The organism is Agromyces seonyuensis (genome assembly GCF_009789225.1).
Taxonomy (GTDB): domain Bacteria; phylum Actinomycetota; class Actinomycetes; order Actinomycetales; family Microbacteriaceae; genus Agromyces; species Agromyces seonyuensis.
The window spans coordinates 1-53480 of record NZ_WSTA01000018.1 but is presented as its reverse complement, the minus strand read 5'-3'; the positions used below and the strand labels follow the sequence as shown (position 1 = coordinate 53480).

The 53480-nt window shown below is 72.3% G+C and carries 50 protein-coding genes; 23 read left to right on the top strand and 27 right to left on the bottom strand.

The window, feature by feature from the left end:
- Together GB864_RS05935 and GB864_RS05930 are read right to left on the bottom strand one after the other, a co-directional pair.
- A partial coding sequence (locus GB864_RS05935; protein WP_272898167.1) for a thiamine pyrophosphate-binding protein occupies window positions 1–731 on the bottom strand: 731 nt, incomplete at its 3' end.
- On the bottom strand, window positions 724–1131 hold the full coding sequence (locus GB864_RS05930) for a PLD nuclease N-terminal domain-containing protein (RefSeq protein WP_160423424.1): 408 nt from the start codon (window positions 1129–1131) through the stop codon (window positions 724–726). The genes GB864_RS05930 and GB864_RS05935, both read right to left, overlap by 8 nt.
- 85 nt (window positions 1132–1216) lie before the next feature.
- On the opposite strand from GB864_RS05930, the gene GB864_RS05925 reads away from it, so the two are divergent.
- Window positions 1217–1531, top strand: a complete 315-nt coding sequence (locus GB864_RS05925) for a DUF4229 domain-containing protein (protein WP_160423423.1) — start codon at window positions 1217–1219, stop codon at window positions 1529–1531.
- Window positions 1532–1591: 60 nt separating this feature from the next.
- Here the strand turns inward: GB864_RS05925 and GB864_RS05920 are convergent, their stop codons facing one another.
- The 5 genes from GB864_RS05920 to GB864_RS05900 all read right to left on the bottom strand — a co-directional run bounded on the left by GB864_RS05920 (window position 1592) and on the right by GB864_RS05900 (window position 6111).
- A complete protein-coding gene (locus GB864_RS05920) occupies window positions 1592–2614 on the bottom strand; it encodes a 1,4-dihydroxy-2-naphthoate polyprenyltransferase (RefSeq protein WP_160423422.1) in 1023 nt (340 codons plus the stop codon).
- A 112-nt stretch (window positions 2615–2726) separates the two neighbouring features.
- Complete coding sequence (locus tag GB864_RS05915; RefSeq protein ID WP_160423421.1) at window positions 2727–3893, bottom strand: AMP-binding protein; 1167 nt, start codon at window positions 3891–3893, stop codon at window positions 2727–2729.
- Between the two features lie 34 nt (window positions 3894–3927).
- The gene (locus tag GB864_RS05910) at window positions 3928–4836 is read right to left on the bottom strand and encodes a 1,4-dihydroxy-2-naphthoyl-CoA synthase (RefSeq protein WP_160423420.1); all 909 of its coding nucleotides are present in this window, start codon (window positions 4834–4836) and stop codon (window positions 3928–3930) included.
- 143 nt (window positions 4837–4979) lie between these two features.
- Window positions 4980–5519: a tetratricopeptide repeat protein gene (locus tag GB864_RS05905; protein WP_160423419.1), complete on the bottom strand. Its 540-nt coding sequence runs from the start codon at window positions 5517–5519 to the stop codon at window positions 4980–4982.
- A gap of 178 nt (window positions 5520–5697) precedes the next feature.
- Window positions 5698–6111, bottom strand: coding sequence for a VOC family protein (locus GB864_RS05900; RefSeq protein ID WP_160423418.1), 414 nt, complete (start codon window positions 6109–6111; stop codon window positions 5698–5700).
- 112 nt (window positions 6112–6223) lie between these two features.
- Between GB864_RS05900 and GB864_RS05895 the strand changes: the two genes are divergently transcribed.
- Together GB864_RS05895 and GB864_RS05890 are read left to right on the top strand one after the other, a co-directional pair.
- Window positions 6224–7180, top strand: coding sequence for a helix-turn-helix transcriptional regulator (locus tag GB864_RS05895; protein WP_160423417.1), 957 nt, complete (start codon window positions 6224–6226; stop codon window positions 7178–7180).
- Between the two features lie 120 nt (window positions 7181–7300).
- Window positions 7301–7903 carry a helix-turn-helix domain-containing protein gene (locus GB864_RS05890; protein ID WP_160423416.1) on the top strand — a complete coding sequence of 201 codons (603 nt, stop codon included), beginning with the start codon at window positions 7301–7303 and terminating at the stop codon, window positions 7901–7903.
- A gap of 23 nt (window positions 7904–7926) precedes the next feature.
- On the opposite strand, the gene GB864_RS05885 is transcribed toward GB864_RS05890, so the two are convergent.
- A complete protein-coding gene (locus tag GB864_RS05885) occupies window positions 7927–9621 on the bottom strand; it encodes a long-chain-fatty-acid--CoA ligase (RefSeq protein WP_160423415.1) in 1695 nt (564 codons plus the stop codon).
- 69 nt (window positions 9622–9690) lie between these two features.
- Between GB864_RS05885 and GB864_RS05880 the strand changes: the two genes are divergently transcribed.
- Entirely contained in the window at window positions 9691–10704 is a 1014-nt protein-coding gene (locus GB864_RS05880) for an o-succinylbenzoate synthase (RefSeq protein ID WP_160423414.1), read from the top strand.
- A gap of 212 nt (window positions 10705–10916) precedes the next feature.
- Here GB864_RS05880 and GB864_RS05875 read toward each other — a convergent pair whose 3' ends face one another.
- The 7 genes from GB864_RS05875 to GB864_RS05845 form a co-directional block, all read right to left on the bottom strand.
- Entirely contained in the window at window positions 10917–12764 is a 1848-nt protein-coding gene (locus tag GB864_RS05875) for a DUF2207 domain-containing protein (protein WP_202107010.1), read from the bottom strand.
- 19 nt (window positions 12765–12783) lie between these two features.
- The gene (gene pulA, locus GB864_RS05870; protein WP_202107009.1) at window positions 12784–19068 is read right to left on the bottom strand and encodes a pullulanase-type alpha-1,6-glucosidase; all 6285 of its coding nucleotides are present in this window, start codon (window positions 19066–19068) and stop codon (window positions 12784–12786) included.
- 501 nt (window positions 19069–19569) lie between these two features.
- Window positions 19570–20544, bottom strand: a complete 975-nt coding sequence (ccsB, locus tag GB864_RS05865; RefSeq protein ID WP_160423428.1) for a c-type cytochrome biogenesis protein CcsB — start codon at window positions 20542–20544, stop codon at window positions 19570–19572.
- Between the two features lie 158 nt (window positions 20545–20702).
- A complete protein-coding gene (gene resB, locus GB864_RS05860; protein ID WP_336603895.1) occupies window positions 20703–22349 on the bottom strand; it encodes a cytochrome c biogenesis protein ResB in 1647 nt (548 codons plus the stop codon).
- Between the two features lie 100 nt (window positions 22350–22449).
- Window positions 22450–23202: a cytochrome c biogenesis protein CcdA gene (locus tag GB864_RS05855; protein ID WP_160423413.1), complete on the bottom strand. Its 753-nt coding sequence runs from the start codon at window positions 23200–23202 to the stop codon at window positions 22450–22452.
- 2 nt (window positions 23203–23204) lie between these two features.
- Window positions 23205–23804: a TlpA family protein disulfide reductase gene (locus GB864_RS05850; RefSeq protein ID WP_160423412.1), complete on the bottom strand. Its 600-nt coding sequence runs from the start codon at window positions 23802–23804 to the stop codon at window positions 23205–23207.
- Window positions 23804–24448: a histidine phosphatase family protein gene (locus GB864_RS05845; RefSeq protein ID WP_160423411.1), complete on the bottom strand. Its 645-nt coding sequence runs from the start codon at window positions 24446–24448 to the stop codon at window positions 23804–23806. Before GB864_RS05845 ends, GB864_RS05850 begins: the two co-directional genes overlap by 1 nt.
- Window positions 24449–24578: 130 nt before the next feature.
- On the opposite strand from GB864_RS05845, the gene aspS reads away from it, so the two are divergent.
- Window positions 24579–25922 (top strand): aspartate--tRNA(Asn) ligase, encoded by a 1344-nt coding sequence (aspS, locus tag GB864_RS05840; RefSeq protein WP_160423410.1) that lies wholly within the window; start codon window positions 24579–24581, stop codon window positions 25920–25922.
- Between the two features lie 161 nt (window positions 25923–26083).
- Here aspS and GB864_RS05835 read toward each other — a convergent pair whose 3' ends face one another.
- From GB864_RS05835 to GB864_RS05825, 3 genes are all read right to left on the bottom strand, one after another.
- Window positions 26084–27454, bottom strand: a complete 1371-nt coding sequence (locus GB864_RS05835; RefSeq protein ID WP_160423409.1) for an MFS transporter — start codon at window positions 27452–27454, stop codon at window positions 26084–26086.
- Window positions 27451–27741 carry a glutaredoxin family protein gene (locus tag GB864_RS05830; RefSeq protein ID WP_160423408.1) on the bottom strand — a complete coding sequence of 97 codons (291 nt, stop codon included), beginning with the start codon at window positions 27739–27741 and terminating at the stop codon, window positions 27451–27453. Before GB864_RS05830 ends, GB864_RS05835 begins: the two co-directional genes overlap by 4 nt.
- 106 nt (window positions 27742–27847) lie before the next feature.
- The gene (locus GB864_RS05825) at window positions 27848–27946 is read right to left on the bottom strand and encodes a 30S ribosomal protein bS22 (protein WP_003792170.1); all 99 of its coding nucleotides are present in this window, start codon (window positions 27944–27946) and stop codon (window positions 27848–27850) included.
- A gap of 154 nt (window positions 27947–28100) precedes the next feature.
- Here GB864_RS05825 and GB864_RS05820 point away from each other — a divergent pair, with 154 nt between their 5' ends.
- Window positions 28101–28625: a GNAT family N-acetyltransferase gene (locus GB864_RS05820; protein WP_160423407.1), complete on the top strand. Its 525-nt coding sequence runs from the start codon at window positions 28101–28103 to the stop codon at window positions 28623–28625.
- Between the two features lie 23 nt (window positions 28626–28648).
- On the opposite strand, the gene GB864_RS05815 is transcribed toward GB864_RS05820, so the two are convergent.
- Together GB864_RS05815 and GB864_RS05810 are read right to left on the bottom strand one after the other, a co-directional pair.
- Complete coding sequence (locus GB864_RS05815) at window positions 28649–29071, bottom strand: nitroreductase/quinone reductase family protein (protein ID WP_160423406.1); 423 nt, start codon at window positions 29069–29071, stop codon at window positions 28649–28651.
- Between the two features lie 60 nt (window positions 29072–29131).
- Window positions 29132–29566 (bottom strand): ArsR/SmtB family transcription factor, encoded by a 435-nt coding sequence (locus GB864_RS05810; protein ID WP_160423405.1) that lies wholly within the window; start codon window positions 29564–29566, stop codon window positions 29132–29134.
- A gap of 188 nt (window positions 29567–29754) precedes the next feature.
- Between GB864_RS05810 and GB864_RS05805 the strand changes: the two genes are divergently transcribed.
- The 5 genes from GB864_RS05805 (at window position 29755) to GB864_RS05785 (ending at window position 34983) form a co-directional block, all read left to right on the top strand.
- A complete protein-coding gene (locus GB864_RS05805; RefSeq protein WP_336603893.1) occupies window positions 29755–31143 on the top strand; it encodes a TrkH family potassium uptake protein in 1389 nt (462 codons plus the stop codon).
- Window positions 31136–31804: a potassium channel family protein gene (locus GB864_RS05800; RefSeq protein ID WP_160423403.1), complete on the top strand. Its 669-nt coding sequence runs from the start codon at window positions 31136–31138 to the stop codon at window positions 31802–31804. Before GB864_RS05805 ends, GB864_RS05800 begins: the two co-directional genes overlap by 8 nt.
- Window positions 31805–31881: 77 nt before the next feature.
- Window positions 31882–32820 (top strand): ABC transporter ATP-binding protein, encoded by a 939-nt coding sequence (locus GB864_RS05795; RefSeq protein ID WP_202107008.1) that lies wholly within the window; start codon window positions 31882–31884, stop codon window positions 32818–32820.
- Window positions 32817–34439 (top strand): ABC transporter permease, encoded by a 1623-nt coding sequence (locus GB864_RS05790; RefSeq protein ID WP_160423402.1) that lies wholly within the window; start codon window positions 32817–32819, stop codon window positions 34437–34439. The genes GB864_RS05795 and GB864_RS05790 overlap by 4 nt, the downstream gene beginning before the upstream one ends.
- Window positions 34440–34506: 67 nt before the next feature.
- Complete coding sequence (locus GB864_RS05785; protein ID WP_160423401.1) at window positions 34507–34983, top strand: GbsR/MarR family transcriptional regulator; 477 nt, start codon at window positions 34507–34509, stop codon at window positions 34981–34983.
- A 20-nt stretch (window positions 34984–35003) separates the two neighbouring features.
- Here GB864_RS05785 and GB864_RS05780 read toward each other — a convergent pair whose 3' ends face one another.
- The gene (locus GB864_RS05780) at window positions 35004–35402 is read right to left on the bottom strand and encodes a hypothetical protein (protein WP_160423400.1); all 399 of its coding nucleotides are present in this window, start codon (window positions 35400–35402) and stop codon (window positions 35004–35006) included.
- Between the two features lie 204 nt (window positions 35403–35606).
- On the opposite strand from GB864_RS05780, the gene GB864_RS05775 reads away from it, so the two are divergent.
- The 7 genes from GB864_RS05775 (at window position 35607) to GB864_RS05745 (ending at window position 43639) form a co-directional block, all read left to right on the top strand.
- The gene (locus GB864_RS05775; protein ID WP_160423399.1) at window positions 35607–35747 is read left to right on the top strand and encodes a hypothetical protein; all 141 of its coding nucleotides are present in this window, start codon (window positions 35607–35609) and stop codon (window positions 35745–35747) included.
- Complete coding sequence (locus tag GB864_RS05770; RefSeq protein ID WP_160423398.1) at window positions 35744–35833, top strand: potassium-transporting ATPase subunit F; 90 nt, start codon at window positions 35744–35746, stop codon at window positions 35831–35833. Before GB864_RS05775 ends, GB864_RS05770 begins: the two co-directional genes overlap by 4 nt.
- On the top strand, window positions 35833–37506 hold the full coding sequence (gene kdpA, locus GB864_RS05765) for a potassium-transporting ATPase subunit KdpA (protein ID WP_160423397.1): 1674 nt from the start codon (window positions 35833–35835) through the stop codon (window positions 37504–37506). The genes GB864_RS05770 and kdpA overlap by 1 nt, the downstream gene beginning before the upstream one ends.
- 262 nt (window positions 37507–37768) lie before the next feature.
- The gene (gene kdpB / locus GB864_RS05760; RefSeq protein ID WP_236778909.1) at window positions 37769–39790 is read left to right on the top strand and encodes a potassium-transporting ATPase subunit KdpB; all 2022 of its coding nucleotides are present in this window, start codon (window positions 37769–37771) and stop codon (window positions 39788–39790) included.
- A gap of 29 nt (window positions 39791–39819) precedes the next feature.
- Entirely contained in the window at window positions 39820–40431 is a 612-nt protein-coding gene (gene kdpC / locus GB864_RS05755) for a potassium-transporting ATPase subunit KdpC (RefSeq protein WP_160423395.1), read from the top strand.
- A gap of 5 nt (window positions 40432–40436) precedes the next feature.
- On the top strand, window positions 40437–42965 hold the full coding sequence (locus GB864_RS05750) for an ATP-binding protein (protein ID WP_160423394.1): 2529 nt from the start codon (window positions 40437–40439) through the stop codon (window positions 42963–42965).
- Window positions 42962–43639, top strand: coding sequence for a response regulator (locus GB864_RS05745; protein ID WP_160423393.1), 678 nt, complete (start codon window positions 42962–42964; stop codon window positions 43637–43639). Before GB864_RS05750 ends, GB864_RS05745 begins: the two co-directional genes overlap by 4 nt.
- Here the strand turns inward: GB864_RS05745 and GB864_RS05740 are convergent.
- From GB864_RS05740 to GB864_RS05730, 3 genes are all read right to left on the bottom strand, one after another.
- On the bottom strand, window positions 43621–44928 hold the full coding sequence (locus GB864_RS05740) for a DUF6596 domain-containing protein (RefSeq protein ID WP_160423392.1): 1308 nt from the start codon (window positions 44926–44928) through the stop codon (window positions 43621–43623). The two genes, GB864_RS05745 and GB864_RS05740, sit on opposite strands and share 19 nt — an antisense overlap.
- Entirely contained in the window at window positions 44925–45314 is a 390-nt protein-coding gene (locus tag GB864_RS05735; protein WP_160423391.1) for a YciI family protein, read from the bottom strand. Before GB864_RS05735 ends, GB864_RS05740 begins: the two co-directional genes overlap by 4 nt.
- Before the next feature lie 237 nt (window positions 45315–45551).
- Entirely contained in the window at window positions 45552–46124 is a 573-nt protein-coding gene (locus tag GB864_RS05730; protein ID WP_160423390.1) for a ribonuclease FAU-1 family protein, read from the bottom strand.
- Between the two features lie 57 nt (window positions 46125–46181).
- Here GB864_RS05730 and rlmC point away from each other — a divergent pair, with 57 nt between their 5' ends.
- On the top strand, window positions 46182–47342 hold the full coding sequence (gene rlmC / locus GB864_RS05725) for a 23S rRNA (uracil(747)-C(5))-methyltransferase RlmC (RefSeq protein WP_160423389.1): 1161 nt from the start codon (window positions 46182–46184) through the stop codon (window positions 47340–47342).
- A gap of 222 nt (window positions 47343–47564) precedes the next feature.
- Here rlmC and GB864_RS05720 read toward each other — a convergent pair whose 3' ends face one another.
- Both GB864_RS05720 and proC read right to left on the bottom strand, forming a co-directional pair.
- Window positions 47565–48863, bottom strand: coding sequence for a beta-N-acetylhexosaminidase (locus tag GB864_RS05720; RefSeq protein ID WP_336603891.1), 1299 nt, complete (start codon window positions 48861–48863; stop codon window positions 47565–47567).
- Window positions 48860–49705 (bottom strand): pyrroline-5-carboxylate reductase, encoded by an 846-nt coding sequence (gene proC / locus GB864_RS05715; protein ID WP_160423387.1) that lies wholly within the window; start codon window positions 49703–49705, stop codon window positions 48860–48862. The genes GB864_RS05720 and proC overlap by 4 nt, the downstream gene beginning before the upstream one ends.
- A gap of 76 nt (window positions 49706–49781) precedes the next feature.
- Here proC and GB864_RS05710 point away from each other — a divergent pair, with 76 nt between their 5' ends.
- Together GB864_RS05710 and GB864_RS05705 are read left to right on the top strand one after the other, a co-directional pair.
- Window positions 49782–50747 carry a cation diffusion facilitator family transporter gene (locus GB864_RS05710; RefSeq protein WP_160423386.1) on the top strand — a complete coding sequence of 322 codons (966 nt, stop codon included), beginning with the start codon at window positions 49782–49784 and terminating at the stop codon, window positions 50745–50747.
- Window positions 50748–50771: 24 nt separating this feature from the next.
- Window positions 50772–51485: a glutamine amidotransferase-related protein gene (locus GB864_RS05705; protein WP_160423385.1), complete on the top strand. Its 714-nt coding sequence runs from the start codon at window positions 50772–50774 to the stop codon at window positions 51483–51485.
- 10 nt (window positions 51486–51495) lie between these two features.
- Here GB864_RS05705 and GB864_RS05700 read toward each other — a convergent pair whose 3' ends face one another.
- Window positions 51496–51942, bottom strand: a complete 447-nt coding sequence (locus GB864_RS05700; protein WP_419672771.1) for a nucleoside deaminase — start codon at window positions 51940–51942, stop codon at window positions 51496–51498.
- A 122-nt stretch (window positions 51943–52064) separates the two neighbouring features.
- On the opposite strand from GB864_RS05700, the gene upp reads away from it, so the two are divergent.
- Both upp and GB864_RS05690 read left to right on the top strand, forming a co-directional pair.
- Window positions 52065–52697, top strand: coding sequence for a uracil phosphoribosyltransferase (upp, locus tag GB864_RS05695; protein ID WP_160423384.1), 633 nt, complete (start codon window positions 52065–52067; stop codon window positions 52695–52697).
- A 589-nt stretch (window positions 52698–53286) separates the two neighbouring features.
- A partial coding sequence (locus GB864_RS05690) for a hypothetical protein (RefSeq protein ID WP_202107005.1) occupies window positions 53287–53480 on the top strand: 194 nt, incomplete at its 3' end.

Here is a 53480-nt window from a genome sequence, read left to right as displayed (position 1 = left end):
GTGCGCTCCTCCGGTCTCGCGGGCCCGGCGCCCGCGCCGGCGACGACGATCGTGCCGGGCATCGGCGGCACCGGCGAGCGCCGCCCGAGCGGCGGCTTCGGGGCGAACGGCCGGGGCAGCGGCGCGCGCTCGAGGCGCACCGCGGTCGAGAGCGGCTCGGAGTACTGCAGGTTCAGGTGCACGGGCCCCGCGCCGGGCGAGGCGATGCGGTTGCCGAGGTCGTCGGTACCGAGCGCCGCGGCGTATGCGTGCCGTGCCAGGCGCTGCACCGCGGGCACGTCGACCGCGCCGGCCTCGACGGCGGGCTCGTCGCGTTCGAAGCGCACCATCGGTCCGAAGATGCCGGGCTGCCGGGTCGTCTGGTTGGCGCGCGTGCCGCGGAGCGCCGCGGGGCGATCGGCCGTGAGGGCGATGATCGGCACGCCCGCGTGGTGCGCTTCGAGGATCGCCGGGTGCAGGTTCGCGACCGCCGTGCCGGAGGTCGTGACGATGAGCGAGGGACGGCCGGACTCCAACGCGAGTCCGAGCGCGAGGAAGCCGGCGTCGCGCTCGTCGATGCGCACGTGGAGGCGCAGCGCACCCACCCGCTCGAGTTCGGCGGCGGCCAGCGCGAGCGCCTGCGAGCGGGAACCGGGCGCCACGACGACGTCGGAGACGCCGATCGCCGCGAACTCGGCGAGCAGCGCGAAGGCGTGCTCGGAGGCCGCGCTCAGGGGCGCGGGATCAGGCATTCGGTCGGCCGGTGCCCGCGTCGCTGCCGTTGTCGCCGTCGCTGCGTCGCGGCCGGCCCGTCTCGCCGTGGTCGCCGGGCTCTTCGTCGAGTTCGGCGAGCTCCTGCTCGAGGCGGCGGATGCGCTCCTCGGTCGCGCGATCGCTCGAGAGTCGGCGCAGGAAGTCGGGGTCGTCGTCGGGTGCTCCCGAGCCTCGACCGCTGCGGTACTTCTGGCGACGGCCTCGGCCGATCACGAACCAGAGCACGCCGCCGATGAGCGGGACGAACAGGATGACGAGGATCCACGCCCAGCGCGGCAGACCGCGCACACGGTCGCGCTCGACGAGCGCCGCGTCGACGATCGCGTAGATCGTGAAGACGACCAACGCGACGCCGAGGACAATCCAGAGCCGGACCATGCCCGACAGTCTAGGCGTCTCCCGGGCGTTCGGACCCGTCGAACCTGGGAGCCTCCACAGGAGGTGCGCACGTAAGCTTTCCCGCGTGAAATCGCTGCCCGTCTGGGTCTCCTACACCGCTCTGCGCATCGTCGTCTTCGCGGTGCCGCTCGTGGTGCTCCTCTGGGCGGGCGTCAACCCCTACGCGTCCGCGATCGTCGCGGCGCTGTTCGGTTTCGCCGTCTCGCTCGTCTTCCTCCGCAAGCCCCGCGAATCGATGTCGGGCAAGCTCTACGCGGCCCGCCACGGCGAGGGCGAGGAGACGCCGAAGCCGAAGCGCGCCGAGCGCTCGGCGAAGTCGGGACCGAGCGACGAGGATGTCGAGGACGACGCGATCGACGGACCGGCCGACCGCGGCTGAGCGCGGCCGACCGCTCCGGTCATCCGATGCTCGACGGCCGTCGAACTCCGGGCCCCGAGGTCAGAGCGCGAACGCCAGGCCGAGGCCCACGCCGTAGACGAGGGCGACGAGGCTCGTGAGCTGCAGCGCGAGGATGAGCTCCTTCGACGTCTTCGCCGTCAGGGTGATGAGGGCGGCCGGGATGGCGGCGAGCAGCGCGAACAGCACGAGCCACGACCCCGGGTAGAGCAGGCCGAAGAAGATCACGAAGCCGAACGGGATGAGCAGGAACGCGACGTAGAGGATGCGTCCGACGACCGGTCCCACGAGGACGGCGAGCGTGCGCTTGCCGGCCGCGGCATCGGGGCCGAGGTCGCGGAGGTTGTTGACCATGAGGACGGCGCACGCGATGAGGCCGATGCCGACGCCGCCGATCCACGCCTCGAGGTTGACCGTGCCGGCCTGCACGAACGCGGAGCCCGCGGTCGCGACGAGCCCGAAGAATACGAAGACGAACAGCTCGCCGAGGCCGAAGTAGCCGTAGGGCCGCTTGCCGCCCGTGTAGAACCAGCCGGCGACGATCGCGGCGGCGCCGACGGCGAGGAACCACCAGTGCCCGGTGAGGATCGTGAGCGCGAGGCCCGCGGCGGCCGCGAGGGCGAAGAACGCGAGCGCGACGATGAGGACGGTGCGCGGCCGCGCGGCCCCGGAACCGGTCAGGCGGGCCGGTCCGACGCGGAAGTCGTCCGTGCCGCGCACGCCGTCGGAGTAGTCGTTGGCGTAGTTGACGCCGATCTGCAGCGCGAGCGCGACGACGAGCGCGAGCACCGCGTAGAGCGGGTGCCAGAGGCCGCGCTCGGGCAGGGCCACGATGCCGGCGCCCGTGCCGAGGGCGACGGGGGCGATGCCGAGCGGAAGGGTGCGCAGCCGTGCGCCGGCGATCCACGCGCGGACGCCCGTCGGCGCCGGGGCACCGGTGGACGTCGTCGCACGGCGCGCATCCTGCGCGCGCTTGGCGGGGTTGCCGCTCGCTCCGGCCTTGCGGGCGGGGATCTCGGCGGCGGGGTTCAGACGCTGGGGTTTCGGGCGGGCCACGGAAGCCATCGTAGGACCGCGTTCCCATGCCTCCGCCCAGAATGCCCCGCCGTCCCACTGCGAGCGGCAGCGCCGGGCCGTTCGCGGCTGCCGGAGCGCCCCGGGCTGCTGCGGGACGCCGTCAGGCGAAGAGTGCCGCCGCTGCGCGACGGTCGGGCTTGCCCGAGGAGAGCAGCGGGATGCTGGCCGCGAACGCGATCCGGGTCGGTCTGGCCGCCGTCGGGAGACCCGCGGCGTCGATCGCGGCCGCCAGGGTCGCGAGTGCGGATGCCTCGTCGGTGCGGCCGTCCACCGCCGCGGCGAGCACCGCGGGCCGTTCGCCCCACACGGGGTCGGCGACGCGCACGACGACGGCGTCGGCGAACCCGGCCGCTGCCCGGACGGCGCGCTCCACCTCGCCGAGCACGACCTTGACGCCGCCCGAGATGATCACGTCGTCGGCCCGGCCCGTGACCCTGAGGATGCCCGTCTCGCCGAGCATCCCGAGGTCGCCGGTGCGGTACCAGCGGCCCTCGGCATCCTCGTGGAAGGCGGCCGCGGTGCGCGCGGGGTCGTCGAGGTAACCGGCAGCGAGCGCCGGGCCGCCGAGTTCGACCTGTCCGTCGGTCACCCGCACGCGCACGCCCGGCAGCGACCGACCGTCGTAGACGCAGCCGCCGGCGGTCTCGCTCGAGCCGTAGGTGCGCACGATCCGCGCACCGAGCGCCGCCGTACGTTCGGCCGTGTCGGCCGGCAGCGCCTGTCCGCCGACGAGGACGGCCGCGTACGCGCCGAGTGCGCGGGCGGCGTCGTGGTCGGGGTCGCCGGCGGCCGCTTCGACGAGCCGGGCGAGCTGCACGGGGACGAGCGAGGTGTAGCGCGGGCGGGCGTCGCGCGTGCGCATGATCCGCATGGTCGCGTGGGCGAACGCCTCGGCCGTGAACGGCCCGTCGGGCAGCACCTCGGGCTCGTGGCCGGCGACGATCGAGCGCACGAGCACCTGCGCGCCGGCGATGTAGTGACCGGGGAGGGCGAGGAGCCAGCGTCCGTGGCCCTCGAGCGCAGCGGCGGATGCCTCGGCGCCGGCGATGAGGGCGTCCGCGGCGAGCGCGACGCGCTTCGGCCGGGCCGTCGAGCCGCTCGTCTCGACGACGAGGGCGATCCGCTCGTCGACCTGGTCCGGGACACCGGCGACCGCCTGGTCCGCTGCGGCGAGCGGGAAGACCGCGGGCCCACCGTCGAGCGCTGCGGCCAGTGCGGCGCGGAGCGCGGGGACGTCCTGCCCCGGGACTCGGATCAGCGGCTTCATGGTCTCGATTCGCTCCGCACTCGACCGGCTGAGGTCAGTACTGCCAGGGGAAGGGCGACCAGTCGGGCTCGCGCTTCTGCAGGAACGCGTCACGGCCCTCGACCGCTTCGTCGGTGCCGTAGGCGAGCCGCGTCGCCTCGCCCGCGAAGACCTGCTGGCCGACCATGCCGTCGTCGACGGCGTTGAACGAGAACTTCAGCATGCGGATCGCCGTGGGCGACTTCGTCAGGATCGTGCGCGCCATCGAGATCGCCTCGCGCTCGAGCTCGGCGTGGGGAACGACGCGGTTGACGGCGCCCATCTCGTAGGCGCGGTCGGCCGAGTACTCCTCGGCGAGGAAGAACACCTCGCGGGCGAACTTCTGCCCGATCTGCCGGGCGAAGTACGCGGAGCCGTAGCCGCCGTCGAAGGAGCCCACGTCCGCATCCGTCTGCTTGAAGCGGCCGTGCTCGCGCGAGGCGATCGTGAGGTCGCACACGACGTGCAGGGAGTGGCCGCCGCCCGCCGCCCAGCCGGGCACGACCGCGATGACGACCTTCGGCATGAAGCGGATGAGGCGCTGCACCTCGAGGATGTGCAGGCGGCCCGCGCGGGCCGGGTCGCCGACGGAGACTTCGTCGTCGGAGTACTTGTAGCCGTCACGGCCACGGATGCGCTGGTCGCCGCCGGAGCAGAACGCCCAGCCGCCGTCCCTGGAGCTCGGGCCGTTGCCCGTGATGAGCACGACGCCGACCGTCGAGTCCTGCCGCGCGGCGTCGAGCTCCGTGTAGAGCTCGTCGACGGTGTGCGGCCGGAAGGCGTTGCGCACCTCGGGGCGGTCGAACGCGATGCGCGCGATACGGCCGTCGAGGGAGCGGTGCGAGGTGATGTCGGTCAGCCGCTCCGCCCCGGGGGCGAGCACCCACTGGCTCGGATCGAACAGTTCGGAGACCTCGTCGCGCATGGGTTCCAGCCTAGTTCGGGTCTCGATACGCTCCTTCGTCGCTACTCGACCAGCGGGAGGAGGCGCTCCTTCGTCGCTACTCGACCAGCGGGAGGAGACGCTCCTTCGTCGCTACTCGACCAGCGGGAGGAGACCCTTCGTCGCTACTCGACCACCGGGAGAGCGGGCGGGAACGCCTCGCCCGCGAGCTCCGCGCCGTACGCGGTGAGGCTGCGGCGGTATCGCTCGACGAGCGAGCCCACCGCGCCGACCGCGAGGCCGACCGCTTCCCGCTCGCGCCCGGCGTCGGCGAGCGCGAGTGCGAGGAACGCGCGCAGTTGCGCCTCGTGCGGCTCCTCGGCGTGGGCGAGCTCGTCGGTGAGCAGCTGCACAGCGTGGTCGGCCTCGCCGAGGTTGCGCAACGAGCTCGCGAGTTGGATGACGCACTGCCGGCGCCGGTCCGGCTCGAGCCCCGCGGCGAGCGCGGCCCGGTAGTGCTCGACGGCCGTCGCCGCATCGCCCGTGGAGTCGAAGCTGCCGCCGACCTCGAAGTGGGCGATCGGATGCCCGTCGGCCAGCTCGGCGGCGAGGGCGGCGATGCGCTCCCGGAGTTCGAGGTCGGCGAGGTCCGCGGCCCAGACCGCATCGACCCGGGCCTCCCACTCGGCGTCGGGTGCTGGCCAGTTGCGGGATGCATCGTTCACCGAGTCATCCTGTCACGCGAGTGGGTAGGTGCTGCGGGTGCGCGGCACGACGCACCCGCAGCACCTACCCACTCGGGATGGCGGCGGAGCGGCGGAGCGGCGGAGCGGCGGAGCGCCACAGCCGCGGGCCGAGGGCCGCGGACCGAGGGCCGCGGACCGAGGGCCGAGGGCCGAGGGGCTACTCGGCCGTCGCCGTCGCGGCGGCCTCCTCGTGCGCCGCCCGGAAGTGGGCGTTCTCCATGATGCCGAGCAGGTTGCCGAACGGGTCGGCGAGCGTTGCGGTGCGGAATCCCTCGCCGCGCACGGTGATCGGCTGGGCGACCTGCGCTCCGAGGGCGACGATGCGCTCGAACTCGGCGTCGAGGTCGTCGACGTGCCAGAAGATGCCGGCCACTGCGGGAGCCTGCGCCTCCGCACCGGGCACGTAGGCCGCGTCGATGATGCCGAACTCGTCCTCGTCGTCGCCGACGCGGAACTCCCGGTAGCCGGGGACCGAGAAATACGGTTCGAGGCTGAAGACCTCGGCGTACCAGGCGGCGGCGGCCTCCAGGTCGATGGCGGTGATGTTGGCGGTGGCGAATCCTCGGAACATGATCGGAACCCCTCTGACGGATCGGTCGGGCGATCCCCTCGATCGCCGCTGATTCCAGCATCCTCGGGTGAAGTGCTCACCTTCTGACTACTTTTCCGAGGAAGATGGAGACATGCGCGCCGATCGACTCGTGGCGGCCCTCCTGCTCCTGCAGGCCCGGGGCCTCGTGACCGCGCGCGAGCTGGCCGAGGAGCTCGAGATCTCGCTCGCGACCGCCCGACGGGACTTCGAGGCGCTGTCGGCGGCGGGCATCCCGGTCTACCCGCAGGCCGGTCGCGGCGGCGGTTGGCGACTGCTCGGCGGCGGCCGCACGGACCTTTCGGGACTCACCGCCGACGAGGCCCGCGGCCTCTTCGCCCTGCTGGGCCCCGCGAGCGCCCGCGATGCGCCCGCCGGCTCCGCGCTCCGCAAACTCCTGCGCGCCCTGCCCGAGACGTTCCGCGCCGATGCGGCCGCCGCTGCGGACGCGGTCGTCGTCGACCCGTCGCCCTGGGGCGCAGTGACCCGACCCCGCCCGGCATGGGCGGACCTCTTGCAGCACGCCATCGTCGAGCGGCGCGCGGTGCGCTTCGGCTACGCCCGCAGCGGTACCGCCGCGGACCGCGAGGTCGACCCGCTCGGGCTCGCCGTCAAGCACGACCGCTGGTACCTGCTCGCCCGGCGAGGCGGCGAGCATCGCACGTATCTCCTCGACCGGATGACCGACGTCGAGGTGCTCGAGCGCACCTTCGAGCGCCCGGATGGCTACGACGCGACCGCGGCCTGGGCGGGCATCGTCGCCGAACTCGAGGCGAACCGCTCGCGCGTCGCAGCCGTCGTGGTCGTGGACGACGCGGTCGTCGATGCCCTGCTCGACCGGTTCGGCCGGCATGCCGAACGCCTCGGCGACGGCCCACCGACCCCGGAGGGACGCCCGACCGCTCTCGTACGCGCCGCCGCGCACAGTGATCGCGGCCTCGCCGAGCAGTTGGCGCCCTGGTCGGTGCGCGAAGTGCGCGACGCTCCCGGCGTGGCAGCGGAGCTCGGCGCCCTCGGACGAGACCTGGCAGCGCGCTTCGGGCGCGCCTGAACACTCCTCCCGCCCGAGCAGGAGGGCTCGGAGATCCACCGCTGCGACGGACTCGCCTTCGCAGGCCTCCCTCGCGTCCGACCCTGCCGATCGCACCGACCGGACGAACGGAGGCCCGACGTGCTCGAAGACCTGCTCGCGATGAGCGAGTACTACGGATCGCTTGCATCGAAGTCAGCGATCCGCGACAACCCGGAATCCGCTTCGTCGTCCCGGCCCGTCGGGCTCCCGGAACCGACAGCGGCGGAGATCCTTCGCCGCGCCCGCGTGGCGAGCGGACTGACTCAGGCGGAGGTCGCGCGACATGCCGGGGTCGCCCGGTCGATGATCAGCCAGTACGAGTGCGGCGACCGCGAGCCCTCGGTCGCGACCCTGCACCGGCTCGTCTCCGCGACCGGGCATTCGCTCGATTGGCGGCTGACGCCGATTCGCCGGCCGCCGGCGTGCGCCGAGGTCGCGGCGCACGGTTGGATGCTCCGCGGCGAACTCGCGGCGCAGGGTGCGCGTCGCCCGAAGATCGTCGGCAGCGTCGCCCGGGGCGAGGCCGTCACCGATGGGGCCGTGGAACTGCTCGTCGAGGTCGATGCGCGGTTCGACGTCGACCTCGGCCGGCTCGCACTGCTCGTCGAACGGGCAATCGGGCACCCCGTGCGGCTCATCGACGCGGGCGCTCTCGACGCGGCAGAGCTCGTGGCGCTGCTCGCCGACGCCGTCCCGCTGTGAACGGGGCTGCCCGGCTGCAGCGGTCAACCGCCGATGAGGGAGTCGCGCACCTGGCGGCGCAGCACCTTGCCCACGAGCGAGCGGGGCAGCTCGTCGACGACGTGCACGTGCTTGGGCACCTTGTAGCCCGCGAGGCCGCTGCGGGCGAAGTCGCGCAAGGCGCCCGCGTCGAATACGGCGCCCTCGCGGAGCTCGACGACGGCCGTGACGTCCTCGCCGCCGTCACGGCGGGGCAGACCGACGACGGCGGCGCCCAGCACGTCGGGGTGCCCGACGAGCACGAGCTCGACTTCCGACGGCGACACGTTGAACCCGCCCGTGACGATGAGCTCCTTGGCGCGGTCGACGATCGAGACGAAGCCGTCCTCGGAGACGGTCACGATGTCGCCCGTTCGCAGCCAGCCGCCGGGCAGCAGCGTCGCCTGCGTCTCCTCGGGCCGGTTCCAGTACCCGGCGAAGATCTGCGGACCCTTGAGGAGCAGCTCCCCCGCTTCGCCCGGGCCGAGGTCGACACGGGGGTCGTCGCGGTCGACGACCCGGATGTCGGTGCTCGGGAACGGCACGCCCACGGTGCCGGGTCGGCGCGTCGGACCCATCGGGTTGCCGATCGCGACGGGCGACGCCTCGGTCATCCCATAGCCCTCGACGAGCAGCCCGCCGGTCACGTCCTCCCAGCGCTCGACGGTGGGCACGGGCAGGCTCATGGCGCCCGAGATCGCGAACCGGATGCTCGACAGGTCGACGTCCTTGCGGCGCTCCGCCGCCCGCGAGAGCGCGTCGTAGATCGGCGGCACCGCGGGCAGGAACGTCGGCGGCGTGCGCTTGACCGCCTCGAGCACGGCCTCGAGCTCGAAGCGCGGGAAGAGCACGAGCCGCGCACCGACGCTCATCGCGAAGGTGAGGCAGAGCGTCAGCCCGTAGGCGTGGAAGAACGGCAGCACCCCGTAGAAGACCTCGCGGCCGGGCAGCATCCCGGGCACCCACGCCCGGCCCTGCATCGCGTTGGCGCGGAGGTTGCGGTGGGTGAGGATCGCCGCCTTCGGCGTGCCGGAGGTGCCCGAGGTGTACTGGAGCAGGGCCACGTCGTCGATCTCGGGGCGCGGGTGCCTCGCCGGCAGCGGCCGCACGTCGACGACGTCGTTCCAATCGCGCACCGACCTCACCGTCGGCCTCGCGGTCAGCGCCGCGCGCGCGTCGCGCGCCTTCGGCAGCGGCAGGCGGAGCGCGAACCGCTTGCCGAACGGCAGCGCGCGCGAGACATCCACGGCGACGACGCCCGCGGGGCGCACGTCGGCGTCGAACCCGGCGACGAGGTCGGCGACCTTGTCCCAGACTATCGCGAACTTCGCCCCGTGGTCCTCGAACTGGTGGCGGAGCTCCCGCGGCGTGTACAGCGGGTTGTGCTCGACGACGATCGCGCCGAGGCGCAGCGCCGCGTAGAACGCGACGACGTGCTGCGGGCAGTTCGGCAGGACGATGGCGACGCGGTCCCCGCGCTTGACGCCGAGGCGGCGCAGGCCCATCGCGGCCCGTCGCACGGCGTCGCCGAGCTCGCGGTACTTCGTCTCGCGGCCGTAGAACTCGAGGGCGACCCGACGGCTGTGCCGCCGCACGCTCGTCTCGAACATGTCGACGAGCGACTCCGTCACCTCGGGGATGTCGGCGTCCACCCCCTCCGCGTAGGAGCTGAGCCAGGGACGTTCCTCGAAGGCGGGCATCCTCCGAGGCTATGCCGCCGTGCTTGCGGCTGCCTGCATTTGCGGATGCCCGCGCAATAGGGTTCGAGGATGAGCGGACTCGACGGCGAACTCCCCGGACTCGGCGAACTCCTGACGAACGCGCACGTCCTGGCGCTGCCGATGGTGACGCGCTTCCGCGGCATCACAGTGAGGGAGGCGATGCTGCTGGAGGGCCCGCACGGGTGGACCGAGTTCTCGCCGTTCCTCGAGTACGGCGACGACGAGGCCGCCGCATGGCTCGCCGGCGCGATCGACTTCGGCTGGCGGGCTGCCCCGTCGAGCCGGCGCGACGCCGTACGGGTCAATGCCACGGTCCCGGCCGTCGACCCGGACGAGGTGCCCGCGGTGCTCGCGCGCTTCCCCGGCTGCCGCACTGCGAAGGTCAAGGTCGCCGGCGCCGATCAGACGCTTTCGCAGGACGTCGCGCGGGTCGCCGCCGTCCGCGAGGAGCTCGGCCCGGAGGGCCGCATCCGCGTCGACGCCAACGCCGGGTGGAGCGTGGATGCCGCCGAACGGGCCATCCACGCTCTCGCGCCCTTCGACCTCGAGTACATCGAGCAGCCGTGCGAGTCCGTCGACGAGCTCGCCGAGATCCGCGAGCGGATCGCCTACCTCGACGTGCCGATCGCGGCCGACGAGTCCGTTCGCAAGGCGTCGGATCCGCTCGCGGTCGCCGAGGCCGGTGCCGCGGATCTGCTCATCGTGAAGGCCCAGCCGCTCGGCGGCATCCACCGCGTGCTCGACCTGACGGCGCGCACCGGCCTGCCCGTCGTCGTCTCGAGCGCCCTCGAGACGAGCGTCGGGCTGGCGATGGGCGTGCACCTCGCGGCCGCCGTCGAGGGTCTCGACTACGACTGCGGGCTCGGCACGGCCGCGCTCCTGGCCGCCGACGTGACGGATACCCCGCTCTTGCCGGTCGACGGGCTCATCCCGGTGCGCCGGGTCGTGCCGGACGCCCGGCTCCTCGCCGGCGGCGCCGCCTCGCCGGAGCGGCGCGACTGGTGGATCGAGCGGCTCGCGCGCTGTCTCGACGTGCTCTCCGTCCCGAGGCCGGCCGAGTAGGAGCACCCCCGCCGGTCGAGTCGGAGCGAAGCGACGTATCGAGACCACGTGACGGGTCTCGATACGCGACTCCGTCGCTACTCGACCAACCGCACCCCGACACCACGTGACGGGTCTCGATACGCGACTCCGTCGCTACTCGACCAACCGCACCCCGACACCACATGACGGGTCTCGATACGCGACTCCGTCGCTCCTCGACCGCCCGGCGATCAGACCCCGCCGCCACCGCCGCCACCGCCGCCGCCGCCCGCGGAGCCGCCGCCGCTCGACCCGCCCGAAGTCGAGGACGAGGCCGTCGCGGCGGAGGAGAGCGTCGCGATCGACGACGAGAACGACGACGCGTTGAACGCGCTCGCCCCGAAGTACCAGTACGGCACCGTCGACGTCTCGCCGTAGTAGACCATCAGTCGATCGGCCCACTGCTGCTCCTGCCCGAACACGACGGCGAAGGGCAGCAGGCGCTCGTAGAGCTTGATCATCTCGCGGGGATCGTCGGTCGCGATCGGCACGCGCTCCGCGCCGGTCGGCGACTGGAGCATCCGGATGCGGTCGGCCTCGGCCCACTCGATGAACTCCTGGAGGCCCCGCAGGTGGTCGCGCACTTCGGCGCCCTCGGCGCTGAGCGGGCGGCGCGCGACGACCGCGATGATCGCGAAGACCAGGATGCCGGCGGCGATGAAGCCGAGGATCGGCCAGAGCGGGTCGACCCACGCGGAGAGCGCCGCGATGCCGAAGACCAGGGTGAGCGCCGCCGCGCCGACGGCCGCCGCGATCGGCAGGGCGCGCGTCCCCCGCGGCACCGTCTTGCGCAGCCCCCGGGCTTTGAGCTCGGCGTCGGCCGAGCTCAGGATCTGCTGCGCCGCGGAGGAGAACCGGGTGTCCTGATTGCCGAACTCGTAGACCGCGCCCGGACCGGCGCCGCGGAACAGCCCGCGCAGGAGCATGGTGCCGTCGCCGTCGGCCCGCGCCGGATCGACGAGCTCGACCCGCAGTTTCGCCTTGCCCCAGAACCGCTTCTCTCCCTCGACGATACGGATCGAGCCGACGATCGCCTGCTCGAGCACCTCGGCGGGGATGCCCTTCGGCTGCCTGCCGAGCAGGACCGCGGCCTCGAGGGCGTCGACCTGGCGCGGCGGCTCGTACTCGGCGATGATCGTCGGCCGGCCGGGCTCGTCCCCGAGACGACGGATCCGGACGATGATCGCCCACCCGAGCGCGCCGATGAGCGCGAGGAACGAGAGCGCCTGCGCCCATCCCCAGCCGGAGCCGAGGTAGGACGTGTCGAAGAGCACGAAGGTGTCGGGCGCGAAGCCGACCGCGATCGTCATGGTCTCGTACGGTCCGAGCTCCGCCGCGGCGGCGGTGACGGCACGGCCCTCGCCGTCGGCGGCGACCTCGACGGCGCACTGCGCGGTCGCGTCCTGCACGCCGCGGTAGCAGGACTGCTCCCCCGTGAGGGAGCCCGCGAGATCGCCGCCGACGTGCAGCGTCGCCGTCATCGTGCCGAAGGGCTGCGCCCAGTCGACGCCGTTGACGTCCCAGTAGAACTCCTGACCGCCGCCCTCGAAGGTCCACGTGACGTTCTCGAGGTCGTAGGTGAAGACGTAGGTCTGCGCGCCGTGCACGTAGTCGGCGGCGCGCGAGGTCATCGAGAACACGCCGTCCTCCTGGGTCACCTCGGCGGGCCGCGGGGCGCCCGTCTCGTCGGTGATCGAGACGAGCGCGGGCTCGTTGGGCTGCCCGTTGTACGCGTCGGGGATGCTGCGCCGCATGCCGCGGTTCTGGTCGTACTCGGGGAACACCGCGACGAAGGTCTCGACGACCCGCAGCCGGCTCGCGCCCTCATCGTCGCGCGTGAGCGTGTAGTCGACGTCGAGCGACGCGAACGAGAAGTCGTCGAGATCGGCGCGGACCGGTCCGCCCACGGCGGCCGCCGAGGATGCCCCCTGCGCCGGCGCGGGGGCCGCCGAGGCGGCGACGGGCTGCACGAGCAGGAGGGCGGCGGCCGCCAGCACGGCGGCCGCCGCCCTCCTGAGGAAGCGGGTGCGAGAGGGCATGGCCCCCAGCGTAGGACCGCTACCCGACGAGCCGGCGCCGACGGACGAGGACGGCGAGCGAGCCGCCGGCGACGAGCAGGATCGCGAGCCCGAGGGTCACGGCCAGGCGGCGCCCCGTATCGGCGAGCGAGGCGAGGATGCTGAGTGACGCGGTGCCCGAGATGCCGCTCTCGACCCCGGTCAGCACGACCGTGTGAGCGCCGAGCTCGACGTCCGCGGGGATCGTCGCGGCGAGCGCGACCGTGCCGTCCGCCGCGGCGGGGGCGCCCACGAGCAGCACCGGGGTCGAGTGCAGCCAGAGCTGCACCGTCTCACCGGGGCGGAAGCCCGACCCGGTGACCCGGAGGGTGTCGCCCGGCCGCACGATCGAGGCGTCGAGGGTGACGCTCGCCGTCGTCGCGGCCGGCTCGGCCGGCACGGTGGGCCGCGGCGTCGCCGGGTCGGTCGGCTCGGGCGTCTCGGTCGGGTCCGTCGGGTCGGTGGGGTCCGTCGGATCGGTGGGGTCGGTCGGGTCGGTCGGATCGGTCGACGCCGCGTCGACGAGGACGGCGACCGTGCGGGCCGGCACCGAGACTGTGCCGGTCACGGCATCCCACGTCGTGGCCTTGACGACCTCGTCGGCGCCCGCCGCCTGCACGGGCGACAGCGCGTACCCGTCGCCGGCGAGCGCGTCGATCGTCTGCGTCACCGGGTCGGGCGAGGCGTTGAAGACGACGAGGAGACCGTCGAGCGCGTCATCCACGTCGGAGGATGCGCCCCGGGCGCCGGTCGCCGCGTCATCCGCGACGTGCATGACGATGACGCCGGGCGTCGCCCCCGTGCCCGAGCCCGGGAACGTCAGCTTCTGCTCGATCAGCTCGGCCGAGCCGAGGCGGAACAGCGGCGTCGAGTCCTGCAGCCGCAGGAGGTCGAGCGCGCCCGACTCGGCGGCCGACATCGCCGCGGCGTCCGGCTTCAGCGCGGCGTTCGCGAGCAGCGGCGCCATGATCGACCACTTCTCGCCGTTGTCGGCCTCCATCGGCAGGCCCGAGCCGAACGTCGACTCCCGGCCCGTCCAGTCGATGCGGTTGAACCAGTCGCCCGAATCGTACGAGTTGCGGTCGAGCGACTTCGAGCGCAGCAGCTCGGTGCCCGCGTGCCACAGCGACGGCGACTGGGAGAGCGTCACCGTCGCGAGCGACAGCGTGTTCATGCGCACGCGGTCGGCCATCGACGTGCCCGTCGGCAGTTTCAGCACCGAGAGGTCGTAGAGCGTCTCGTTGTCGTGGGCGTCGACGTAGTTGATCGTCTCGTCGGGCTCGGCCGCGTAGCCCGCGGCCTGGCCGTTGTAGTCGATCGCACTGCCGGCCGTCAGCACGCCGTCGCTCGTCACGAACTCGAAGTCGGCGAGGTTGCCGGCGAGCCCGAGCTTGACGAGGTCGCTCTGGTGGCCGAGGTCGGCGAGCGCCTGCTCGGCCGTGCCGTTGATCGGGTCGCCGTTCGGGTCGGTGCCGAGGCCAGTGCCGAAGCCCTGCCGGAACGTCGAGCCCGAGTCGACCGGGCTGCCGCCGTGCACGGCATCCCGGAGCCGGTCGTTGAAGGCGCCGATGCCGGTGCCCGCGAGGTTGCCCTGGCGCGCCTGCTCGAACCGGGCGTCGTCGGCGACCTCGCCGAAGTTCCAGCCCTCGCCGTAGAGGTAGATCGCCTCGCCGTCGACGCCGTCCTTCGCGAGCGTCAGCTCGTCGAGCGCGGCGCGCACCGCCGCGAGGTTCTCGGTCGAGTGGTGGCCCATGAGGTCGAAGCGGAAGCCGTCGACCTTGTAGGCCTTCGCCCACAGCACGGTCGCGTCGACCATGAGCTGCTCGGCGACGGCGTGCTCGGTGGCGATGTTCTGGCAGCACGTCGAGGTCTCGACCGTGCCCGAAGCCGAGAGGCGGTGGTAGTAGCCGGGCACGATCCGGTCGAGCACGGACTTCGCGCCCTGCCCGGCCTCGGCCGTGTGGTTGAACACGACGTCGAGCACGACCTGCAGCCCGGTCGCGTGCAGCGCGCCGACCATCGTGCGGAACTCCGCCGTGCGGGCGCCGCCCTCGGGGTCGGCGGCGTAGGAGCCCTCCGGCGCGAGCCAGTGGTACGGGTCGTAGCCCCAGTTGAAGCCGTCCGCGCCCGCGACCGCGGACACGCACGCCTGCTGCTCGCTCGACGCGGGGCCGAACGAGGCGAAGTCGCATGCCGGGGCCGCCTGGGCATCGCGGCGTTCCTCGATCGTCGCGATGTCGAACGTCGGCAGCAGGTGCACGGTGTCGATGCCGGCCGCGGCGAGCTGTCGAAGCTGCGCGGTGCCGTCGCTCTCGAGCGCGAACGCGCCGTACGTGCCGCGCTCGGCGGCGGGCACCGACTCGTCGGTCGCCGAGAAGTCGCGCACGTGCAGCTCGTAGATCGATCGGTCGGCGTCCTGTTCGACGATCGGCGCGGGGGTGTCGCTCCAGAGTTCGGGAGCGAGGTCCGGGTCGGTCAGATCGAGCGCGACCGAGCGTTCGGAGTTCGTCGTGAGCGCCACCGAGTACGGGTCGGTGACGAGGTTCGTCTCGACCTGCCCGGTCGCCGGCTGGAAGACGACGACCTCCCACTCGTACTGGGCGCCGGCGAGATCCTTGCCGCCCTCGAGGCTCCACACGCCCGACTTCGCGTCGAAGGATGCTTCGTGCCGCTCGGTCTCCTCGCCGCTGCCGGTCACGAGCGTCGCCGCCGCAGCGGTCGGCGCCCACAGGCGGAAGGTCGGCTTGCCGGCTCCGTCGAACGACACCCCGAGCTCCGTCTCGGCGACGGCGTCGGCATAGAGCGCATCGAGCACGCCCGGGATCTGCACGCCCGTGACGGCCGCGAGGGCCCCGTCGCCGCCGGTCTGGGCGACGGCGAGCTGCCCGGTGAGGAGGTCGTGCGTCTCGTCGCGCGAGAGCCCGTCGACGCGGAGCGCGACCGAACCGGCGAGGTGCGGGAACGCGGCGAGCTGGTCGGCGGTGAGCCCGCCGTCGACGCGAAGCAGGGCGACCTCCGACGTCGCGCCGGTGACGGCGCCCTCTGAGACGGCGAGTCCGTCGCCCATGGCCCCGAGCAGGCGCCACGATGCATCCGCGTCGGCCGAGCCGAGCCCGGCGGGCCAGGCGATCGTGTCGGCATCGATCCACTGCGCGCGGGACTCGCCCGTGCCGGGCAGCGGCGGGTCGGCGACCTCGATCGCGAGCACGTGGGTCGCGAGCGTGTACGAGAACACGACCTGCTTGCCCGCGGACGCGGTGAACGCGTAGTTCGCCCCGCCCGGCACGCCGTCGACGCCGTAGTTCTCGGCCCATGAGAGGCCGTGCGCGACCTTCGCCTCGAAGGCGCCGGCGGGCAGCAGGGACGTCGCGAACGTGTAGACGCCGTCGCCGTCGCCGTCGGTGAGCCACGTCGCGAGGCAGTCGGGCGACCAGTCGCCCGCGCAGCCGAGCTCGGACTGCAGCGAGCCGGGCAGCGTGACGATCGGGCCCTGCGACGTGTTCTGCACCTGCTTGGAGACCGGGTCGAAGTAGAACGTGATGGGGCCGCCCGCGTGCTCGAAGACGATGTTCGCCCCGTCGAGCACGCCGTTCGCGCCGAAGTTCACGGTCCACGAGCCGTTGACGGCGACCTTGTACTGGTAGGTGCCGGCCGGCAGGTCGGCGAAGGTCTTCGCCCACGCGCCGTCCGCGCGGTGCTCGAGCTGGATCGCGCCGCAGTCGGGCGTCCAGTCGCCGGCGCAGCCGAGTTCGGAGTTCAGGTCGCCCGGCACCGAGACCGAGTCGTAGCCCGTCTCCGGCGCCTCGGGGAGCGTCGTCGTGACGGCGTTGCCGACCGACGCGAACGTCGAGGCGGCCGAACGCTGTCCGGCGGCGTCGACGGTCACGGCGCGGTACTCGACGAGCGTGCCCGCCGCGAGGCCCTCCTGGTCGACGTCGTGGAAGACGCGCGGGGCGGCCGACTCGGCCGTGCCGAGGGCGTGCCACTCGTCGGAGCCGACGACGCGCCACGCGAAGGAGGTCTCCTGCCAACGGTCCGCGTCCACGTCGGCGGCGACCGCGACGCGGCCGGACAGTCCGGCGCCCGCGGCGGGCACCGAGACGGCGATCGCGCCGGCGGCCTCGGGGGCGGCGACCGCGCGATCGGCCTCGAACACCGCCGCGGAGAGCGGCGGCACCGTGACCGTCACCGTGCCGTCGGCGGACGCGACGACGCCCGCATCGGCGCCGTACAGCGGCGCGAACGAGGCATCCGGCGTCAGGGTCGTGAGCGAGACGGTCTTCGCGGTCGTCGCGTTGTTGAGGGCGACGAGGTGCTCGACGCGCTCGTCGCGGTCGACCCGCGAGAACGCGTAGACGCCCGCGCCCGTGTCGGCGTAGCGCTCGAACTGGGCGCCGCCCGAGAGGGCCGGATGACCGGCGCGCAGCGCCGACAGCTCCGCGATGCGGGCGTAGAGCGGAGCATCCGTGTCGAAGCGGTCGACCGAACCGGCGGTCTCGCCCGTGACGAGCGGCTGGTCGACGTACTCCGCAACCTGCGACGCGAAGAGACTCTGGCGCGCCGATTTGTCGTTGCCGGAACCGGCGCCCGCGAAGCCCTGCTCGTCGCCGTAGTAGACGACGGGCTGGCCGCGGGTGAGGAACATGAGTTCGTGGGCGAGCTCGTCGCGCTGCAGGGTGTCGCCGGCGTTCTGCAGGAAGTAGCCGACCCGGCCCATGTCGTGGTTGCCGAGGAACGTCGGCAGCGAGGACGCCGAGGAGTCGGGGGTCGTGTAGAAGTCGTCGCCCGCGAAGAGGTCGGAGAGCCCCGTCGCCGAGTTCCCGGCGGCGAAGCCGACGGCCTTCGACTGGAACGTGAAGTCGAGCACGGAGTTCATGTCGGTGTCGCGCACGTACGGCGCGGTCTTGACCGGGTCGGCGTCGTAGACCTCGCCGAACATGAAGAAGTCGGGCTTGCCGGCCGCGTGCGCGTAGTCGAGCACCTCGGCCGACCACCGCTCCCAGAACTCGAAGTTCACGTGCTTGACGGTGTCGATGCGGAAGCCGTCGATGCCGAGGTCGATCCAGTCCTCGTAGACGTCGACGAAGCCGTCGACCACGCTAGGGTGCTCGGTCATGAGGTCGTCGAGCCCGGTGAAGTCGCCGTAGGTGACCGACTCCCCCGACCAGGTCGAGTCGCCGCGGTTGTGGTAGAGCGTCGGGTCGTTGAGCCAGGCCGGCGTCTTGACGACCTCGGGGTTCACGACGGGCGTGTACGGGAAGCTCGTGGCCGCGTCGAGCGCGGGGAAGCCGTCGGTGCCCGCGTAGTCGGCGGGGTCGAAGGCGGTGCCGTCCGCGTCGAGGTAGGGCGAGGTCGCCTGGTCGACGTAGCCGTACTCCCCCTCGGCGTACGAGATGCCGTCGGCGGTGTGGTTGGTGATGATGTCGAAGTACACGTCGATGCCCTGGGCGTGCGCCTCGTCGATGAGGGCCTCGAGTTCGGCGTTCGTGCCGAGGTGCGGGTCGATCTGCGTGAAGTCGGTCACCCAGTAGCCGTGGTAGCCCGCGCTCGCGTCGGCGCCCGTGCCCTGCACCGGCTCGTTCTTGAACGACGGCGTCAGCCAGATCGCGCTCGTGCCGAGGCCCGCGATGTAGTCGAGGTTCGCGCGGAGGCCGGCGAGGTCGCCGCCCTGGTAGAAACCCTTGTCGGTCGGGTCGTAGCCGGTCGTGAGCCGGTCGCCGTCGAGACCGCCGTCGTTGTTCGACGCATCGCCGTCGGCGAAGCGGTCGGTCATGACGAAGTAGAACTGCTCGCCGGCGCCGGCATCGCGCACGGGCGCGGCGACGAGCGCGTCGTCGGCCTCGGTGTAGCCCGCGGCGAGCGATTCGGCGACGATCCCGACGCGGTGGGTCGTGTCGTCGAACACGAACCGCAGCGTCGCCGGACCGGCGAGGGTCAGCGGGATGTTCTCCCCGCCCCCGTCGAGGCCGTAGGACTCGTCCCACGCGTCATTCACGGCGACCTTGTACTCGTAGGCGCCCGCGGGCACCTCGAAGGTCGTCGCGTACACGCCCGCCGTCTCGGTCGGCGCGAGCTCGCTCTCGGCGCAGGCCGGGTCCCAGTCGCCCGCGCAGCCCACCTCGGACTGCAGCGAGCCGACGAGCGCGAACGTGCGCGCCTCCTCGGCCGCGTTCGCGGACGCACCGACGACCGCGAGCGACGATCCCGCGACGAGGATGCTCGCGCCGAGCGCGACGGCCGCGCGACGGACGCGCAGGCGGGGTGGTTCGAACGGGCGGAAAGTCATCTTCGACTCCTCGTGCGGCACCTCGACGTGCCGTTGCTCGGGCGGACGATCCCGCCGGGGGCGGCGGTTCGAGCCCGAAGCTAGCAGCGCGGCGCGTGCTGATGCAAGCGCTTGCAATTGCAATCACGCGGATCTCGGCCATCCCGCCCGCCCGAATCGCAAACGCTTGCGTGCCGTCCTGCCGGTCGAGTGGCGACGTGCGCCCGCTGGTCGAGCAGCGACGTGCGCCCGCTGGTCGAGCAGCGAAGCGTATCGAGACCTCGCAAGCCGGCACGGCATCCCGAGGGGTCTCGATACGCTCCTTCGTCGCTACTCGACCGACGCGTGCCGTCCCGCTGGTCGAGTAGCGAAGCGTATCGAGACCTCGCAAGCCGGCACGGCATCCCGACGGGTCTCGATACGCTCCTTCGTCGCTACTCGACCGACGCGTGCCACGGGTACGACCACCAGCGCGGTCTCGATACGCTCCTTCGTCGCTACTCGACCAACGGCGGGCGGGGCTTACAGGCCCGAGTAGGCGTGCAGTCCCTTGAAGAACAGGTTGACCACGGTGAAGTTGAAGAGCACCGTCGTGAAGCCGATGATCGCGAGCCACGAGGAGCGCGAGCCGCGCCAACCGCGCGTCGCTCGCGCGTGGATATAGCCGGCGTAGACCACCCAGATGATGAAGGTCCACACCTCCTTGGTGTCCCAGCCCCAGTAGCGGCCCCAGGCGCGCTCGGCCCAGACGGCGCCGGCGATGAGCGTGAACGTCCAGAAGATGAAGCCTACGACGTTGAGGCGGTACGCGAGGTTCTCGAGGGTCTCGGCGTTCGGCAGCGACGCGAGGAAGCGCAGCTTCACGGCCTTGCCCTCGGCGAGCAGGACCTCGCGGTGCGACTGCAGCAGCTGCACGATCGAGAGGGCGAAGCCGAGCGCCAGCAGGCCCACGGCCGACGTCGCGACGAAGATGTGGATCACGAGCCAGACCGACTGGAGTGCCGGCGGCAGCGGCGAGATCGGCACGTAGAAGTTCACCGTGGCGACGCCGAGGAAGACCAGCACGAGCCCGGTGATGAACGTGCCGAGGAAGCGCAGGTCGTACTGGCGCACGGCGAACACGACGATCAGGTAGACGGTCGTGATCATGAGCGTGCCCGTGAGGGCGAACTCGTACATGTTCGCGAACGGCACCCGACCGGCGGCGAGGCCGCGCAGCACGTCGGCCGTGACGTGCAGCGCCCACGCGATGACCGTGAGCGACGTGCCGATGGCGACGAACTTGCCGCTGCGGTTCCCCGTCGGTCGAGTAGCCCGCGAAGCGGGCGTATCGAGACCGGCCGAGTCGACCCGCGAGGCCTCGATACGCGGCTTCGCCGCTACTCGACCAACGGAGGCCGCCCCGACGAGCTCGCGCTCGGCGGTCGCGGGCGCCGGCGTCGACCGCGTCGCCAGGTCGAAGGCGTAGGCGATGAACGCGAGCGCGTAGACCGCCATCGCCGAGTAGACGGCGATGAGCGAGTAATCGTCGAGATTCACGGGTTCTACCTTAGGTCGGAGTTCAGTGGGCGGTGTCGGAATCCGTCGGTCGAGTAGGCGCGCCGGCGCCGTATCGAGACCCCGCAGGGCGCGTCACCCGGTCTCGATACGCGTCGCTACTCGACCGACGGGGGGCCGGCGGGTTCGTATGCGCCGGCGTGCTTGTCGGCGAGCGAGGCGACCGCCCCTTCGAGGGTCGGATCCTCGCCGCGGGCGAGACCCGCGTACTGCACCGTCACGGTGCCGTCCTCGCCGGGGACCGCCTTCACCCACACGCGCCGGCGCGGCACGAAGAGCGAGAGCACGAGGCCGGCGATCACGAGGATCGCGAAGACGAGCACCCATCCCTGCGACGGGTCGCGGTGGATGTCGAAGGACGCGAAGCGCTTGACCGAGTTCGAGTAGTCGCCCGTGGCCGCCACGTCGCCGCCGGAGGCATCCACGAACCCGATCGTGCCGAGCCCGTTCGGCAGCTCGGCGGACTCGCCGGGCATGAGCTCGATCGAGTCGACGCCCGTGTCGCCGCCCGTGAGCTGCTCCAGATCGCTCGTGTCGAGCTCGTAGACCGAGGTGGGCACGCCGTCGTCGAGCCCGAGGTCGCCCTGGTACACGTTGCAGGTCAGCATCGGGTAGACGAGGTCGGGGTAGGTCGAGGTGAAGGCGCCGGAGGCGAGCTCGTCCTGCGTCGGGTAGAAGAAGCAGATGAGGCCGAGCTGCTCGTCGAGGCCGTCCGGCACCTTGAGCACGCCGACCGAGGTGAGCTCGGCGCTCTGCGGGAGGAACGGCGTCGAGTCGTCGAAGACGACGGTGCCGTCGGGGGCCGTGATCTCGACGGTCGGCGCGTAGCCGTTGCCGAGCAGGTACACGTCGGTGCCGTTGGTGCGCAGCGGGCCGTTGACCTTGACGATGCCGTCCTCGGTCTCGCCGCCGGGCTGCTGCACGTCGACGTGCGCCGTGAAGTCGGTCGGCTGGCCGATCGCGCCCTGGTTCTCGGTCTCGTAGACGACGTCGAGCTGCTCGAGGCCGAGGCGGTAGGCGTCCAGGCTGTTCGTGTCGACGAAGCGGCCCGGGTTGAACGAGTCGTAGGCCTGCAGCGTGTTGACGAAGGACTGCCCCTCGACGAGCACGCGCTGCCCGGCGAAGCCGAACCCGCCGCCGATGCCGACGGCGACGAGGATGCCCACGAGCGCCGTGTGGAAGATGAGGTTGCCGGTCTCGCGCCAGTAGCCGCGCTCGGCCGACACCGAGGGCTGGCCCTTCGCCTCGTAGCGTTCGACGCGGTAGCCGAGGCGCTTCAGGATGAGCGTCGCGTCCGCGACCACGGCCTCCGGGTCGCCGACGACCGTGCGCTCGGTGTAGCCGGCGAGGCGGCCGAGTCGGGCCGGCGTGCGCGGCGGCCGGGCGCGCAGCGCCTGCCAGTGGTGCTTGGTGCGCGGGATGATGCAGCCGATGAGGGAGACGAACAGCAGCAGGTAGATCGCCGAGAACCAGACCGACGAGTACACGTCGAACAGCTGGAACCAGTCGAGCACCGGCGCGAGGTCGGGGTTGTCCTGGAAGTACTGCGTGACGCCGTTGGGGTCGCTCGAGCGCTGCGGCACGAGGGAACCGGGGATCGCGGCGATCGCGACGAGCAGCAGCAGCAGCAGCGCCGTGCGCATGCTCGTGAGCTGACGCCAGCCGAAGCGCAGCCAGCCGATGAAGCCGAGGCTCGTCTCCTGCACGCCGGGCCCGCGGCCGTCGTCGCCGGAACCGCCGTCGATGGCATCCGCCGGTCGTGCGACGTCGGGCGCGAGGTCGCGCTTCGGTCGCTTCGCCCGGCCGTCCCTGTCGTCGGAGGGCTGAGTCCCGGAGGACTCGGTCTCAGAGGATCGTGTCAAAGCCCGTGATCACCGCCTGCAGTTCGGACATCCAGACCGTCCAGAGGCCGGAGAGCATGATGACGCCAACGACGATGAGCAGCGCGCCGCCGACGAGGTTGACCGCCCGGATGTGCTTGCGCACCCAGCCGAGCGAGGAGGCGACCCAGCCGAAGCCGAGCGCGACGATGAGGAACGGGATGCCGAGCCCGATGCAGTAGACGAGGCCGAGCAGCGCCGCCCGGCCGATCGAGCCGGAATCGAAGCTCAGCGCGAACACCGCCGCGAGGGTCGGGCCCATGCACGGCGCCCAGCCGAGGCCGAAGACGACGCCGAGCAGCGGCGCACCCGCGAGGCCCGCCTTCGGCCGCCAGGTGGGCTTGATCGTGCGCTGGAACCAGCCGAACGCGCCCATGAAGACGAGGCCCATGACGATGAGCACGACGCCGAGCAACCGGATGATGAGGTCGCCGTAGGCCTTCAGCCAGAGCCCCGCGACGCCCGCGAGGATGTTGAAGACGACGAAGACGACCGTGAAGCCGGCGACGAAGAGGCCCACGCCGAGCAGCAGCCGCCGGCGCGCGCGGCGCGCTTCGGCCGCCTCCGCCGAGGCATCCGCGAAGCCGCCCAGGAAGCCCAGATAGCCGGGCACGAGCGGCAGGACGCACGGCGAGAGGAACGAGACCAGGCCGGCGGCGAGTGCGATCGGGATCGCGACGAGCAGCTGCCCGTTCGCGACGACGTCGCCGACGCCCACGCTCAGTCCTCCTCGAGCACGGTGTCGACCATCGAGTCGATGATCGAGGCGTCGGAGATCTGGCCGAGCAGGCGCGCGGCGACGCGGTGCTCGCGGTCGAGCACGATGGTGGTCGGCACGGCGTTCGGCGGCACGTCGCCCGCGAACGCGAGCTGCGCCATGCCCGAGTCGACGTCGAGGATCGAGGGGTACCCGATGCCGAACTGCTCGTCGAACGCGTTGGCCTGCCCGGCGGCGTCGCGGATGTTGATGCCCACGATGGACGCCCCGTCGCCGAGCCGCTCGTCGAGGTCGGCGAGGATCGGCGCCTCCGCGCGGCAGGGCGCGCAGGCGGCGTACCAGAAGTTCACGACGAGGACCTCGCCGTCGTGCGCCGTCGAGTCGTACGTCGAACCGTCGACGGTGCCGCCGTCGAAGACGACCGGGTCGCCGCGGTCCTCCGGGGCGATCTCGACGTAGGTGCCGTCGCCGGCGATGTAGCCCTTGTTGGAGCCCTCCCGGTACTGGTCGGCGAGGGTGTCCTCGCCCGAGCACGCCGACAGGCCCGCGGCGAGCGCGAGCGCGGCGGCCGCGGCGAGCGCGGTGCGGATGCGACGGCGCATCACACGGCCCCGTTGTCGACGGCCTCGGCGGCGAGGTGCGCGGCCGGGTCGCGGTAGTCCGCCTCGACCCAGGCGCCGCCTGCGGGGCGCTCGAAGGTCGTGATGCTGGAGAGCGCGCAGCGGCGCTTGCGGGGGTCGTGCGGGAGGGACTCGCCGACGACGCGGCGGTGCACCATCCAGATCGGCAGCTGGTGGCTGACGAGGATGACGTCGCCGCCCTCGACCGAGTTCCACGCCTCATCCATCGCCTGGAGCATGCGCGCCGCGATCTGCACGTACGGCTCGCCCCAGCTCGGGAGGAACGGATTGCGCAGCTTCGCCCAATTGCGGATGTCGCCGAGGTCGCCCTTCAGCGACATGCGGCCGCCCTCGAAGTCGTTCCACGGCTCGATGAGGCGCTCGTCGATGCGGGCCTCGAGTCCGAACGCGGTCTCGTGGGGCGCCGCGGACTCGCGGGTGCGCTGCAGGGGCGACGCGACGATCGCGGAGACCGGGCGACCCGCTTCGGCGAGCGTCGCCGCGGCCTCGGCGGCCATGCGGCGTCCGAGTTCGGAGAGGCCGAAACCGTCGAGTCGTCCGTAGAGCACACCGCGGGGGTTGAAGACCTCGCCGTGGCGCACGAGATGGAGCTGTTCGGCCGGCACGGGCCAAGTCTACGAACGCCCTTCCTCCGAATCCGCCGCAAACGGGCGACCGGGAGGGTCGAGCGGCTTCGAATCGGCCGGGATCGGACCGCCGGGCGACGTTCAGCCCGGCCGACTAGGATTTCCCCTCATGACCGCACGCACCCCTGTTTCGCAACTCGCCGCGCTTCCCGACGGCCCTGTCACCGTCGCCGGTTGGGTCGAGACGGTCCGCGATCAGAAGAAGGTGCAGTTCGTCATCCTCCGCGACGAGACCGGCTCCGTGCAGCTCGTGAACCCCGCCGTCCGCGAACTCGACCCCGAGACCTCCGACGCCGCGACGGCCGACGCCTTCGCCGTCACGAACGAGATCTCGGCCCTCGCCCACGGCTCCTTCATCAAGGCGACCGGCACCCTCAAGCACGACGAGCGCGTCAAGCTCGGCGGCCTCGAGGTGAAGATCGAGTCCCTCGCCGTCGTCTCCGAGGCCCTCGAGGCGCCCATCGCCGCCGACTCCAGCCTCGACAAGCGCCTCGACTGGCGCTTCCTCGACCTGCGTCAGCCGAAGCAGAACCTGATCTTCCGCGTGCAGACGACGTTCCTGCACGCCCTGCGCACCGTGTGGGTCGAGAAGGGCTTCATCGAGATCCACACGCCGAAGCTCATGGCCTCGGCCTCCGAGTCGCGCGCCGAGCTCTTCCAGCTCGAGTACTTCGAGACCGTCGCCTACCTCGCGCAGAGCCCGCAGTTCTTCAAGCAGATGGCGCAGTCCGCCGGCTTCGGCGGCATCTTCGAGGTCGGCCCGGCCTTCCGCGCCGACCCCTCGTTCACGAGCCGCCACGCGACCGAGTTCACCTCGATCGACTCCGAGTTCAGCTGGATCGACTCGCACGAGGACGTCATGGCGCTGCACGAGGAGCTCCTCGTCGCCGGCTTCCAGGCGATCGCCGACAAGCACGGCGACGAGATCCGCGAGGCCTTCGGCGTCGAGGTGACGGTGCCGTCGCGTCCGTTCCCGCGCGTCACCCTCGCCGACGCGAAGCGCATCGTCGCCGAGCGCGGCTACGAGGTGCCGCGCGCCGACGCCGACATCGACCCCGAGGGCGAGCGCCAGATCTCCGCGTACGTCAAGGAGGAGTTCGGTCACGAGTTCGTCTTCCTCACGGACTACGACTCGAGCATCCGGCCGTTCTACCACATGCGTCGCGAGGGCGACCCGTCGGTCACGAACTCGTACGACCTCATCTTCAACGGCGTCGAGATCTCCACGGGCGCGCAGCGCGAGCACCGCATCGACGTGCTCGAGGCGCAGGCCCGCGACAAGGGCCTCGAGCCCGAGGAGCTCGCCTTCTACCTCGACTTCTTCCGCTACGGCGTGCCCCCGCACGGCGGCTTCGGCATGGGCCTCGCGCGCGTGCTCATGCTGCTGCTCGGCGAGTCCTCGATCCGCGAGACGACGTACCTCTTCCGCGGCCCGACGCGCCTGCTCCCCTGATCCGATCCAGGATGCCCGGAGGGGCGCTTCCCGTCGGGAAGCGCCCCTCCGTCGTTCCGGGGGCAGCGGGTCGAGCGGGCCCCGTTCCGATCGCCGGTCGAGGAGCGGCGCAGGAGCGTCTCGAGACCCCGCGCCGGCTCGCAGGGTCTCGATGCGCTGCGCTACTCGACCAGCGAAGTCCCCTTCAGCTCCGGCAGGAACAGCGCGGCGGCGGCGGCGACCGCGAAGACCACGGCGAAGAGCACGAACAGCGGCGTCGTGCCGCCGACGGCGATGAGCGGTGCGACCGTGAGCGGCGCGAGGATCGAGGCGATGCGCCCGACGCCCGCGGCCCAGCCGGACCCTGTGGCGCGCAGGCGCGTCGGGTAGAGCTCGGGCGTCACGGCGTAGAGCGCGCCCCACGCGCCGAGGTTGCAGAGCGACATGAGCATGCCGCTCACGACGATCTGCACCTCGCTGCCGCTGACCGCGCCGAACCCGAAGGCGACGGCCGAGACGACCGACCCGGCGAGGAACGCCGCGAGCGTCGCCCGGCGGCCCCACGCCTCGATGAGCCAGGCCGAGAGCGCGTAGCCGGGCAGCTGGGCGAGGGTGATGAGCAGGACGTACCCGAACGAGGTCAGGAGGTCGTAGCCCTCGGCGACGAGGATGCTCGGCAGCCACGTGAACGCTCCGTAGTACGAGAAGTTCACGGTGAACCACACCACCCAGATGGCGATGGTGCGGCGGGTGCGGCCGTCGTGGAAGAGCTCGCGGATGCCGCCCGTCGACGTGGATTCCGGCGTCGGAGCCGTCTCGGCGGGGGCCGGCACGCCCGCGGACTCCTCGAACTCGCGGACGACCCGCTCGGCCTGCTCGTGGCGGCCCTTCGCGTCGAGGAAGCGCACCGACTCGGGCAGCCCCCACCGCACGACGATGGCCCAGGCCGCGGGGATCGCGCCGAGCGCGAGCGCCCAGCGCCAGCCGTCGTCGGAGCCCGGGATGACGAGGAAGCCGATGAGCGCGGCGGCGATCCAGCCGATCGCCCAGAACGACTCGAGCACGACGATGACGCGGCCGCGGATCTTCTTCGGCGCGAACTCGCTGACGAGCGTCGAGGCGACGGGCAGCTCGGCGCCGAGGCCGAGGCCGACGAGGAAGCGCAGCGCGATGAGCATCCCGACGCCCGTCGCGAGCGCGGACGCACCCGTCGCGAGCCCGTAGACGAGCAGCGTGAGGGCGAAGACCTGCTTGCGCCCGATGCGGTCGGCGAGCAGCCCGCCGAGTGCCGCGCCGATCGCCATGCCGGCGAAGCCGACCGAGGCGACGAGGCCGAGCGAGCCGACCTCGGCGTCCCATTGCACGCGGAGCGCGGCGATGACGAATGAGAGCAGCCCCACGTCGAGGGCGTCGAGCGCCCACCCGATGCCGGCGCCGCCGAGCAGCCGGCCGTGCTTGCGGGTGAAGGGCAGGCGGTCGAGCCGCTCGGGCCGCGTGAGCGGCCGGGAAGCCGTGCCGGTCTCCGCGCCGGTGCCCGCGCCCGCCTCGCTCAACGCTTCGCGCCGGTGAGCGCCGAACGGAAGCGGTCGGCGTCGACCCGCCAGAAGTCGTGCACCTCGTCGTCGATGAGCACGACGGGGATGTCCTCGCTGTACTTCGCCGTCAGCTCGGCGTCCTCGAGCAGGTTGACCTCGGCGAACTCGACGACGGGCGCGCCCCGCGTGCCCTCGAGACCGGCGAGCACGCCCTGGATGACGCCCCGGGCGTCGTCGCACAGGTGGCAGCCGGGCTTGCCGATGAGGGTGACCCGTCGAACGGGCGATTCGCGCTTGCGGAACACGTGGACCAGCCTAGGACGGCGCCGCGGCAGCGTCCCCGGGGAAGCGAAAAGCGCCGAGCCCGTGCGGGATCGACGCTTCGTGCCAGCAAGTCGCGCGGAGCGGAACTTACTTCTTGTTGCGACGCTGGTGGCGAGTCTTGCGAAGCAGCTTGCGGTGCTTCTTCTTCGCCATGCGCTTGCGACGCTTCTTGATGACAGAACCCACGAAAACCTCACAAAAGTATGTGGTCGGACGCGTGTGTCGCGCCCTGAGCCGGAACGGCCTCGGGATAGTCTACCCGATCGCCCGAGCAGCCTCGTTCAGGAACCGAGGATGCCTCGATGCGCCGCCTGCGCGCCCGGTTCGCTACCGTCGGGGCATGGCCGGGTTCCACGTGCGACGAACGACCGCAGACGACTGGCGGCAGGTCCGCGCTCTCCGGCTCGAGATGCTCGAGGACACCCCGCTCGCCTTCCTCGAGACGATGGAGCACGCCCTGGCGCAGCCGGAGGCCGAGTGGCGCAACCGGGGCGCGCGCGGCTCGCACCCCGGTCGCATCGCGCTCGCGGCCATCGAGTCGGACCCGGTGTCGCCGAACGGCGAGGGCCGCTGGATCGGCACCATGGGCGGCTTCGTCCCCGACGCGAAGACCGGCCCGATGCTCATCGGCGTCTACGTCTCCCCCGACTACCGCGGTTCCCGCGCGGGCGTCGCCGATGCGCTGCTCGACGGCATCGAGGAGTGGGCCCGGATGCAGGCCACGACGCTCACGCTCGAGGTGCACGAGCGGAACCCGCGGGCGACCCGGTTCTACGAGCGCCGCGGGTTCCACGACACCGGGGCCCGTACCCCCTACCCGCTCGTCGCCGGCGACCTCGAGGTCGTCATGGTCAAGCGGCTCTAGGCCGGGCATCCGGAGCCGACGCGTCAGACGCGGGAGAGCACCACGACGGGGATGCGGCGCTCGGTGCGGCGCTGGTAGTTCTCGTAGTCGGGCCAGGCCGCGACCATCTCCTCCCACATCGCCGGCTGCTCCTCCGCGGTCGCGGTGCGCGCCGTGGCGGCGAAGCGGTCGTCGAGGATCTGCACCGTCACCGACGGGTCCGCCTCGAGGTTGAGGAACCACGCCGGCGGGGCATCCGTGCCGCCCTTCGACGCGACGACGAGGTAGTCGTCGCCCCACGGGCGGAAGATGAGGGGCTGCGTGCGCTCCTCGCCGGACTTCCGTCCGAGCGTGGTCAGCAGGAGGATCGTGGTGTCGTTGCGCCAGCGGTAGCCCGCTTCGCCGTCGGTCTCGACGTAGCGCTCGACGTGGGCGGGGCCGTACAGATCATGGTTCGCAGTCGTCATGCGACCAGTCTGAGGCCCGTACAGGCGGCGTTCGCCGGATTCCCCGGATTCGCGCAGGCGTCAGTCGACGTCGCTCGCCTTGCGGCGGATGGGGGCGACGGCGGCCTGCACCCGCAGCGCGGCGTCGGCGGCGATCTTGCCGAGCGCGGTCGCGAAGCCCAGCTGCTCCTCGTTCAGCATCGTGCCGCCCGCGGCGGCGAGCGTCGCCGCGTCCGCGGCCGCATCCGCCGAGGTGAACGGGATGAGCCAGTCCTCGATCGTCTCGAGGGGCTCGCGCACGAGGTGGTAGTAGCGGTGCTGGCCCTCTTCGCGGACGCCCGCGAGACCGGCTTCGCGCAGCACCTTGAGGTGCTTCGAGACCGTCGGCTGGCTGAGGCCGAGCTCGGCGACGATCTCCGACACGCTGCACTCGCCGGTCGAGTCCTCCTGACGGAGGAGCACCGCCAGGATGTCCCGGCGCGTGGTGTCGGCGACCACGTCGAAGATATCCGCCATGCGACATAGGCTAGGGCCTCGCCGATGGATCGTGCACGCCCTGCGGCATGCACATGGCGCGTGGCGCGCCGGTCGGCCCGCGGCGCCGGAATCGCCGGGAGTAGCATGGCGGGACCGACCCGTGGGAGGGGTGCATGCGGGGGCAGGCGTTCGATCGGCCGCGATTCGGGCGCTTCCGCGGTCGGCCGGTGAAATTGCGGGATGCGATCGACCAGGTCGTCGGCCGGTATCCGTCGCGGTTCGCCATCACCGTGTTCCTCGGGCTCATCGTGCTCTTCACGGTGCTCTTCACCCTGCCGATCTCGAGCCGCACCCGTGAGTTCACCCCGCTCCACGACGCCCTGTTCACCGCGGTCTCGACGATCTGCGTGACTGGCCTCACGACCGTCGACATGTCGACGCACTGGTCGGCGTTCGGCAACGGGCTCGTGTTCATCGGCGTCAACATCGGCGGCGTCGGCGTGCTCACGCTCGCCTCCGTGCTCGGCCTCGCGATCTCGCGCCGGCTCGGCCTCCGCGCGAAGCTCATCGCCGCGAGCGACACGAACCCCTCCCGCATCCACACCGGCCCCGTCTCCGAGCGGCAGGCGATCAAGCTCGGCGACGTCGGCGGCCTCCTGGCCGCCGTCGCCATCTCGGCGATCGTCATCGAGGGCATCACGATGCTCGCGATCCTGCCGAGCATGCTGGCCGCGGGATACGACTTCTGGCATGCGCTCTGGTACTCCGCGTACTACGCGGCGATGGCGTTCACGAACACCGGCTTCTCGCCGAACCCCGAGGGCCTCGCGCCGTTCGAGACCGACTACTGGATGCTCACCTGGCTCATGATCGCCGTCTTCCTCGGCGGTCTGGGCTTCCCCGTCATCTTCGCCCTCGCCCGCGGCTGGCGGAATCCGCGCCGCTGGGGCGTGCACGTGAAGTTGACCCTGACGACGACCGCCGTGCTGCTCGTCTTCGGGATGATCATGTTCCTGCTGCTCGAATACTCGAACCCGAAGACCTACGGCTCGATGGGCTTCGGCGAGACGACGTACCAAGCGCTCTTCATGTCGATGATGACGAGATCGGGCGGCTTCTCGACCGTGAACATGCACGACCTGTACGGGTCGTCGATGCTCGTCTCGAGCATGCTCATGTTCATCGGCGGCGGCTCCGCGTCCACCGCGGGCGGCATCAAGGTGACGACGTTCGCCGTGCTCGTCCTCGCCGCGTTCGCCGAGGCCCGCGGCGCGCCCGCCATCGAGGCCTTCGGCCGGCGCATCCCCGCGGACATCCTGCGCCTGGCCGTCGCCGTCGTGCTGTGGGGTGCGACGATCGTCGCGGGGGCGAGCATCTGGATCCTCCAGCTCACGAAGATGCCGTTCGAGCAAGTGCTCTTCGACGTCATCTCCGCGTTCGCGACGTGCGGCCTCTCGACGGGCCTCACCGCGTCGCTGCCGCCCGAGGGCGTGTACGTGATGGCGGTGACGATGTTCCTCGGACGCGTCGGCACCGTGACCTTCGCGGCGGCGCTCGCGTCGTCCCAGCGTCGGCAGCTGTACAAGAAACCGGAAGAGAGGCCCATCGTTGGCTGAACGCATCAAGCACGACGCCCCCGTGCTCGTCATCGGACTGGGGCGCTTCGGCGCGGCGACCGCCGGCCAGCTCGACCGGCTCGGCCGCGAGGTCCTCGCCGTCGACTCCGACGAGCTCCTCGTGCAGAAGTGGGCGGAGCGCGTCACGCACGCCGTCGTCGCGGACGCCCGCTCGATCGACGCGCTCAAGCAGATCGGCGCGCACGAGTTCTCGACGGCCGTCTGCGCGGTCGGCTCCTCGGTGGAGGCCTCCGTGCTCATCACGGCGAACCTCGTCGACCTCAAGGTGCCGCAGATCTGGGCGAAGGCGATCTCGGCCTCGCACGGCCGCATCCTCTCCCGGATCGGCGCGAACAAGGTCGTCTACCCGGAGCGTGAGGCCGGCGAGCGCGCCGCGCACCTCCTGACAGGCCGGATGCTCGACTTCATCGAGTTCGACGACGACTTCGCCCTGGTGAAGATGTACCCGCCGAAGACGATCCGCGGCAAGAACCTCACCGACTCGGGCGTGCGCTCGAAGTACCACGTGACCGTCGTCGGCGTGAAGAGCCCCGGCAAGGACTTCACCTACGCGACCGAGCAGACGGTCGTCTCGAACCACGACCTCATCATCGTCTCCGGCCGGGAGGCCGACATCGAGCGGTTCGCCGCGCTCGACTGAGTTGGCCGGCCCGGCCGCCGAGCCGCGCGCATTCAGAGTATTCACAAAACTGTGAATCGGGCGTACGCTCGCGCTCCATGACCACCGTGATCCGCACCGAGGGGCTCGTCAAGCGCTTCGGCCGCACCCGCGCGCTGGACGGGCTCGACCTCGACGTCGAGGCCGGCACCGTGCACGGCTTCCTCGGCCCGAACGGCGCCGGCAAGTCCACCACCATCCGCATCCTGCTCGGGCTCGCCCGCGCCACCGAGGGCACCGCCCGCATTTTCGACGACGAGCCCTGGGGCTGGGCCTCCGCCCTTCACCGCCGCATCGCGTACGTGCCCGGCGACGTGAGCCTCTGGCCGAACCTCACCGGCGGCGAGGCCGTCGATTTCTTCGCACGCCTGCGCGGCGGCACCGTCGACCGCGCGGCCTACACCGAGCGCAGGGCCCGGCTCATGCAGGAGTTCCAGTTCGACCCGCGCGTCAAGGGCCGCGCGTACTCGAAGGGCAATCGGCAGAAGGTGGCGCTCATCGCCGCCTTCGCGACGCCCGCCGACCTCTACGTGCTCGACGAGCCGACGAGCGGCCTCGACCCCCTCATGGAGCAGGTCTTCCGGCGAGAGGTCGACCGTGTGCGCGCCGACGGCGCGACCGTGCTGCTCTCGAGCCACATCCTGAGCGAGGTCGAGCAACTCTGCGACCGCGTCAGCATCATCCGCGCGGGCCGCACCGTCGAGTCCGGCAGCCTCGGCGAGCTGCGCCACCTCACCCGCACCTCCGTGTCGTTCGCGACGAACGGCCTCGACCCGGCGGCGATCTCCGCGCTCCCGGGTGCGCACGACGTCGCCGTCGACGAGGCGCGCGTGCGCTTCACCGTCGACTCGGATGCCGTCGCCGCCCTGCTGCCCGAACTCGGCCGCCTCGGCGTGCAGGGCCTCACCGTCGAGCCGCCGTCGCTCGAGGAGCTGTTCCTGCGCCACTACGGCGACGAGCTCGCCGCGACCGGTGCCGAGGAGGCGCCGCGCGCATGAACGGATTCGGCGCGCTGCTGCGGCAGCGTCTCCGTCGCGACCGCTGGACGCTGCTCTGGTGGATCCTCGGCACGACGGCCCTCGCGGCGATCGTGCCGGGCGCGATCGGCTCGTCCTACGGGACCGAGGCCGAACGGGCCGGCCTGCTGCAGCTCACCGCGCAGGCCCCCGCCATCCTGATCTTCCGCGGCACGCCGAACGGCGCCGACGAGGGCGCGTTCTCGTTCTTCCTGATCTTCGCCTTCCTCGGGCTCATGGCCGGGCTCATGAACACGTTCCTGGCCGTGCGGCACACCCGCGCCGAAGAGGAGGAGGGTCGCGCCGAGCAGGTCGCCGCGACACCGGCCGGCCGGATCACACCGACGATCGCGACCGTCGCGCACGGCGTCCTCGCCGACGTCGTGCTCGCCCTGCTCGTGGCCGCGGCCTTCGCGGGCGGCGGGCTGCCCGTCTCCGGGGCGCTCGTGACCGGCGCGGCGACCGCCGCGGTCGGCATCGCGTTCCTCGGGTTCGGACTCGTCGCCGCGCAGTTGTTCCGCACCTCCCGCGCGGCCAACGCGCTCTCGGTCGCGGCCGTGCTCGCCGCGTACGTCGTCCGAGGGATCGGCGACGCGACCGGCGAGCGGTCGGCGGACGGGCTGCACGTGACCCCCGGCTGGGCCTCCTGGCTCTCCCCCATCGGTTGGGCGCAGCTCGCGAACGCGTGGAACGGCGACGACTGGGTCGCGCTGCTGCTGCCGCTCGGCTTCGGGCTCCTGCTCGTGCTCGCGGTGCTCGGGCTCCAGCGCGTGCGCGACCTCGGCGCGAGCCTGCTGCCCGGGCGTCGCGGCCGCGCGAGCGCCGGACCGGTGCTGGCCTCGACGCTCGGGCTCGCCTGGAAGCTCGACGTCGGCGTGATCGTCGCGTGGGCCGTCGGCGGGCTGTTCACCGGGCTGCTCGCGACCTCGCTGACCCCGCTCGTCGACGCCATCGCCACGGATGCGCCGCAGGTCGGCGACACCCTCCAGGGCATCGCCGGCGCCGACGGCACGATCGAGCAGGCGCTGCTGACGACGTTCTTCACGATCGGCGGACTCCTCGCCGCCTGCTGCGCGGCGCAGATCGTCATCAAGGCGCGCCAGGAGGAAGCGCGCGGCACCGCAGAACTCGTGCTGGCCACGCCCGTCGGGCGGGTGCGCTGGCTCGCCGCCTTCCTCGCCGTCGCCGCCATCGGGGCCGTGCTCGCGCTCGCGGCGACCTTCCTCGGGGCGGTGCTCGGCACGGCCTCCATCGACGACCCGTCGCAGGCCCTCCGCGACAGCGCCCTCGCGGCGCTCGGCCAGGTGCCCGCGGCACTCGTCTTCGTGGCGATCCCGGCGCTCTGCTTCGTGCTCGCCCGCCAGGCGACGATCCCGCTCACGTGGGCGCTGCTCGGCCTCAGCGGATTCCTCGGCGTCTTCGGGGAGCTGCTCGGGCTGCCGGACTGGACCCACGATCTGTCGCCGTTCGCGCACGCGCCGACGCCGCAGGGCGACGACTACGACTGGTCGGGCGGTTGGTGGCTGCTCGGCGTCGCGGCGGTCGGCATCGCGGCGGCGCTCGTGCTCATGCGACGCCGGCAGGTGGCGGGCGACGGGTAGTCGGCGGCGAGCGGTCGAGGGCCGCCCCGATCCGGAACGGGGCGGCCGCGAATGGGAGGATGACGGGATGCCGAAGGACGAGCAGGCGCTGGGGGCGGCGGTCGAGCAGGCCGCGGCGGTGCTCATCGCGGCCGGCTTCCCGAAGATGCCCGCCCGCGTCCTCATGGCGCTGCTCGTCGCCGATTCAGGGGGCCGCACCGCGGCCGAACTCGCCGAAACCCTCGCCGTGAGCCCCGCGGCCATCTCGGGAGGCGTGCGCTATCTCGAATCGCTCGGCATCATCCACCGCATCGCCCAGCCCGGCAGCCGTCGCGAGCGCTGGGAGGTCTTCGACGACGCCTGGTACGTGGCGCTGGCCGGCAAGTCCCCCGTCTACGCGGCCTTCGCCGCCGTCGCCGACAAAGCGGTCGCGGCGATCGACGATTCGGAGTCCGCCGGATCGCGTCGCACCGCCGAGATGGCCGCCTTCTTCCGCTTCTTCGAAGCGCGGCTGCCCGCGCTCATGGAGGAGTGGGAACAGCTGCGCCGATCCGGCGAGTACTGACCCGGGCGGATGCCGCGGCCCTACGCCTCGATGAAGAGCCCCGCGGTCGAGACCACGAGGCCGAGGAAGCCGATGCCGAGGAACAGCAGCGCGAGCGTGCGCAGCAGGTGCATCGCCGGACGGCGGCGCTCGAGGCGCATCGTCGACGGCGAGTTGCGGGCCGTGTAGGCCGGGAACTCGGTCGCGTCGCCGATGCGGCGCGCCTCGTCGTGGTGCAGGGTGCGCTCGAAGAACTCGTTGCCGGCGAACCAGCGGGCGATGCGCCCCTCGGGCGTCTCGACGAGCACGATCTCCGTGTCCTCCCAGCCGCCGTCGAAGGCGTGCACGACGAAGACGATGATGAGCAGCAGCAGGCCGAGCGGCAGGCCGATCCAGGAGAGCAGTTCGCCGATGAGCGAGGCGATCTCCACGGACGACATGCTGCAACAGTAGCCGCCGCAGGGGCTCCGACCCGGTCGCCCGTGAGCGGCGCATGAGCGTTGCGCGGCGACCCGTTAGGGATCCGTCAGGACGCGTGCCGGCCGGCCCGCAGGGGCGTTGCATCTGACGTGCGGTTCGCGTGATGCGGACCGCCGGAGCGCCGCGACCGCGGCCCCCCGCCGAATCTCCCGTTGGAGTCATCCGTGCTCGATCTCTGGTACGTGCTGGGCGTCATCGCCCTGTTCGCGCTCGTCGGCCTCGTGGCCGAGGGGGTGTCGAAGCTGGGCCCCGATGCCCGCGGCTCCGCACCTCGCGAAGCCGGCCGCGGAGGTGAGCGCGCATGATCGTCTTCGAGATCATCGCCTCCCTCCTCGCGGTGGCGGCCGTCGTCTACCTCGTATTCGCCCTCGTCAAGCCCGAGCGGTTCTGATGGAGGTGTGGTTCGGCATCGCGCAGGTCGCGATCCTCGTCGTCGTGCTCGCGCTCGTCCACCGCCCCCTGGGCGACTGGATGGCGCGGGTGTTCACCTCCGCCCACGACACCCGCGTCGAACGCGGGCTCTATCGCGTCGTCGGCGTCGACCCCCGCGCGGAGCAGACCTGGACGGTCTACCTCCGCAGCGTGCTCGTGTTCTCCGCCGTCGGCGTGCTCGCGCTCTACCTGCTGCAGCGCACCCAGCAGTTCCTGCCGTACGCGCTCGGCCTCCCGGCCGTGCCGGAGGGGCTCGCCTTCAACACGGCGATCTCGTTCGTGACGAACACCAACTGGCAGTCGTACTCGCCCGAGCTCACGATGGGCTACACCGTGCAGCTCGCGGGCCTCATGGTGCAGAACTTCGTCTCGGCGGCCGTCGGCCTCGCCGTCGCGGTCGCGCTCGTGCGCGGCTTCGCCCGACGCCGCACCGGCACCCTCGGCAACTTCTGGGTCGACGTCAACCGCGCCGTCTGGCGGCTGCTCCTGCCCCTGTCGATCGTGAGCGCCCTCGTGCTGCTCGCGGGCGGCGTCGTGCAGAACTTCGCCGGCTTCACCGAGGTGACGACGATCGCCGGGCAGACGCAGACGATCCCGGGCGGGCCGGTCGCCTCGCAGGAGGCGATCAAGCTCCTCGGCACGAACGGCGGCGGGTTCTACAACGTCAACTCGGCGCACCCGTTCGAGGACCCGACGGCGTGGACGAGCCTCGTCGAGGTCGTCCTGCTGCTCGTGATCCCGTTCTCGCTGCCGCGCACGTTCGGCCGCATGGTCGGCGACGTCCGCCAGGGCTACGTCATCCTCGGCGTCATGGGCGTGCTGTGGATCGCCGGTGTCGCGGCGACCATGGCGTTCGAACTGCAGGGCGCCGGCACGGCGCCCGAACTGGCGGGCGGCGCGCTCGAGGGCAAGGAGGCGAGGTTCGGCATCCCGCTCTCGGCGATCTTCGCCGCCTCGACAACGGGCACGTCGACGGGTGCGGTGAACGCCATGCACGACTCGTTCACGGCATTCGGCGGAATGGTGCCGCTCATCAACATGATGCTCGGCGAGGTCGCCCCCGGCGGCGTCGGCTCGGGCCTCTACGGCATCCTCGTGCTCGCCGTCATCGCGGTCTTCATCGCGGGACTGCTCGTCGGGCGCACCCCGGAGTACCTGGGCAAGAAGATCGGCCCCCGCGAGATCAAGCTCGCGAGCCTGTACATCCTCGTGACCCCGGCGATCGTGCTCGCGGGCACGGCGTTGAGCTTCGCGATCCCCGGCGTCCGCGCCGACGTCGAGTCGACGTCGATCTGGAACCCCGGCGTGCACGGTCTCTCCGAGGTGGTCTACGCGTTCACCTCGGCGGCGAACAACAACGGTTCCGCGTTCGCGGGCCTCACCGCGAACACCCCGTGGTTCAACACCGCGCTCGGCGTCGCGATGCTGCTGGGCCGCTTCCTGCCGATCGTGCTCGTGCTGGCGCTCGCCGGCTCGCTCGCGAAGCAGGATGCCGTGCCGGCCACCGCGGGCACCCTGCCCACCCACCGGCCGCTGTACGCCGGTCTCCTCACCGGTGTCGCGGTCATCGTGACCGCCCTCACCTATTTCCCCGTTCTCGCGCTGGGTCCCCTGGCGGAAGGGCTGAGCTGATATGTCCACCGAAACGAAGTCACGCTGGTCGAGTAGCGACGAAGGAGCGTATCGAGACCAGGCGGCCTCGGACGTCACCGGGTCTCGATACGGCGCTAGCGCGCCGACTCGACCGGCGGAGGGCGGCGCCGGCGCGCCGACTCGACCGACGGATGACGCCGGCGCGCCGACTCGATCGACGGGGACCGGTGCGAGCGCCTTCGGCCCGCGCGCCCTCTGGGCCGCCCTCCCCGGCGCCCTGCGCAAGCTCGACCCGCGGGCCATGGTCCGCAACCCGGTCATGTTCATCGTCGAGATCGGCGCCCTGCTCACCACGGCGATCGCCCTCGCCGAGCCGATCCTCGGCGGGCCGGAGGCATCCGGCGGCACCGAGGTGCCGTGGTCGTTCACCTGGGCGATCGCGCTCTGGCTGTGGGCGACGGTGATCTTCGCGAACCTCGCGGAGTCCGTCGCCGAAGGCCGCGGCAAGGCGCAGGCCGACTCGCTGCGGCAGACCCGCACGGCGACGACCGCCCACCTCGTGCGCGGGTACGACCCGCTGCACGATGCCGCGGCGAGCGCGAGCCTCCTCGAGGACGTGCCGTCGTCCGACCTGACGCTCGGCGACGTGGTCGTCGTGTCGGCGGGCGAGCTCATCCCGGGCGACGGCGACATCGTCGCGGGGATCGCCTCCGTCGACGAGTCGGCGATCACCGGCGAGTCGGCGCCCGTGGTGCGCGAGTCCGGCGGCGACCGCTCGGCCGTCACCGGCGGCACGCGGGTGCTTTCCGACCGCATCGTCGTGCGCATCACCTCGAAGCCGGGCGAGACCTTCGTCGACCGCATGATCGCCCTCGTCGAGGGCGCCGCCCGGCAGAAGACGCCGAACGAGATCGCGCTGAACATCCTGCTCGCGAGCCTGTCGATCGTGTTCGTGGTCGTCGCGCTCACGCTCAACCCGATCGCCTCCTACGCGGCGGCGCCAGCGAGCGTGCCGGTGCTCATCGCCCTGCTCGTCTGCCTCATCCCGACGACGATCGGTGCGCTCCTCTCGGCCATCGGCATCGCCGGCATGGACCGGCTCGTGCAGCGCAACGTGCTCGCGATGTCGGGCCGCGCCGTCGAGGCGGCGGGCGACGTCACGACGCTCCTGCTCGACAAGACGGGCACGATCACCTACGGCAACCGCCGCGCGACCGAGTTCGTCGCGCTCGACGGCGTGGAGGCCCGCGAGCTCGTCGAGGCGGCGGCGCTCGCCTCCCTCGCCGACCCGACCCCGGAGGGCGCGTCGATCGTCGAGCTCGCCGCGGCCCGCGGTACCCGCTATCCGACGGCCCCCGCCGGCGAGCCCGTGCCGTTCACCGCGCAGACCCGCATGTCGGGGCTCGACCTGCCCGACGGTTCGCGCATCCGCAAGGGTGCCGGCTCCGCCGTCATCGCCTGGATCGAGGAAGAGGGCCGGATGGCCTCGAGCCTCCTCGACGAACTGACGGCGCGCGTCGAGGAGATCTCGAACGCGGGCGGCACGCCGCTCGTCGTCGCCGAGCGCCCCGCGTCCGGCCCGGGCCGCGTGCTCGGCGTCGTGCACCTGAAGGACGTCGTGAAGGACGGACTGCCCGCGCGGTTCGCCGAACTGCGCGCGATGGGCATCCGCACGGTCATGATCACGGGCGACAACCCGCTCACGGCCGCAGCGATCGCGAAGGAGGCCGGTGTCGACGACTTCCTCGCCGAGGCGACGCCAGAGGACAAGCTCGCGCTCATCAAGCGCGAGCAGGAGGGCGGCAACCTCGTCGCGATGACGGGCGACGGCACGAACGACGCCCCCGCGCTCGCGCAGGCCGACGTCGGCGTCGCGATGAACACCGGCACGTCGGCGGCGAAGGAGGCCGGCAACATGGTCGACCTCGACTCCGACCCGACGAAGCTCATCGACATCGTGCGCATCGGCAAGCAGCTGCTCATCACCCGCGGCGCCCTGACGACGTTCTCGATCGCCAACGACATCGCGAAGTACTTCGCGATCATCCCGGCGATGTTCGTCGGGGTGTTCCCCGGCCTCGCGGCGCTCAACGTCATGGGCCTGCACTCGCCGGCTTCGGCCGTGCTCTCCGCGATCATCTTCAACGCGCTCGTCATCATCGCGCTCATCCCGCTCGCGCTCCGCGGCGTGAAATACCGCCCCCTCGGCGCGAGCAAGATCCTCGGCCGCAACCTGCTCGTCTACGGACTGGGCGGCGTCGTGGTCCCCTTCATCGGCATCTGGCTCATCGACCTCGTCGTGCGCCTCATCCCGGGCTTCTGAGCCCGGCTTCCCGAAAGGAACGCGAAGCAATGCCTTCCAACGTCCGCTCCACCGCCCGCACGGCCTGGGTCGCCGTCCGCGCCACCGCGGTGTTCACCCTCGTGCTCGGCCTCGGCTACACCGGCCTCATCACGGGCGTCGGCGCGCTCGCTCTGCCCGCTCAGGCGAACGGCTCGCTCATCGAGGTGGACGGCGAGCCGGTCGGCTCGTCCCTCATCGGGCAGTCCTTCACCGACGCCGACGGCGCCGCACTGCCCGAGTACTTCCAGTCCCGCCCGTCGGCGGCCGGCGACGGCTACGACGGCGGCGCCTCCTCCGGCTCGAACCTCGGCCCCGAGAACGAGGACCTCATCGCGGCGATCGGCGACCGGCAGGCCGCGATCTCCGAACTCGACGGCGTGCCGGCCGACGGCATCCCCGCCGACGCGGTGACGGCCTCGGGCTCCGGCCTCGACCCCCACATCAGCCCCGAGTACGCTCGCCTCCAAGTGCCGCGCGTCGCCGCGGCACGGGGGATGAGCGAGGACGAGGTCGGCCGACTGGTCGACGAGCACACCGTCGGGCGCGATCTCGGCGTGATCGGCTCGCCGGTCGTGAACGTGCTCGAGCTCAACCTGGCGCTCGACGGGCTGGAGGGCTGACGCAGATGAAGCGAGGGCGGCTCCGAGTGCTGCTCGGCGCCGCCCCCGGCGTCGGCAAGACCTACACGATGCTCGAGGAGGGCAAGCGCCTCGCCTCGGAGGGCCACGACGTCGTCGTCGCCTACGTCGAGACCCACGGCCGTGCGGCGACCGCCTCGATGACCGAGGGCCTCGAGGCGGTGCCCCGGCACGTCGAGTCGCATCGCGGGATGCGACTCGAAGAGCTCGACCTGGATGCCGTGCTCGCGCGGCATCCCGAGATCGCCCTCGTCGACGAGCTCGCCCACACGAACGCGCCGGGCTCGCGGCACGGCAAGCGCTGGCAGGACGTCGAGACCCTGCTGGATGCCGGCATCGACGTCATCTCGACCGTCAACGCCCAGCACATCGAGTCGCTCGGCGACGTCGTGCTCGGCATCACCGGGGCCGCCCAGCGCGAGACCGTGCCGGACGCCGTGCTGCGCGGCGCGGACACCATCGAGGTCGTCGACCTCGCCCCGGGGGCCCTGCGCGACCGGCTCGCGGCCGGCCTCGTCTACCCGGCCGAACGCATCGACGCCGCTCTCTCGAACTACTTCCGGCTCGGCAACCTCACGGCGCTGCGCGAACTCGCGCTGCTCTGGCTCGCCGACGAGGTCGAGCAGTCGCTCAAGGCCTATCGTGCCGAGCACGGCATCACGGGCACCTGGGAGTCGCGCGAGCGGGTCGTCGTCGCCCTCACCGGCGGTACCGAGGGCGAGACGCTGCTGCGCCGCGGCGCCCGCATCGCGGCCCGGTCCTCCGGGGGCGAGCTCATCGCCGTGCATGTGAGCGCCCCCGACGGCCTGCGCGCTCCGCATCCGGGCACGCTCACGGCCCAGCGCGCCCTCGTCGAGCAGCTCGGCGGCGCCTTCCACGAGGTCGCCGGGGAGGACGTCCCGCGGGCGCTCGTCGAGTTCGCCCGGTCGGTCGACGCCACCCAGCTCGTGCTCGGCGTGAGCCGTCGATCGCGTCTCGCCGCGCTCCTCGGCGGTCCCGGGGTCTCCCAGACGGTCATCCGCGAATCGGGCGAGATCGATGTGCACATCGTCACGCACGCCGCCGCCGGTTCCCGCCCCGCCCTGCCGAAACTCGGCGGGGCGCTCTCCCGGCAACGCCTGATCGCGGGCTTCGCGATCGCACTCGTCGTCGGGCCGCTGCTCTCGTGGCTGCTCGCGGCCTTCCACAGCGAGTCGTCGATCACGAGCGACGTGCTCGCCTACCAGCTGCTCGTCATCGTCGTCGCCCTCGTCGGCGGCATCTGGCCCGCGCTCCTCACCGCGGTGCTCTCGGGGCTCACCCTCAACTTCCTCTTCGTCGCGCCGACCGGCACGCTGACGATCGCCGACCCGCGGCAGCTCCTCGCCCTCGCCCTCTACGTCGTGAGCGCGGCGCTCGTCAGCTATGTCGTCGACCAGGCCGCCCGGCGCACGCGCATCGCGATGCGGGCCGCGGCCGAGTCGCAGCTCATCGCGAGCGTCGCCGGGTCGGTGCTGCGCGGCGAGGATGCGCTCCAAGCCCTCGTCACCCGCACGCGCGAGGCGTTCTCGCTCACGGGGGTACGACTGCTCGTCGACGACGAGCCGGTCGTCGCCGACGGCGAGCCCGCCGGGGGCGAGGCGGTCGAGATCCCCGTCGGCGCGCACGCCCGTCTCGAACTGCACGGGCGACCGCTGGATGCCTCGGAGCGGCGCCTCCTCGGCGTCATCGTCACCCAGCTCGACGCGGCCCTCGAGCACGGCGCCCTCGCCCGCGCGGCGCGGGCCGCCGACGCGCTCGCGGCGACCGATCGGGTGCGCTCGGCGCTGTTCACCGCCGTCGGCCACGATCTGCGCCGGCCGCTCACCTCGGCGAGCGCCGCCGTCAGCGCCCTCGCCGACGAGACGCTGCTCCTCGGCGAGCGCGATCGTCGCGAACTCCTCGCGACGGCGTCGGAGAGCCTCGACGCGCTCGCCGGTCTCGTGACGGATCTGCTCGATGCGAGCCGCGTGCAGGCGGACGCCCTCGCGGTGCGGCTCGAGCCGGTCGACGTCGCCGACGTCGTCTTCCGCGCGCTCGAGGAGCTCGGGCTCGGGCCCGCGCAGGTGCAGCTCGACCTGCGGGTGAATGCACCGCCCGTGCTCGCGGACCTCGTCCTGCTCCAGCGGGTGCTCGTGAACGTGCTCGCGAACGCGGTGCGGTTCTCTCCCCCCGACGAGCGGGTGCGGATCTCGGTGTCGGGCTTCCTCGGCCGCACCGAGCTGCGGGTCGTCGACCACGGCCCCGGCGTGCCGGCCGACCGGCGGGACGAGATCTTCACGCCGTTCCAGCGCCTCGGCGACACCGACAACGAGACCGGGCTCGGACTCGGCCTCGCGCTCTCGCGCGGTTTCGTCGAAGGTATGGGCGGCTCCATCGAGGCGGAGGCGACGCCCGGCGGCGGGCTCACGATCGTCGTGACGCTCGCCGACGCGGATGCCGGGGACGGCGCCCTCGCTCCGATCGCCGAGACGGGCGACGAGGATGGTGACTCGTGAAGATCCTCCTGGCCGACGACGACGCCCAGTTGCTCCGGGCGATGCGCATCACGCTGTCGGCGCGCGGCTACGACGTCGACGTCGCGCACGACGGGGCGGAGGCGATCGACGCCGTCGCGAACGGGCATCCCGATCTCGTGCTGCTCGATCTCGGCATGCCGAAGGTCGAGGGCGTCGACGTCGTGCGCGCCGTGCGCGCGTGGTCGCAGGTGCCGATCATCGTGCTCTCCGGCCGCACCGACTCGGTCGAGAAGGTCGAAGCCCTGGATGCCGGGGCCGACGACTACGTCGTGAAGCCGTTCGCGATGGACGAGCTGCTCGCCCGCATCCGCGCCCGCTCCCGTCAGGTCCCCGGCGCCGAGCGGTCGGACTCGGCGACGGTGCGCATCGGCGAGCGCGAGGTCGACTTCGCGGCGAAGACGGTGCGCGGCGGCGGGGAGCCGGTGCGGCTCACCCCGACGGAGTGGCGGCTGCTCGAGCTGTTCGTGCAGCATCCCGGCACCCTGCTGACCCGGCAGATGCTGCTCTCGGACGTGTGGGGCCCGTACCACGCGAACGACGCGGGGTATCTGCGGCTCTACGTCGGCCAGCTGCGCAAGAAGCTGGAACCGGTGCCCGCCGAACCCCGGCACTTCATCAACGAGCCGGGCCTCGGCTACCGCTTCGAGCCCTGAGCCGCGCGGCCGAGGCAGAACCGGCGCACCGGCTCGGTCGGCACCGATGCCGCGAGCTCCGCATACTCGGCCGCGGCCTCCGCGCGGCGACCGGTGCGCCACGCGAGGTCGGCGAGCGCGAGCCGGGCATCGACGGCCGCATAGGGCGCCGCGCCGGCGGCGACCTCCCGCAGCTCCGCCTCGACCCGGCGCAGCGTCGCGGTCCGCTCCCCCGACGCCGCCCCGAGCAGCGCTCGCTGCTCCTCGGCGGCGAGCCGCGCCACGATCACCGACGGCGCGCCCCACACCCGCTCGAGCGCCCGGTAGAAGCCCACCACCCGGTCCCAGTCGGTCGCGGCGAAGCTCGGCGCCGACGTGTGCAGTCCCGCGATCGCCGCCTCGAGCACGAACCGGCCGTCGCCGTGGTCCGCGGCCGCGGCGGCGTCGTCGAGCCCGGCGGCGATGAGCCGTCGGTCCCACACGGATCGGTCGACCTCGTCGAGGGGGATCGCCGCCCCGTCGGCATCCAAGCGGCCCGGCCGCCGGGCGAGGCCGAGGCGCACGACGGCGCGCAGCCCGCGCACCTCGGCGTCGTCGGGATACTCGGCCACGAGCGCGTCGGCGATCGAGAGCGCCTGCCGACCGAGGTCGTCGCGCGGGGTCTGCGGATCGAGCACGTCGCGGTGGGCGACGGTGAACATCCCGGCGACGGCGGCGAGCACGACCGGCAGCCGCACCCGCCGTTCGGGCGCCTCCGGCACCTTGAATCGGCCGCGCGCCTCGGCGAGCGCCTGCTTCGCGCGGGTCAGCCGCGCGGCGGCCGCCGTGCGCCGCACCCCGAGGTGGGCGGCGATGCGCGCGACGTCGAGGCCGCACACGACCCGCAGCGCGAGCACGAGCCGCGCCTGCTCGGTGAGCGCCGGATCGCAGGCGACGAAGAGCAGCGCGAGGCGGTCGTCGATCGGGTCGGCGCCGTCCGGGCGGGCGATGCCCTCCGTCGCGTCCACGCCATCCCATCGCGCTGCCCGCTCCCGCGCGGACGCGCCCTCGGTCTGGACGTAGCGCTGCTCGACGGCCGCCTTCCGCCGGTCGTCGAGCCACGCGCGCTTGCCGACCGTCGTGCACCACGCGCTCAACGACCCGAGCGGTGCGCCGCCCCCGCCGGCCTCGGCGACCGCCCGGGCGACGGCCTCGGCCGCGTACTCCTGGGCGTCGTCGAGGCTGCCCGTGTAGGCCGCCAGGGCGCGGACGATCCGCGGCCAGGCGTCGACGAAGTCCTCGCCGAGTGCGGCGACCGACGCCTCGTTCACGAAATCGGGAACACCTTCCGCCACTCGATGTGGCCGCCGGTCGGCACGAGCGCGGCGATGCGGCGAGCGGTCTCCTCCTCGTCGACCTCGACCATGTAGAAGCCGGAGACGACTTCGCTCGTGTCCGGGTACGGCCCGTCCGAGTAGACGGCGTCGCGCTCGGCCGCGTCCCCGTCGCCGGGGGTCACCCGCCCGCCGTGACGGGCGTTCTGCAAAGCCGCGGCCCCGACGATGCGCGCTCCGAGCCGCGCGACGGCCTCCTGGAAGGCCCGATGCTCGGGGAAGTTGGTCGACGGGTCCCCGCCGGGCACCCCGCTCGCGGCGTCGAGATAGGCGTCCGAATCCCAGTCGGGCTCGTGGATGAGATAGACGTACGTGTCGGTCATGGCGTGCTCCCCTGTCCGCGCCCTCGCGGGCCGTGACGGCCTTCGTCACACCATGCTGACGTGCTCGCCCGCCGGAATTCGACATCGCCGCACAACCAGGCCGCTCGACACCGACGCATCCCCGCCGGTCGAGCAGCGACGCACCCCGCCGGTCGAGTAGCGACGCAGGAGCGTATCGAGACCACGCAACCGGCGCCGATACGACGCTCCGCACCTACTCGACCAACGGCCCCGCGCCTACCGCCCCACGAGCCCGTCGAGCACCGCGAACCAGTGCGCAGGCGTGGCCGCGTCGAACGGCGCCTCGCCGGCGCGGGCCGCGGCGAGCACGGCATCCGCGTCGGCCTCGACCTTCGCGACGAGCTCGTCGGGGTAGCCGAACAGCTCGCGATGCTCGACGAGCTCGTCCTGGTCGACGATGACGTGCTCGCCCGTGCGGAGGCGCAGCACGTCGAGGTCGAGGTCGATGAGCGCGGCGACCGCGACCCCGTCGGCGTCGCGGAAGAGCTCGGGCTCGCTCGTGAGATCGACGTACACCTCGGTGTCATCGTGGTCGCGGTTGAACGTCGCCGCCCACCCGGCCGCCGGGAACAGCGACACGCTCCCCCAGCCCGCGGTGAACGAGCGCCCCGGCCGCTCGTAGTACGTGCCCTCCGGGAACCCGACCCAGAAGCCATGCGCGTCGCGGCCCAGCCAGACGCCGGTCTCGGCCTCCCAGTGCCGTCCGCCGTCGTACTTGCGGAAGCGCAGCAGCACCTGTTCGCCGGGCACGAGGTCGAGCGCGTCGGGCGCAATGGGGGCGTCGGTCATCCGGCCAGCGTAGGCCCGCCCGGCATCCCCGCAGGCGATGCCGCCTACCCTGGAGGGGTGGAGTGCGCGTATTTCGATGCGGGGGTCTGCCGCTCGTGCAGCCTGATGGGCCGCCCCTACGACGCGCAGCTCGCCGACAAGCAGTCGCACGCCGAGGAACTGCTCGCGCCCTTCGGCGTCGGCGACTGGCTCGCGCCGGTCGCGAGCCCCGAGGCCGCCTACCGCAACAAGGCGAAGATGGTCGTGGGCGGCACGATGGATGCCCCGACGATCGGCATCCTCGACGCCGACGGCCACGGCGTCGACCTCGAGGCCTGCGGCATCTGCTCCCCCGGCCACCGGGCCGCGTTCCCCGTGCTCGCGCGCTTCATCGGACTCGCGAGGATCGCGCCGTACGACGTGCCGAGCCGGCGCGGCGAGCTCAAGCACCTCATCCTCACCGAGTCGCCCGACGGCGAGCTCATGATCCGCTTCGTGCTGCGTTCGACCGAGCCGGTCGGGCGCATCCGCAAGCACCTGCCGGCCCTGCTCGCCGAACTGCCGAACGCGCGCGTCGTGTCGGCCAACATCCTGCCCGAGCACAAGGCGGTGCTCGAGGGCGAGCAGGAGCTCGTGCTCACCGAGCACGACACCCTGCCGATGCGGCTCAACGACGTGACGTTGCACCTGCGACCGCAGAGCTTCTTCCAGACGAACACCGTCATCGCGGAGGCCCTCTACGGGGAGGCGCGCGATTGGATCCGCGACCTCGCCCCGGACTCGGCGTGGGACCTCTACTCGGGCGTCGGGGGGTTCGCGCTGCACCTCGCGTCCTCCGCGGGCACGCCGACGGGCACCGAGGTCACCGGCATCGAGACGAGCGTCGAGGCCGTCGCGAGCGCCGAGCTCTCCCGCACGGACGCCGCGCTCGAACGGGTGCGCTTCGCCGCCGGCGATGCCACGGCCTTCGCGCTCGGCGCCGCGCCCCACGAGGTGCCCGACCTCGTCGTCGTCAACCCGCCGCGGCGCGGCATCGGCGCCGAGCTGGCCGCCTGGCTCGAGGCGTCGGATGCCTCGCACGTGCTCTACTCGAGCTGCAACGCCGCCTCGCTCGCCCGCGACCTCGCGGCCATGCCGAGCCTCCGCCCCGTCAAGGCGCGCGTCTTCGACATGTTCCCGCAGACGACGCACTTCGAGGTCATGGTGCTGCTCGAACGCCGCCTCCAGCCGGTCGAGTAGCGACGCAGGAGCGTCTCGAGACCACGCGACGGTCTCGATACGGCGCTGCGCGCTTACTCGGCCGACGGGACCATCCGCCGGTCGAGGAGCGACGCAGGAGCGTCTCGAGACCACGCGACGGTCTCGATACGGCGCTGCGCGCCTACTCGACCAACGGGATCGGCGCTGCGCGCCTACTCGACCAACGGGATCGACGCTGCGCGCCGACTCGACCGACGGCGCCTACTCCGCCGGCAGGGTCGCGGTCAGTCGAGCGAGCTCCGCGAGCCGCGCCTCCCGCGAGCGCGGCACCCCGGGCACGCCGGGCCGCTGCTGGTCCGGGCGCGGACCGGCCAGCGGCCGGTAGTCGACGCCGCGGGCATCCAACCAGTCGAGATAGCCGGGCAGGCGCGACTCGAACCCGGCCGCCGGACGCCCGTTCCACGCGACCTCGGCGAACGCACCGAGCCGTGGGAAGACGGCGTAGTCGAGCCGCTCGCGGGTGTCGAGGTGCTCGGTCCACACGTTCGCCTGCACGCCGATCACCCGATCGGAGAACCACGCCGGCGCATCGGCCGGCACCGGGTCGAACGACGCGACATCCTCGAGCGAGAGGACGGTGCCGACCGGGATCGGCTCCTCCGGCGCATCCGACTGCCGGTAGTCGAGGTAGGTCCAGAGGTCGGGGCAGAGGATGACGTCGTGGCCGAGCCGCGCGGCGAGTCCGGCGCCGACCGGCCCGCGCCACGAGGCGACCACGGCATCCGCCGCCGGCGCGGCGCCCTCGAGCATCTCGTCCCAGCCGAGGATGCGGACGCCGCGGCGACCCAGCCGGTCGGCGAGCGCGCGCAGGAACCACGCCTGCAGCTCGTGCCCGTTCGCGAGGCCGCGCTCGGCGAGGAGCTCGTGCGTGCGCGGGTCGGCCTCCCACCGGGACTTGACGGCCTCGTCGCCGCCGATGCCGACGAGGTCGCCGCCGAACACGTCGACGACCTCCTCGAGCACGTCGCCGACGAACGCGACGGTCGCCGCCTCGGCGTTCAGCACCTCGTCGGTGATCCCGAAGCGCGTCCACGGCTCGCGGTTGCGGGCGGCGACTTCGGCCGGGTCGCCGACGCCGAACTCCGGGTAGGCGGCGAGGATCGCCTTCGCGTGGCCGGGCACGTCGATCTCGGGCACGAGCCGGATGCCGCGGGCCGCCGCGTAGGCGACGAGGGCGCGCAGCTCGTCCTGCGTGTAGTGCCCGGCGTGGTGCCGGCCGTCGAGGCCGGCATTCGGCCCGTGCCCGAGCTGCGACGCCGAGCGCCGGCCGCCGACCTCGGTCAACTGCGGGTACCGGCGGCTCTCGAAGCGCCACCCCTGGTCGTCGGTGAGGTGCAGCTGCAGCACGTTGAGGCCGTGCGCGGCGAGGAGGTCGATGAACCGCTCCAGCTCGGGCAGCGGTCGGAACCGGCGCGCGACGTCGAGCATGACCCCGCGCCACGCGAACCGCGGTTCCCCGTCGAGCCGTAGCGGTGCGCGATCGCCCGCGGCCGTGCTCACTTGCCGGCGGCGAGTTCGGCGGCGCGGGCGATGGCCGCGGCGGTCGCCGAGTCGAACGTCTGCCCGAAGCCGGCGGTCTCGAAGACGGCGATCGCGCGCTCGGTGGTGCCCTTCGGGCTCGTGACACGACGGCGCAGCTCGGCGGGCTCCTCGCCCGTCGCCGCGAGCAGTTCGCTCGCACCGCGGAACGTGCCCTGCACCATGAGCGCGGCCTGCTCGGGCGTGAAGCCGAGGTTCACCGCGGTCGCGGTGAGCTGCTCGATGAGGAAGAACACGTACGCGGGACCCGAGCCGGAGATCGCCGAGAGCGCGTCGATCTGCGACTCCGGCAGCACGATCACCTCGCCGACCGTCTCGAAGAGGGCGACGGCGAGCGCGAGGTCCTCCTCGCCCGTGCGGCTGCCGCCCGCGACGCCCGTGACGCCCCGGCCGACGAGGGCGGGCGTGTTCGGCATCGAACGCACGACCGAGACGTGGGCCGGGAGGATCGATTCGAACGTGTCGAGCGTGACGCCTGCGGCGACCGACACGACGACCGCGCCCTCGTCGAGGGAGCCGGCGATCTCGCGGAGGAGGTCGGGGACCATGGCCGGCTTCACCGCGACGACGACGAGCTTCGCCCCGGCGACGGCGGAGCGGTTCGCGTCGGCGTCCTCGTCGGTCGCGTAGGCCGTGATGCCGTCGCGGCCCGCGTACGCCGCGGCGGCCTCGGCGCTGCGGTTCGTCGTGCGGATGCCCTCGACCTCGACGCCGGGGCGCGTGAGCCCCGCGATGATGGCGCCGGCCATCGATCCGGCGCCCAGGAAGGCGACGACGGGCAGGGTGGTCGGGGACTCGCTCATCCGCTCATCCTATGGATGCCCGCAGCCCGGCGTCGTAGTGCGAGAGCCGTCCGGCGGCGCTCGTAGGATGATCGGCATGAGTGCTTCCGGCGGCAACAGGGCCATCATCGCGGCGTTCGCCGCGAACCTCGGCATCGCGATCACCAAGTTCATCGCGTGGGCGGTCTCGGGGTCGGCTTCGATGCTCGCAGAGGGCATCCACTCGGTCGCCGACTCCGGCAACCAGCTCCTCCTGCTGCTCGGCGGCCGGCGGGCGAAGAAGGCCGCCGACGCGGAGCATCCTTTCGGGTACGGACGCGAGCGCTTCGTCTACGCGTTCGTCGTGTCGATCATCCTGTTCTCGGTCGGCGGCGTCTTCTCGATCTACGAGGGCGTCGAGAAGCTGACCCACCCGCACGAGCTGACGAACGTCTGGGTGCCGATCGTCGTGCTGCTCATCGCGATCGGACTCGAGTCGTTCTCGCTGCGCACGGCGATCCACGAGTCGCGGGCGGTCAAGCCGAAGGGCCAGAGCTGGGTGCAGTTCGTGCGCCGCGCGAAGGCGCCCGAGCTGCCCGTCGTGCTGCTGGAAGACGTCGCGGCGCTCATCGGCCTCGTCTTCGCCCTGCTCGGCGTCGGCCTGACGGCGATCACGCACAACCCGATCTTCGACGCCCTCGGCACGCTCATGATCGGCACGCTGCTCGTGGTCGTCGCGATCGTCCTCGGCATCGAGACCAAGAGCCTCCTCGTCGGCGAGGGCGCGAGCGACGCCGATGTGCAGGCCATCGAGGCCGCGATCATGGACGGCCCGGAGATCGAGAAGATCATCCACATGAAGACCCTCTACCTCGGCCCCGACGAGCTGCTCGTCGGCGCGAAGCTCGGCTTCCCCGCGGAGCTCAAGCTCGGCGAGGTCGCCCTCGAGACGAACACCGTCGAGGAGCGCATCCGCGCCGCCGTGCCCGCCGCCCGGGTCATCTACATCGAGCCGGACGTGTACCGGGACCCGAACGCCGTCGCCCCCTCGACCGAGGCGATCGTCATCAAGAGCGTCGACTGACGCGCGCCCGCATATCCTGAGCCGATGCCCGACCGCACCGCCCTCGTCCTCCGTCACGACCTCGAGATCGGCCTCGGCAATCTCGCCGCGACGCTCGAGTCCCACGGCTACGCGATCGACGTCGTCGACGTCCCGACGGCCGACCTCAGCGGCCTCGACCCGCTCGCCGCCGACCTGCTCGTCGTGCTCGGCGGCGAGGAGGGCGCGTACGAGACCGACCGCTTCCCCTACCTCGTCGACGAGATCCGGATGCTCCGCGCCCGCATCGCCGCCGAGGCCCCGGTGTTCGGCGTGTGCCTCGGCGCCCAGTTGACGGCCGCCGCCCTCGGGGCCCGGGTCTACCGCGGCCCGGCGAAGGAGGTCGGCTGGCGCTCGATCCGACCGACCGACGCGGGCTTCGACTCCCCCGTGCGCCACGTCTTCGGCTCGCCGATGATGCAGTGGCACGGTGACACGTTCGACCTGCCCGAGGGCGTCACGCGGCTCGCCGGCAACGACGCGTACGAGAATCAGGCTTTCGGCATCGACGGCTGGCTGCTCGCCGTGCAGTTCCACCCCGAAGTCGACGCGCAGATCGACGCCGCCTGGCTGGCGCGCTGGGGCCACGAGCTGCCCGAGCTCGGCCTCGACCTCGACGAACTGCGCGACATCGGCACGATGCGCCGCCCCGCCGCGCAGGTCGTGTCGGCGGCCATGCTCGGCGAGTTCCTCGACGGACTGCCCGCCCGCGCCGCCTGACCCGGCCCCCTCAGCGCCGGGCTTCGAAGAACTCGACGAGCAGGGCCGAGGATGCCTCGGCGTCGACGCCGGCGTAGACCTCGACGCGGTGGTTGAGGCGCCGGTCGCGCAGCACGTCGTAGACGCTGCCCGCGGCGCCGGCCTTGTCGTCCCACGCCCCGAAGACGACCGTCGGGATGCGCGCCGCGAGGATCGCACCCGCGCACATGACGCACGGCTCGAGGGTGACGACGAGCGTCGCGCCTTCGAGCACCTTGTCGCCCGCCGCGGCGGCGGCCCGTCGGATCGCGAGCACCTCGGCGTGCGCGGTCGGGTCGCCGAGCAGTTCCTTCTCGTTGTGCGCGGCGGCGACGACGCTCCCGTCGGGGCCGAGCACGAGCGCGCCCACCGGCACGTCTCCGGCGGCTCCCGCCGCGCGGGCCTCGTCGAGGGCGAGCCGCATCCAGTCGGCGTGCATCGAGGAGTGCTGCACGGCTGCTCCCTTCCGGTTCCGCCGCGGCCCGCTCGAGCCGAGAACCGCAGGTCCGCGCGTCGATCGCGCTGGGCGCGCGCCCAGGGCGCGTCGCTAGGATCGAGCCTATGCGAGTCCACGTTGCCGACCACCCGCTGATCACCCACAAGCTGACGGTCCTGCGCGACGTGCAGACGCCGTCGGTGACGTTCCGTGAACTCGTCTCCGAGCTCATGACCCTGCTCGCCTACGAGGCGACCCGAGACGTGCGCGTCGAGTCGGTCGGGATCACGACGCCGGTCGCGCCGACCACGGGCGTGCGCATCGCCGACCCGAAGCCGCTCATCGTCCCGATCCTGCGCGCCGGGCTCGGCATGCTCGACGGCATGGTGAAGCTCCTGCCGAGCGCCGAGGTCGGCTTCCTCGGCATGGCCCGCAACGAAGAGACGCTGCAGCCCACGACCTACGCCGAACGGCTCCCCGACGACCTCTCGGGACGGCAGTGCTTCGTGCTCGACCCGATGCTCGCGACGGGCGGCTCGCTCGCCGCGGCGATCAAGTTCCTCCTCGACCGCGGCGCGACCGACGTCACCGCGATCTGCATCCTCGCCGCCCCCGAAGGCCTCGCGGCCGTCGAGGCGGCGACCGAGGGGCTCGACGTGAAAATCGTGCTCGGCGCGGTCGACGAGCGCCTCAACGAGAACGGCTACATCGTGCCGGGCCTCGGCGACGCGGGCGACCGCCTCTACGGCACCGTCTGACACGGCCGGAGCTCCGCTCCTCGGACCCCGTCCGCGAGACGCCACGACGTCCCGCGCGGCGGGGTCCCGTCGTCTCCCGCGTCATCTTCGATCGCAGAACCTTCGGCCCTCGCGGCGCCTTCGCGCGAGAAGTTCTTGCGATATTCGATGAACTCCTTCCTCATCGCAGGCTCTGCGATCATGACGAAGAATGTCGTCGCACGTCGCCGACCGACGCTCGACATGGCGCATCGCATTCGGCGACACACGTCCGGTGGGGGACGTCACCGTTTGACACCTGCGACGACGTCGGCTTGACTGCCACCCATGACCGACAACGCGCGAAACCTGACCGCCCCCGAGGCGAACAGGACCGCCCCCATGATGATGGCCGGCGGGGCCGTCATGTGTTGTCGAATGTGCCGCTGACCGCGAACCCGAGTTCCACCGTCCGGCCTTCCGCCCGCTGATCCGCGCGGGCAGGCCGCCGAGGTCGCATCCGGCACCTCGTTCCACGACCCCGATCGGGTCGGTATTCCGCGCACCCCGGCGTCCCGGCCGGCGCGCACCCGCGCATCCCGTCGATGCATCCCTCGCAGAGGACACTCCCATGACGATCACGCTTCCCAACCTTCCCGCCGCCTCGACCACCGCCTCGACCGTCGAGGCCGACCTCGCCGAGTTCGCGGAGCTCACCGGCCTGCTCGGCCAGCTCGGCGCCGCACCGGCCCGCGCCGCGCACCCCCGCCTCCCCGGTGCCGGCGTCACGCCGCTCGCCGCCCGCCCGCGCCTCTCGACGCCGCG

What these genes read in the sequence shown, in the direction of transcription:
- GB864_RS05820 (WP_160423407.1), top strand. Translation starts at nt 28,101, where the DNA reads ATGGCCGGGTTCCACGTGCGACGAACGACCGCAGACGACTGGCGGCAG.
- GB864_RS05705 (WP_160423385.1), top strand. Translation starts at nt 50,772, where the DNA reads ATGCCCGACCGCACCGCCCTCGTCCTCCGTCACGACCTCGAGATCGGC.
- kdpC (WP_160423395.1), top strand. Translation starts at nt 39,820, where the DNA reads ATGCCTTCCAACGTCCGCTCCACCGCCCGCACGGCCTGGGTCGCCGTC.
- kdpA (WP_160423397.1), top strand. Translation starts at nt 35,833, where the DNA reads ATGGAGGTGTGGTTCGGCATCGCGCAGGTCGCGATCCTCGTCGTCGTG.
- GB864_RS05710 (WP_160423386.1), top strand. Translation starts at nt 49,782, where the DNA reads ATGAGTGCTTCCGGCGGCAACAGGGCCATCATCGCGGCGTTCGCCGCG.
- GB864_RS05915 (WP_160423421.1), bottom strand. Translation starts at nt 3,893, where the DNA reads ATGAAGCCGCTGATCCGAGTCCCGGGGCAGGACGTCCCCGCGCTCCGC.
- GB864_RS05790 (WP_160423402.1), top strand. Translation starts at nt 32,817, where the DNA reads ATGAACGGATTCGGCGCGCTGCTGCGGCAGCGTCTCCGTCGCGACCGC.
- GB864_RS05770 (WP_160423398.1), top strand. Translation starts at nt 35,744, where the DNA reads ATGATCGTCTTCGAGATCATCGCCTCCCTCCTCGCGGTGGCGGCCGTC.
- GB864_RS05885 (WP_160423415.1), bottom strand. Translation starts at nt 9,621, where the DNA reads ATGCCCGCCTTCGAGGAACGTCCCTGGCTCAGCTCCTACGCGGAGGGG.
- GB864_RS05930 (WP_160423424.1), bottom strand. Translation starts at nt 1,131, where the DNA reads ATGGTCCGGCTCTGGATTGTCCTCGGCGTCGCGTTGGTCGTCTTCACG.
- aspS (WP_160423410.1), top strand. Translation starts at nt 24,579, where the DNA reads ATGACCGCACGCACCCCTGTTTCGCAACTCGCCGCGCTTCCCGACGGC.
- proC (WP_160423387.1), bottom strand. Translation starts at nt 49,705, where the DNA reads ATGAGCGAGTCCCCGACCACCCTGCCCGTCGTCGCCTTCCTGGGCGCC.
- GB864_RS05810 (WP_160423405.1), bottom strand. Translation starts at nt 29,566, where the DNA reads ATGGCGGATATCTTCGACGTGGTCGCCGACACCACGCGCCGGGACATC.
- GB864_RS05795 (WP_202107008.1), top strand. Translation starts at nt 31,882, where the DNA reads ATGACCACCGTGATCCGCACCGAGGGGCTCGTCAAGCGCTTCGGCCGC.
- GB864_RS05815 (WP_160423406.1), bottom strand. Translation starts at nt 29,071, where the DNA reads ATGACGACTGCGAACCATGATCTGTACGGCCCCGCCCACGTCGAGCGC.
- GB864_RS05910 (WP_160423420.1), bottom strand. Translation starts at nt 4,836, where the DNA reads ATGCGCGACGAGGTCTCCGAACTGTTCGATCCGAGCCAGTGGGTGCTC.
- GB864_RS05780 (WP_160423400.1), bottom strand. Translation starts at nt 35,402, where the DNA reads ATGTCGTCCGTGGAGATCGCCTCGCTCATCGGCGAACTGCTCTCCTGG.
- GB864_RS05880 (WP_160423414.1), top strand. Translation starts at nt 9,691, where the DNA reads ATGAGCGGACTCGACGGCGAACTCCCCGGACTCGGCGAACTCCTGACG.
- GB864_RS05785 (WP_160423401.1), top strand. Translation starts at nt 34,507, where the DNA reads ATGCCGAAGGACGAGCAGGCGCTGGGGGCGGCGGTCGAGCAGGCCGCG.
- ccsB (WP_160423428.1), bottom strand. Translation starts at nt 20,544, where the DNA reads ATGGCGGTCTACGCGCTCGCGTTCATCGCCTACGCCTTCGACCTGGCG.
- GB864_RS05900 (WP_160423418.1), bottom strand. Translation starts at nt 6,111, where the DNA reads ATGTTCCGAGGATTCGCCACCGCCAACATCACCGCCATCGACCTGGAG.
- GB864_RS05735 (WP_160423391.1), bottom strand. Translation starts at nt 45,314, where the DNA reads ATGACCGACACGTACGTCTATCTCATCCACGAGCCCGACTGGGATTCG.
- GB864_RS05875 (WP_202107010.1), bottom strand. Translation starts at nt 12,764, where the DNA reads ATGCCCTCTCGCACCCGCTTCCTCAGGAGGGCGGCGGCCGCCGTGCTG.
- GB864_RS05730 (WP_160423390.1), bottom strand. Translation starts at nt 46,124, where the DNA reads ATGACCGACGCCCCCATTGCGCCCGACGCGCTCGACCTCGTGCCCGGC.
- pulA (WP_202107009.1), bottom strand. Translation starts at nt 19,068, where the DNA reads ATGACTTTCCGCCCGTTCGAACCACCCCGCCTGCGCGTCCGTCGCGCG.
- GB864_RS05750 (WP_160423394.1), top strand. Translation starts at nt 40,437, where the DNA reads ATGAAGCGAGGGCGGCTCCGAGTGCTGCTCGGCGCCGCCCCCGGCGTC.
- GB864_RS05850 (WP_160423412.1), bottom strand. Translation starts at nt 23,804, where the DNA reads ATGCGCCGTCGCATCCGCACCGCGCTCGCCGCGGCCGCCGCGCTCGCG.
- GB864_RS05895 (WP_160423417.1), top strand. Translation starts at nt 6,224, where the DNA reads ATGCGCGCCGATCGACTCGTGGCGGCCCTCCTGCTCCTGCAGGCCCGG.
- GB864_RS05700 (WP_419672771.1), bottom strand. Translation starts at nt 51,942, where the DNA reads ATGCACGCCGACTGGATGCGGCTCGCCCTCGACGAGGCCCGCGCGGCG.
- kdpB (WP_236778909.1), top strand. Translation starts at nt 37,769, where the DNA reads ATGGTCCGCAACCCGGTCATGTTCATCGTCGAGATCGGCGCCCTGCTC.
- GB864_RS05920 (WP_160423422.1), bottom strand. Translation starts at nt 2,614, where the DNA reads ATGGCTTCCGTGGCCCGCCCGAAACCCCAGCGTCTGAACCCCGCCGCC.
- upp (WP_160423384.1), top strand. Translation starts at nt 52,065, where the DNA reads ATGCGAGTCCACGTTGCCGACCACCCGCTGATCACCCACAAGCTGACG.